Source organism: Ectopseudomonas oleovorans (genome assembly GCF_029845265.1).
Lineage (GTDB): Bacteria > Pseudomonadota > Gammaproteobacteria > Pseudomonadales > Pseudomonadaceae > Aquipseudomonas > Aquipseudomonas oleovorans.
This window is the reverse complement of record NZ_JAOCLK010000010.1, coordinates 1-55728: the sequence shown is the minus strand read 5'-3', so window position 1 is coordinate 55728 and position 55728 is coordinate 1. Positions and strand designations below refer to the sequence as shown.

The window sequence follows — 55728 nt, the reverse complement described above, 5'->3', positions numbered from 1 at the left end:
GGTCGGTGATTTCCTTGTTGCTGCGCAGCAGCGGGCTGTTGACCACCTTGATGATGCGCGCGGTGAGGGCGGCGTCGTTACCGATTACCTTGCTGATCTGCGGAATACCCACATCCGGGTCTTCGGCTGCTTCACGCACCCGCAATGCCACCTCGGGCAGGGTAGGCAGTACCAGCTCATCGTTTTCGATGGCGTGGATCAGTTCCTGTTGGACTTTTTCGGCAAGCTTGCTCATGAAGTAGCTCTCTTAGGCGATCCGATGCGGCGCCGGGGAAGTTTAGTCAGCGCTGGATTTCCTGGTTAGCATCCAGCTGATAAGGCAGGTCGAGCAGGGTCAGGGGCGGGCCTTCACTGCTGCCGAGATGAATGCGGCCGTCGTTCACGGCGTCTTCCTGCAACACGGCGAGCAACTCGATGGCGTCGTCGGCCTGGGCCGCCAGCACCACTTCGCCAACGCTGGAGCCATGCACCGGTGAGAACAATTCGACGCCGACGGCCGGTAGCTCTGCAGCGACCAGACGCAGGCGCTGCAGGCGGCGCTTGAGCTTGCCCAGGTACTGCATGCGCGCGACGATTTCCTGGCCGGTGTAGCAGCCTTTCTTGAAACTCACGCCGCCGAGGGCCTGCAGGTTGATCATCTGCGGGATGAACAGCTCACGTGTGGCGCCGAACACCTGGCCCACGCCCGCACGGACCTGGGCCAGCAACCAGTCGTTCAGTGGCGCCTGCGGCAGTTGAGCGGCCAATTGGGCTTGCAGCTTTGGCGCTTCCTCTGCAGGCGCCCAGAGTTCGGCACGTCCATCGCTCAGGCGTACGGCGAGCAGTTGGCCGGCGCTGGCCAGGGAATCACTGGCGGTGCCCAGCTGCAGATCGAGCTCGCTCAGCACGGCATCGGCGCCCGCCAGGCCAAAACGGACCCAGGCGGCGCTTTCGTCGCTGAGCTTGGATTTGGAGAACACCGCATATTTCTGCAGATCGGCCAGCTGCGGCTCGATCAGTTCGCGTGCCATGGCCAGCAGGTAGCCGTCTTCTACCGGGACGATGCGAAAGCTCGACAGCATGCGGCCCTTGGGCGTGCAGCGGGCGCCAAGGCTGGATTGGCTGGCACTGAGGTAATTGAGGTTGCAGGTCACTTGGCCCTGCAGGAACTTGGCTGCGTCCGCGCCGCGTACGGCGAGCAGGCCTTCGTGATCGAGGAGTGTGAAGTAAGCGCTATCGGCCATGATGCAAATCGAATCACTGAATAAAGGTCAGGGGCATCATCATAGTGGGCAGGGCGGGGCCTTGTCAGCGCAATTGCGCAGCGTCGCGGTGAACAGCGACGCAATTCGCCGTTATACTGCCGGCCTCGTTCGAGGAGTCCGTTGCATGGTTGAGCAAAGTGAACTGAATCGCCTGTTCTGGCATAGCCGCCGTGGCATGCTGGAGCTGGACGTGCTGCTGGTGCCCTTCGTCAGGGAGGTGTACCCGAGCCTGGATGCCGAGAACCAGGCGCGCTATCGCAAGTTGTTGGAATGCGAGGATCAGGACATGTTCGGCTGGTTCATGCAGCGCGGCGAGCCCGAGGATGCCGACCTGCGCCATATCGTGCGCATGATCCTGGATCGTGTCCAACCCAAGTGATGTCTTCGAGTGCCGTTGGCAGCCATCACGCTGGCTGCTGAGGCTCTACCTGTCGGTCCAGGCACTGGCCTTGCTGGCGCCGTGGCTGGCCGACATTCCCACCTGGTCCAGGCTGCTGTCACTCGTGGCTTGCCTGGCACATGCCGCCTGGGTGCTACCGCGACACGTCTTGCTGACTGCGCCACAGGCCATCACGGGTTTGCGCCGTGATGGATTCGGCTGGCATCTATATAGCGTTGCAGCAGGCTGGCAGGCGGTGCAACTGCGCCCGGACAGTCTGGCGTTGCCGCTGGCGGTGGTGCTGCGCTATCGCCTGCCAGGCCAGCGTTTCAGTCGTGGGCTGTGCATTGCCCACGATGCGCTGGCGCCCGAGCACCACCGGCGCCTGCGCTTGCGTCTGAAGTTCAGCCGACGGCGCTGGGCTGAGCCTGGGACGTCGGCGTCAGAATAGTGTCTCGGGCTTCGGCCAACTGCTCGGGGTAGTCGAGGGTGTAGTGTAGCCCGCGGCTTTCATGGCGCTGCATGGCCGAGCGGATCATCAGCTCGGCGACCAGTGCGAGGTTGCGCAGCTCGATCAGATCACGACTGACCTTGTAGTTCGAATAGAACTCGTCGATCTCGTCCAGCAGCAGGCGCACGCGGTGTTGCGCGCGCTGCAGGCGCTTGTTGGTGCGCACGATACCGACGTAATCCCACATGAAACGCCGCAGCTCATCCCAGTTGTGGGCGATGATCACGTCCTCGTCGGAGTCGGTCACCTGGCTGGCGTCCCAGTCCGGGAGGTTGCTGGGCATGCCGATAGTGTCCAACTGCTCGACGATATCGGCGCAGGCTGAGCGCGCATAAACGAAGCATTCGAGCAGCGAATTGCTGGCCATGCGGTTGGCGCCATGCAGGCCGGTGAAGCTGGTTTCGCCAATGGCGTAGAGGCCGGGCACGTCGGTGCGGCCATGCTGGTCGACCACCACGCCACCGCAGGTGTAATGCGCCGCCGGCACCACCGGGATGGGCTGCTTGGTGATGTCGATGCCAAAGCCCAGGCAGCGTTCGTAGACGGTGGGGAAATGACTCTTGATAAATTCGGCCGGCTTGTGACTGATGTCCAAGTACACGCAGTCGACGCCCAGGCGCTTCATTTCATGGTCGATGGCACGGGCAACGATATCGCGCGGTGCCAGTTCGGCGCGCTCATCGAAACGCTGCATGAAGCGTTCGCCATTGGGCAGCTTGAGCAGGCCGCCTTCGCCACGCACGGCTTCGGTGATCAGGAAGCTCTTGGCCTGCGGGTGATACAGGCAGGTAGGGTGGAACTGGTTGAACTCCAGGTTGCCGACGCGACAGCCGGCACGCCAGGCCATGGCGATGCCGTCGCCACAGGCACCGTCGGGGTTGCTGGTATAGAGGTAGACCTTGGCCGCGCCGCCGGTGGCGAGAATCACGAAGCGCGCGCTGAAGGTGTCGACCTCACCGCGGTCACGATCCAGTACGTAAGCGCCCAGACAGCGCTCGCCATCCAGGCCGAGCTTGCCCTCGGTGATCAGGTCGACGGCGACGCGTTGCTCCAGCAGCTCGATGTTCGGGCGTTGTCGGGCCTGCTCCAGCAGGGTGTTGAAAATTGCCGCACCAGTCGCGTCGGCGGCGTGGATGATGCGCCGATGGCTGTGGCCTCCCTCGCGGGTCAGATGGAACTCGAAGCCGCCGTCCTCGCGCGCGGTTTCATCGTCTCGGGTGAAGGGGACGCCCTGATCGATCAGCCACTGGATGGCCTCGCGGCTGTGTTCTACGGTGAAACGCACGGCGTCTTCGTTGCACAGGCCGGCCCCGGCGTTGAGGGTGTCGGCGACGTGTGATTCGACCGTGTCGGTATCGTCCAGAACGGCTGCCACGCCACCTTGCGCCCAGTAGGTCGAGCCATTGGCCAGCTTGCCTTTGCTCAATACCGCGATGCGCAGATGGGAGGGTAGGGTGAGGGCGAGCGTCAGGCCAGCGGCGCCGCTGCCGATGACCAGAACATCATGCTGGAAGTGTTGGCTCATGTCCGAGTTCCGCGTGAAAGCGAGCCCTAGTATATAGAGAGGGGCAGCGGCACAATAGGTGGCTTATGACCGACCTCGGTGCTCGGGAACTTTCTTAGTCATTAAGGTTCCATTGAGGGTCGCCCATATAAGGGAGATCGCTTGCGCGTGCCTGCATCTGAAGTCAGCGGAGGGTGTGGAAATGAGCGGCGATAAGATTATTTGCGCGGGCGGAAAGGTTCCGCTGGCGCCATTCCAGGCAGAGGGAAGAAAACTCTGCGGGAAGCTTGCTTGGAGGGGAGAACTTTTGCTTAAGACCCGAGTCTATCTTGGCAAGCTGATTCGCTTACGGGTGCAGACCTCCTCCGAGCGTTGTGAGGAGAGTGCATGCTAATCCAGGAAGATGATCAGCAACTGGTCGAGCGAGTGCAGCACGGTGACAAGCGTGCCTTCGATCTGTTGGTGCTGAAGTATCAGCACAAGATCCTTGGTCTGATCGTGCGATTCGTGCACGACACTCACGAGGCTCAGGATGTTGCTCAGGAAACGTTCGTAAAAGCTTACCGAGCGCTTGGAAACTTTCGCGGTGACAGCGCGTTCTATACATGGCTGTATCGCATCGCCATCAACACGGCGAAGAATTATCTGGTATCGCGCGGCCGTCGGCCGCCGGATAGCGATGTCAGTAGCGATGACGCGGAGTTCTATGACGGCGACCACGGCCTCAAGGACATCGAGTCACCGGAGCGGGCATTGCTGCGCGACGAGATCGAAGCCACCGTGCATCGAACCATCGCCCAGTTGCCGGATGATTTGCGCACGGCCCTGACCCTGCGTGAGTTCGAAGGCTTGAGTTACGAGGACATTGCCGGCGTCATGCAGTGTCCTGTAGGTACAGTGCGTTCGCGGATATTCCGCGCACGTGAGGCAATTGATAAGTCCCTGCAACCTCTGTTGCAGGATGCCTAAGGCAGCGGCGGCAGCCAAGAGAGGAGCGCCATGAGTCGTGAAACCCTGCAGGAATCGCTGTCCGCGGTGATGGATAACGAAGCGGACCAACTGGAATTGCGGCGCGTGCTCGCAGCCAGCGAGGATGGCGAGCTGCGTGGCACTTGGTCGCGTTACCAGATCGCCCGTGCAGCCATGCACCGAGAGCTGGTGGTGCCGCAGCTGGACATCGCATCAGCGGTTTCCGCGGCATTGGCCGACGAGGCCATTCCGGCGCGCAAGACGTCGATCTGGCGCAGCGTCGGGCGTGTAGCCGTGGCGGCATCGGTGACCGTTGCTGTGCTGGCGGGTGTGCGTTTCTACAATCAGGATGATCTGAGCGGCGCTCAGTTGGCTCAACAGGATGCTTCTCCGGTACTCTCGGTACCGCAGGTGCAGGGTCCTGCACTGCTGGCCGGTTACAACAGCAGCGAGGAAGTCGGCGAGTCTGCCGAGGCTGGCACTGCCAGCTGGCATGAGCAGCGTCTGCCGAACTATCTGCGCCAGCATGCGCAGGAAGCCGTGATGGGTGCCGGTGAAACCGCTCTGCCTTATGCTCGTGCTGCGAGCCTGGAAAACCGCTAAGCGCTAAGGAGTCACATGCGCGCGATTCCCCTCTGCCTGCTTGGAGGTCTGCTGGCATTGCCGGTTCAGGCCTCCGGGGTGCAAGACTTACTCGGGCGCCTCGCTGCGGCAGAACGCCAGCAAAGCTTCCAGGGCACGTTCATATATGAGCGCAATGGAAGTTTCTCCACTCATGCCGTATGGCACCGAGTGGAAGAGGGGGGGCAGATTCGCGAGCGTCTTCTGCAGCTCGATGGGCCTGCCCAAGAGGTGCTGAAAGTCGATGGCCAGACTCAGTGCGTCACGGGCGCGCTGGCCGACCAGGTCAGTGAAGGGCAGGCCTGGCCTGCCCGTCAACTGGATGCGGAGCAGTTGAGCAATTGGTACAACATGCGTGTTGCTGGCCAGTCGCGCATTGCCAACCGCGCAGCTGATGTACTGGTGCTTGAACCCAAGGACCAGCATCGCTACGGCTTCGAATTGCACCTGGATCGGGAGACCGGTCTGCCGTTGAAATCCCTCCTATTGAACGAGCGCGGCCAGCTTCTGGAGCGCTTTCAGTTCGCCCAGTTGGACACTTCTACCCCTGTTGAAAACGCCATGCAACCGAGTTCGAGCTGCAGGCCGGTGCGTTTTCGTGCTGCCGACAGCATGGCCGAAGGTACCTGGCGATCCGACTGGTTGCCGCCGGGCTTTACCCTTATTGCGGCGCAGATGCGTCGGGATCCTGCTTCCGATGAAACTGTCGCCTACCTGATGTATGGCGACGGTCTCGCACGTTTCTCCGTTTTCATCGAGCCCCTCAACGGCAGCGTTGTCGACGATGCGCGCAGTCAGCTGGGCCCAACCGTCGCGGTTTCGCGGCGGATGAGTACCGACTCTGGTGACGTGATGGTGACCGTGGTGGGTGAGATTCCTTTGGGGACCGCCGAACGCATCGCACTGTCAATGCGCGCCGGAGTGCCCGAACAGGCTAGCCAATGATCGAGGAGCAGGGGCGTGTAGTGGCGCTCGAGCCCGGCGCTGTCTGGGTCGAGACGCTGCGCAAGAGCACCTGCTCCAGTTGTTCGGCCAATGCCGCCTGTGGTCAGGGCCTGATGGATCGTCTTGGTGTAGGGCGGCAGCGCGGTTATGTGCGCGCGCTCAGTCAAATGCAGCTGGCGGTTGGCGATAGTGTGATCATCGGTGTGCGTGAAGATCTCTTGGTGCGCAGTTCTCTGCTGGTTTATCTGCTTCCGCTTCTGGGTCTGTTTGCCGCTGCGCTGCTGGCGAACGGTCTGGGTCTTTCCGAACCTCTGGTGATCCTGGCAGGCCTGAGTGGCCTGTTCGCCAGTTGGCTGATGGTTCGCTGGCGCGCCGCTCGCGTTGCCGAGAACCCCTTATTGCAGCCCGTTGTCCTACGTACGTTGCTGGCCACTGCGCCAGCGGTCGGTTGATTTACATGGGGAGTGGTAGTTCGATGAGAAAACTCAAGTCCATTGCGCCGTTGTTGGCGGTTGCCTTGCTCTGGGGGCAAAGTCTGTTGGCTCAGGCCAGCCTGCCTGATTTCACCGATCTGGTAGAAGAGGCCTCGCCTGCGGTGGTCAATATCAGTACCCGGCAGAAGATGCCCGAGCGCGCCGTTGCCGGCCATCCGGCGCTGCCTGATCTGGAAGGCCTGCCGCCGATGTTCCGCGAGTTCTTCGAGCGCAGCATTCCGCAGATGCCGCATAATCCGGGCGGTCGCCAGCGCGAAGCGCAGTCGCTGGGTTCCGGTTTCATCATCTCGCCGGACGGCTACATCATGACCAACAATCATGTGGTCGCCGATGCCGATGAGATCATCGTGCGCCTGTCCGACCGTAGCGAGCTGGAAGCCAAGCTCATTGGTGCAGACCCGCGCAGTGACGTCGCGCTGCTCAAGGTCGAGGGTAAGAATTTGCCCGTGGTGCGTCTGGGCAAGGCCGACGACCTCAAGGTTGGCGAGTGGGTGCTGGCCATCGGTTCGCCGTTCGGTTTCGACCATTCGGTGACGGCCGGTATCGTCAGTGCCAAGGGGCGTAACCTGCCGAGCGACAGCTACGTGCCGTTCATCCAGACCGATGTGGCGATCAACCCGGGTAATTCCGGCGGCCCGCTGTTCAACCTGCAAGGCGAGGTCGTGGGTATCAACTCGCAGATCTTCACTCGCTCCGGCGGTTTCATGGGGCTCTCCTTCGCTATTCCGATGGAAGTGGCCATGCAGGTCGCTGATCAGCTCAAAGCAGACGGCAAGGTCACGCGCGGCTGGCTCGGTGTGGTGATTCAGGAAGTGAACAAGGATCTGGCCGAGTCCTTCGGTCTCGACAAGCCGGCTGGCGCGCTGGTCGCGCAGGTGCTGGAAGGCGGCCCGGCAGACAAGGGCGGTCTGCAGGTCGGTGATGTGATCCTCAGCCTCAACGGCAAACCGATCATCATGTCGGCTGACCTGCCGCATCTGGTCGGTGGCTTGAAACCCGGTGAGAAGGCCGAGCTGAACGTGGTGCGCGACGGCTCCCGCAGGAAACTCGATGTGACGATCGGCACGCTGCCGGAAGAGGGGCAAGAGCTGGCCGCGTCGGGGCCGGCGCAGGGTGGTGAGCGCAGCAGCAATCGCCTGGGTGTGACAGTGGTCGAACTGACGGCCGAGCAGAAGAAAGGTCTCGACCTCAAGGGCGGTGTTGTGGTCAAGGAAGTGCTCGGTGGTCCTGCGGCTATGATTGGCCTGCGTCCTGGTGACGTGATCACTCATCTGAACAATCAGGCCATCGATTCCACTCGCACCTTCACTCAGGTGGCGCAGGATCTGCCGAAGAACCGTTCGGTATCCATGCGTGTGCTGCGTCAGGGGCGAGCCAGCTTCATCACCTTCAAGCTGGCTGAGTAACCCAGGTACGTTGAAGAGGGCGCTTTCGGGCGCCCTTCTTCGTATCTGCACCAGCGCTGTGCAGACGTGACGCCGTCGCGAGGGATCGGGTACAATCCGCGGCTATTTTCGGCAAGCGTCTTGCCCGTGCCTTCTTTGAGTGTTGATCTGTGAGTGACCTGAGTCATATCCGCAATTTTTCCATCATTGCCCACATTGACCACGGCAAGTCCACCCTGGCTGACCGTTTCATCCAGATGTGCGGCGGCCTCACCGCGCGTGAAATGGAGGCTCAGGTTCTGGACTCCATGGATCTGGAGCGTGAACGCGGCATTACCATCAAGGCTCACAGCGTCACGCTGCATTACAAGGCGCAGGACGGTAAAACCTATCAGCTGAACTTCATCGATACCCCCGGTCACGTCGACTTCACCTACGAAGTCTCGCGTTCGCTGGCGGCGTGCGAAGGTGCGCTGCTGGTAGTCGATGCCGGTCAGGGCGTCGAGGCGCAATCGGTTGCCAACTGCTACACCGCCATCGAACAGGGCCTTGAGGTCATGCCGGTGCTGAACAAGATGGACCTGCCGCAGGCCGACCCGGATCGCGTCAAGGACGAGATCGAGAAGATCATCGGCATCGACGCCACCGACGCGGTGGCCTGCAGTGCCAAGAGTGGCATGGGCGTGGACGAGGTGCTCGAACGCCTGGTGCAGACCATCCCGGCGCCGACCGGCGAGATCGATGCACCGCTGCAGGCGCTGATCATCGACTCCTGGTTCGACAACTACCTGGGCGTAGTCTCGCTGGTGCGTGTGCGTCATGGCCGCGTGAAGAAGGGCGACAAGATTCTGGTCAAGTCCACCGGGAAGGTGCACCTGGTCGACAGCGTCGGTGTCTTCACCCCGAAGCACACCGCCACCGCTGATCTAAAAGCCGGTGAAGTGGGCTTCATCATCGCCAGCATCAAGGACATTCACGGTGCGCCGGTCGGTGACACCCTGACCCTGTCCTCAACCCCCGATGTCGAAGTGCTGCCGGGGTTCAAGAAGATCCAGCCGCAGGTCTACGCCGGCCTGTTCCCGGTCAGCTCAGACGATTTCGAGGACTTCCGCGATGCCCTGCAGAAGCTGACCCTCAACGATTCGTCGCTGCAATACGCGCCGGAAAGCTCCGATGCGCTGGGCTTTGGCTTCCGCTGCGGTTTCCTCGGCATGCTGCACATGGAAATCATCCAGGAGCGCCTGGAGCGCGAGTACGACCTGGATCTGATCACCACTGCGCCGAGCGTGATCTACGAGATCGAGCTAAAGACCGGTGAAACCATCACCGTTGACAACCCGTCCAAGCTGCCGGACGTCTCGGCTGTCGCTGACTTCCGCGAGCCGATCGTCACCGCCACCATCCTGGTGCCCCAGGAGCACCTGGGTAATGTGATTACCCTGTGCATCGAGAAGCGTGGTGTGCAGCGTGATATGCAGTTCCTCGGTTCCCAGGTTCAGGTGCGTTACGACCTGCCGATGAACGAAGTGGTGCTGGACTTCTTCGACCGTCTGAAGTCGACCAGCCGGGGTTATGCCTCGCTGGACTATCATTTCGATCGCTACCAGTCCGCCAATCTGGTCAAGCTGGATGTACTGATCAACGGCGACAAGGTCGATGCCCTGGCATTGATCGTGCATCGCGATAACGCCGCCTACAAAGGCCGTGCATTGACCGAGAAGATGAAGGAACTGATTCCTCGGCAGATGTTCGACGTGGCGATCCAGGCAGCCATTGGCGGCCAGATCATCGCGCGGACCACTGTCAAGGCGCTCAGAAAGAACGTACTGGCCAAGTGTTACGGTGGCGACGTGAGCCGTAAGAAGAAGCTGCTGGAGAAGCAGAAGGCCGGTAAGAAACGCATGAAGCAGGTCGGCAACGTGGAAATTCCGCAAGAAGCCTTCCTTGCCGTGCTTAGGTTGGATAGCTAAGGCTCTATGTCGATCAATTTCCCGCTTCTGTTGGTTATCGCGGTTGCCGTTTGCGGCTTCCTGGCCCTGATCGATCTGATCCTGCTGGCTCCGCGCCGCCGTGCGGCGATTGCGGCGTACCAGGGGCGGGTCGACGATCCCGACGACAGGGTGCTGGAGCGCCTGAGCAAGGAACCCTTGCTGGTCGAGTACGGCAAATCCTTCTTCCCGGTGCTGGCTATCGTGCTGGTGCTGCGCTCGTTTCTGGTCGAGCCGTTCCAGATTCCGTCCGGGTCGATGAAGCCGACTCTGGAAGTGGGTGATTTCATCCTGGTCAACAAGTTCGCTTATGGCATTCGTCTGCCGGTGATCGACGAGAAGATCATCGAGGTGGACAACCCGCAGCGCGGCGATGTGATGGTGTTCCGCTATCCCAGCGACCCGACCATCAACTACATCAAGCGCGTGGTGGGACTGCCGGGTGATCGCATCGAGTACACCCAGGGCAAGCGTCTGCTGATCAATGGCGAGCCGGTGGCCGAGACGCTGATCAGTGAAGAACCGGGTAGCCTGGGTGGTGCGATGCTCTACCAGGAGCGCCTGGGCCAGGCCGAGCACACCATCCGCAAGGAAATGACCCGCATGCGCCGCGAGCCCGGTGGCCAATGGGTGGTGCCCGAAGGGCACTACTTCATGATGGGCGACAACCGCGACAACTCCAACGACAGCCGTTACTGGCGTGATCGTCATATCCCTCAGGAACTGTGGGGCATGGTTCCGGACGATCATATCGTCGGCAAGGCCTTCGCCATCTGGATGAGCTGGCCGGAACCCAAGACCGGCAATCTGCCCAATTTCTCGCGGGTCGGCCTGATTCATTGAGCACTGGCGCGCTGTTCAATACAGCGCCACAGGCTATAAATAGCGTAGCCGTCAGGCTTTCCGACAAGACCGTTCATTGGGGATACACATGACTTTCGCGCGCTCGCAGCAGGGGCTTTCCATTCTGGGTTGGCTGGTGGTTCTGGCCGTGGTGGCATTTTTTGCCAGCACCGCGTTCAAGATGTTGCCGCACTATATGGATTACATGTCGCTGGAGAAGATCATCACCTCGGTCGAAACCGACAAGGCTGCAGATGTTCGTACCGTCGGCGAGTTTTACAACCACGTCAGCAAGGGGATGCAGGTCAACAATATCCGTGATCTGAACCTGCGTGATGTGCTCAAGGTGACGCAGGAGAACAATGAATTCCGCGCTCACCTCAAATATGAAAAACGTGAGCCGCTGATCGAGAACCTCGATCTGGTGGTCAATTTCGATAAAGAATTTCGTGTACGAATGCCGTGAACCCTGACCTTTCCCGCCTCGAGCGCAAGCTCGGCTATCGCTTCAAGGACCAGGACCTGATGGTTCTGGCCCTGACCCATCGCAGTTTCGCCGGCCGCAACAATGAGCGGCTGGAATTTCTCGGTGATGCCATCCTCAATTTCGTCGCCGGTGAAGCGCTGTTCGAGCGTTTCCCGCAAGCCCGTGAGGGCCAGTTGTCGCGCCTGCGTGCGCGCCTGGTCAAGGGCGAGACGCTGGCCGTGCTGGCCCGTGGTTTTGAACTTGGCGAATACCTGCGCCTGGGCTCCGGTGAGCTGAAGAGCGGTGGTTTTCGTCGTGAGTCGATCCTCGCCGATGCGCTCGAAGCGCTGATCGGTGCCATCTACCTGGATGCCGGCATGGACGCCGCGCGTGAGCGCGTGCTGGACTGGCTGACCGGCGAGCTCGATGGCCTGACCCTGGTCGACACCAACAAGGATCCGAAAACGCGGCTGCAGGAGTTTCTGCAGTCACGTGCCTGTGAACTGCCTCGTTACGAGGTGGTGGACATTCAAGGTGAGCCGCACTGCCGTACCTTCATGGTCGAGTGCCAGGTTTCCCTGCTTAATGAAAAGACCCTGGGCCAGGGCGGCAGCCGGCGTATCGCCGAGCAGGTCGCTGCGGCTGCGGCGCTGATCGCCCTCGGGGTGGAGAATGGCAATGACTGATGCACCTGTAACGCGCTGCGGCTACGTCGCCATCGTCGGCCGGCCCAACGTGGGCAAGTCGACGTTGCTCAACCACATCCTCGGGCAGAAGCTGGCGATCACTTCGCGCAAACCGCAGACCACCCGTCACAACATGCTCGGGATCAAGACCGAAGGCAACGTGCAGGCTGTCTACGTCGATACGCCGGGTTTGCACAAGCACAACGACAAGGCGCTCAACCGCTACATGAACCGCAGCGCCTCGAGCGCACTGAAGGACGTCGATGTGGTGGTGTTCGTGGTCGACCGTACGCGCTGGACCGATGAAGACCAGCTGGTGCTGGAAAAGGTGCGGCACGTCAAATGCCCGATCCTGCTGGCGGTGAACAAAGCCGACCGGCTGGAAGACAAGAGCGAGCTGCTGCCGCACCTGAACTGGCTGGCCGAGCAGTTGCCGCAGGCCGAGATCGTGCCGATTTCCGCGCTGCAGGGGCAGAACCTCGACACCCTGGAGAAGCTGGTGGGTGAGCGCCTGCCGGAGTCCGAACACTTCTACCCGGAAGACCAGATCACCGACCGCTCCAGCCGCTTCCTCGCAGCCGAACTGATCCGCGAGAAGATCATGCGCCAGCTCGGTGCCGAGTTGCCGTACCAGATCACCGTGGAGATCGAGGAGTTCAAGCAGGAAGGCCGCATTCTGCACATCCACGGCTTGATCCTGGTAGAGCGCGACGGACAGAAGAAGATCATCATCGGTGACAAGGGCGAGCGTATCAAACGCATTGGTGCCGATGCCCGTAAGGACATGGAAACCATGTTCGACTCCAAGGTGATGCTCAACCTCTGGGTCAAGGTCAAAGGCGGTTGGTCCGACGACGAACGCGCCCTGCGTTCATTGGGGTACCTGGATTGAGTCATCTGCCGCCAGTTCAGTGCTGCGCGGCTTTTGCCTGAGGCTTGCAACGTGCAGCTTGCCGCTTATGTCTTGCATAGCCGTCCCTACAAGGAAAGCAGCGCCCTGGTGGATTTCTTCACTGCCCAGGGCCGTATTCGCGCGGTGCTGCGCGCCGCGCGCGGCAAGGTCGGCAGCATTGCCCGGCCGTTCGCCCCGCTGGAGCTGGAACTGCGCGGGCGCGGCGAGTTGAAGACCGTTGGGCGCCTGGAAAGCGTCGGTATACCCTTGCTGCTCACCGGCGAAGCGTTGTTTTCCGGGCTTTACCTCAACGAGTTGCTGATCCGCCTGCTGCCGGCCGAAGACCCGCACCCCGTGATGCTCGAGCACTATGGCCTCACCTTGCAGGCACTGGCTGCCGGCCGGGCGCTGGAACCGCTGTTGCGTGCGTTCGAATGGCGTCTGCTGGACGAGCTGGGCTATGGTTTCGCCCTGGATCGTGACCAGCACGACCAACCCATCGATCCGACTGCACTTTACCGTTGGCAGCAGGACATAGGCCTGGTGCCGGTGGTACAACTGCAACCCGGTGTATTCCAGGGCCGCGAACTGTTGGCCATGGCCGAAGCCGACTGGCAGACCCCAGGCGCGCTGGCTGCCGCCAAGCGCCTGATGCGTCAGGCGCTGGCACCTCATCTCGGCGGTAGGCCCCTGGTCAGCCGCGAACTTTTCATGACGCTCAAGGAGTCCAAGCGTGACTGAGGCCAATCGTATTCTGCTCGGCGTGAACATCGACCACGTCGCCACCCTGCGCCAGGCTCGTGGCACGCGCTACCCGGACCCGGTCAAGGCCGCGCTGGACGCCGAAGAAGCCGGCGCCGATGGTATTACCGTGCACCTGCGTGAAGACCGCCGGCACATTCAGGATCGCGACGTGCGTGTGCTGGCCGACGTGCTGCAGACGCGGATGAACTTCGAGATGGGCGTCACCGATTTCATGCTCGGTTTCGCCGAGCAGATCCGTCCGGCGCATGTCTGCCTGGTACCGGAAACCCGCCAGGAACTGACCACCGAAGGCGGTCTGGACGTGGCCGGGCAGGAGGCGCGTATCGCCGCGGCGGTGGAGCGTCTGACGCTGGCCGGTTGCGAGGTGTCGTTGTTCATCGACGCCGAAGAGCGGCAGATCGAAGCGGCCATGCGCGTCGGCGCGCCGGCCATCGAACTGCATACCGGTCGCTATGCTGATGCGCACACCGCGGAAGAAGCCGCGCATGAGCTTTCACGCATTCGCGATGGCGTTATCTGCGGCCTGAACCACGGGCTGATCGTCAACGCTGGTCACGGTTTGCACTACCACAATGCCGAGGCTGTCGCCGCGATTCCCGGCATCAACGAACTGAACATCGGCCACGCCATCGTCGCCCATGCGTTGTTCGTCGGCTTCAAGCAGGCGGTCGCCGAGATGAAAGCGCTGATAGTCGCCGCTGCCTATCGCGGCTAGCGTACTTTGTGGGAGGGGCTTCAGCCGCGACTTTCGATAGTCTATCGCCGCTGAAGCGCCTCCCACTTCGTTCGTTCAATCCTGGCTGAAAGCCTGAACCATCTGCCTGGCGAGCGCCTCGACGGTGTCGTTGTGTTGATGGCCGAGAATCAGCTTGATGTGGTACTCGCCAAGGGCGGGCAAGCCTTGTTCTGCGCCGAGCCGGCGTAGCGGCGGCTTGACCAGGCTGCGGGGGAAAGGCGCGATGGCCAGGTCGGCGGTCATTGCCGCTTCTTGGCCAGCGCACTGCTCGCAGGAGTAGGCGATGCGATAGGCAAGCCCCTGCCGATCCAGCGCATCGAGCGCGGTGCGGCGCCAGGAGCAGCCGGGGTTGGCCAGTGCCAGCGGCAAGGGCGAGCGCTGCATGGCCAGGCCACCGTCACGCACGGCCCAGACCAGCTCCTGCGAATAGATCACTTCGCCGCGCGCATCATCCAGGCCGTCGTTGCCGGCGTTGATCAGGGTCAGGTCCAGCTCGCCTGCATCCAGCTTCGCCACCAGATCCACACTGCGCCCGACATTGACCTCGACCTCCACGGCCGGATGGCTGCGGGCGAACAGAGTCAAAACACTCGGTAGTACGCGGTCGCCGATATCGTTCGGCGTACCGAAGCGCACGCGGCCGGTCAGCGTCGGGGTGAGAAAGCGTGCCACCGCTTCTTCGTTGAGCTTGAGCAGACGTCTGGCGTAGCCCAGCAGCAGCTCGCCTTCGGCTGTCAGTTGCACGCGCCTTGCCTCGCGGGAGAACAGGCGCTGGCCCAGTGTTTCCTCCAGACGCTTGATCTGCAGGCTGACGGCTGCCGTGCTGCGAAACACTTGCGCAGCCGTGCGGGTGAAGCTGCCGCTGTCGGCGATGGCGACGAAGGTGCGCAGCACATCGCTTTCCAGAAGCGGCAGGGCGGTCGTGGCTGTCATGTTCATGATCGTTAAACATTACTTAATTAGGTCTTTGGTATTTGTCGTTTTTTTGAACGATAGGCGCGTTTCATTCTGATCGTAAGCCCGGCACAGGCCGGCAGCGAAACGGAGGAAATGCCATGAACAGTTCGAGCAAGTACGACAAGTCGCGCCCGGCCATGCCCGAGTTCTACATGCCGGCCATGTGGCCGCTGGATCTGCAGAACGCCATCGTCGATTGGGTTGGCGCCTGGTTCTGGCGTCGGCGCATGCGTCGTCTGCTGGCGCAGGACATCGAGGGAAGGATCCGCCTGGGCGGTGCCCGTGGTGTGGTAGAGCAGAGCGCCGGTGAACCGCTGCTTTTGATCGCTCAGCGGCGTGCGCGTTGGCTGCGACCGTAGGGCGGGTGCAACCCGCCAATTGCAGTCTGGCGGGTTGCACCCGCCCTACGAGACTCGCTGTGCCTAGGGCTTGCGCGCGACAAGCACGGCGCGGGTCGGTGCCGGCAGGCCTTCGACGGTACGGCTGTGGTCGGCAGGGTCGAGGAATTCGGGTAGCGACTGGAAGCGCATCCACTCGGTGGCACGTTGTTCTTCCACCGAGGTGGTGCTGACGTCGACGCAGCGTACGTCCTCGAAACCGGCACGGCGCAGCCAGCGCTCCAGCGCCGGCACCGAGGGCAGGAACCAGACGTTGCGCATCTGTGCGTAGCGGTCTTCCGGTACCAGCACCTGCTCGCTGTCGCCCTCGACTACCAAGGTTTCCAGCACCAGTTCGCCGCCTTTGACCAAGGCATCCTTCAGATCGAGCAGGTGATCGATGGGCGAGCGACGGTGGTACAGCACACCCATGGAGAACACGGTGTCGAAGCCTTGCAGCTTGGCTGGCAGCTCCTCAAAGGCCAGTGGCAGGTGCCACACTGGTTGATCCGGCAGGTAGCGCTTCATCGCCAGGAACTGGCAGAGGAACAGCCAGTTGGGGTCGATGCCGACCACGCTGTTTGCGCCCGCACCGAGCATGCGCCACATGTAGTAGCCGTTGCCGCAACCGACATCGAGGATGCGTTTGCCGGCCAGGTCCAGGTGCGGGGCGACGCGCTGCCATTTCCAGTCCGAGCGCCATTCGGTGTCGATGTGTACGCCGAACAGCTCGAACGGCCCCTTGCGCCAGGGAATCAGGCCCTGCAGAGCGGTTTTCAATTGCGCGCGGGTGGCGTCATCGCAGGCGCCGCCGAAGGCGAAGCGCTGCAGCAGCTCCACCTCACTCACCGGTAATTCAGGCAGTGCCTGCACGGCGCCGTACCAGCGCGCCAGGTCGCCGTGACCGATGGCCAGCTTGGCATCGAGCTGGCCGGGCAGCTCACAAGCCCAGTCCAGCAGCGGGGTGCCGGCCAGTTGCGCCTGCAGCGCGTCGAGATCCAGGTCGCGCATCATGGCAGGGCCACCAGCGAGGCGAAGTTAAGGCACTGGAACCAGGGCACCACCTTGCTGAAACCGGCAGCCAGCAGGCGTTCGCGGTGCTGCTGGAGGCTGTCGGGTAGCATCACCTTCTCGATGGCGCTGCGTTTCTGCGCGATTTCCAGCTCGCTGTAGCCGTTGGCACGTTTGAAGGCTACATGCAGCTCTGTGAGCAGCTCATGCTCGGCGGCATCCTCGAAGCGCAGCTTTTCCGAGAGAATCAGCGCGCCACCGGGCAGCAGCGCCTGGCGAATGCGCGTGAGCAATTCCAGGCGGCGCTCCGGGGGGATGAACTGCAGGGTGAAGTTGAGCGTGACCAGCGAGGTGGGGTGCAGGTCGAGGGCCAGGATGTCGGCTTCGATCACCTGCACCGGCAGCAGCTCCTGGAACATGGCGTCCTGGGCGTGCAGGTATTCGCGGCAGCGTTCGACCATGGCTGGCGAGTTGTCCACCGCGATCACCTGGCAGCCGTCCGCTTTTACATGGCGGCGCAGTGCCTGGGTCACCGCGCCGAGCGAGGCGCCGAGGTCATACAGTGTAGTGTGCGCCTCGGCGAACTGGCCGGCGAGTACGCCGATGTTCTCGACGATGGTCGGGTAGCCGGGCACCGAGCGCTTGATCATGTCGGGGAAGACCCGCACCACGTCCTCGTTGAAGACGAAATCGGGCACCTCGGGCAGAGGTTGGGCGAACAGACGATCAGGTTCTTGGCTCACGGCAATCGCAACGGGTAGCGGGAAAGGCCGGCATTTTAGCCAAGTGCGCGCCTGCCGTCAGGGCTTTCCCGCTGCCTGGCAGGGGTATCAATCGCCTGCTAGGTCTTGGTGCGTTCGAAGGCCGAAGCGGCAATACCCCACTGGCCGAGCCAGTAGGTGAGGATGATGGCATAGGGCGCGGCGTCGAAGCTGACGACGAAGCGATCGATGCCGATCAGGCTATCGGAGAGCATGAACAGCGTCGCGCCGCCGACGGCCAGCCAGGCCGAACGTGTTTGCAGGCCAGGCTGACCGAGACGCGCCAGGGCCCGCCAGAGCATCAGACAGATTGCCATGGCATAGCAGGCCACCGGAATCAGCAGGCTGCCCAAGCCGCCGCTCGCCAGTACGGCGAACATCGTTGCGCCTGCCAGCAGTGCCAGCAGCAGGGCGGGCAAGGCAAGTCGGCGGCTGTCGGAACAGTAGGCGTACAGGTAGGCCAGATGAGCCAGCAGGAAGGCGCCGAGGCCGAATACGAAGAGGTCTTGCGGCCAGTCGAGCAGAATGTCGCCGAGCAGTGAACACAGCAGGCCAATGCCGATCCAGCGCCGGTAGGTGCCGGCGGGTGCCTGGCGTAGCCAGAGCAGCAGGGCGATCACCGGGATGCCTTTGCTCAGCAGGCTGAGTTGCACATCACCGCTGATCCGGCCGTAGATAAAGACCGCAGCACCCACTAGACCGAGCAGCAACCAGCGCATGACAAGACTCCCTGTGTTATCGGATGCGCAACTATGGCCAGTGGCTGGACGCTTGCCAATGCGAGAGGTGCCAAAGCGAGTGGCAGATCGTGCCGCTGTACGGTGGGTGAGGGCGATACCTGCACCCACTGCGTTCAGCGTCAGCCTGCAACCAGTACGCGGATGGCTTCCAGGCGCAGGGCGGCCTTGTCGAACATCGCCAGGCTCTGTTCGCGCTGCTCGCGCAGGGCGTCGATCTCGCTGTCGCGCACGCTTGGGTTGACCGCCTGCAGGGCGACCAGGCGCGCCAGTTCCTCGTCCAGTTCAGCGATCAGGCGACGCTTGGCCTCACTCACGCGCTCGACATGGCGCGGCATGACCTTGGCTTCGGCATCGTTGATCTGCTTGGCCAGCACGTCGCGCTGGGCCTGGACGAACTTGTTGGCGCTGGCGCGCGGCACGCTTTCAAGCTGATCGTTGAGCGTCTCGAAGCCGACCTTGGGCGCCAGGTCGTTGCCATTGGCGTCGAGCAGGCAGCGCAGCCCAGCCGGCGGCAGGAAGCGCCCCAGTTGCAGTTTGCGCGGGGCGACCACTTCGCTGACGTAGAGCAGCTCCAGTAGCACGGTGCCGGGCTTGAGCGCCTTGTTCTTGATCAGCGCGACGGCGGTGTTGCCCATCGAGCCGGACAGCACCAGGTCCATGCCGCCCTGCACCATGGGGTGTTCCCAGGTGAGGAACTGCATGTCCTCGCGGACCAGGGCCTGCTCGCGATCGTAGGTGATGGTCACTGCTTCGTCGTCACCCAACGGGAAGCTGGCATCCAGCATTTTTTCGCTGGGGCGCAGGATCAGCGCGTTGTCGGAGTGGTCTTCGCTGTCGATGCCGAAGGCGTTGAACAGCTCTTCCATGTAGATCGGCAGGGTGAACTGGTCGTCCTGCTCGAGGATGGCGGAGGCCAAGGCTTCGCCTTCACCGGCGCCGCCGGAGTTCAGCTCCAGCAGGCGGTCACGGCCGCTGTGCAGCTCGCCTTCGAGGCGAATGCGTTCGGCGGTGGCTTCGTCCAGCAGTTGCTGCCACTGGCCGTCGTCACCGTTTTCCAGCAACGGCAGCAGGCGCGGGCCGAACTGGTGCTGCAGGGCGTTGCCGGTGGGGCAGGTGGCGAGGAAGGCATTGAGCGCCTGGTGGTACCACTGGAACAGGCGTTCCTGCGGGCTGTTTTCCAGGTACGGCACGTGCAGCTGGATGCGGTGTTTCTGGCCGATGCGGTCGAGACGGCCGATGCGCTGTTCGAGCAGGTCCGGGTGGGCCGGCAGGTCGAACAGCACCAGGTGATGGGCGAACTGGAAGTTGCGGCCTTCGGAGCCGATCTCCGAGCAGATCAGCACCTGCGCGCCAAATTCTTCATCGGCGAAGTAGGCGGCGGCGCGGTCGCGCTCGAGGATGCTCATGCCTTCATGGAACACCGTGGCCGGGATGCCGGAACGCACGCGCAGGGCGTCTTCCAGATCCAGCGCGGTTTCGGCGTGGGCACAGATCACCAGCACCTTGAATTTCTTCAGCATCTTCAGGGTGTCGATCAGCCACTCGACGCGCGGGTCGATACGCCACCAGCGTTGCTCTTCGTCGACATCGTCCTGCGCCTGGTAGCTGACTTCCGGGTACAGCTCGGCATGCTCGCCGATCGGCAGCTCCAGGTATTCGTCCGGACTCGGCAGCGGGTAGGGGTGCAGCTCGCGCTCGGGGAAGCCCTGCACGGCGGCGCGGGTGTTGCGGAACAGCAGGCGGCCGGTGCCGTGGCGATCCAGCAGCTCGCGCACCAGACGGGCGCGCGCCTGTTCGTCGCCGCCGTCGATGGCATCGAGTAGTTCGCGACCTTCATCGCCGAGGAAGCCGCCGATGGCATCGCGCGCCTGGGCGCTGAGCCTGCCCTGGTCGAGCAGTTCCTGTACCGCTTCGGCCACCGGGCGGTACTGGCTACTTTCGGCGCGGAAGGCTTCCAGGTCATGGAAGCGGGCCGGGTCGAGCAGGCGCAGGCGGGCGAAGTGGCTGTCCTGGCCGAGCTGCTCCGGGGTGGCGGTGAGCAGCAGCACGCCGGGGATGACCTCGGCAAGCTGCTCGACCAGCGAATACTCGGCGCTGGCCTGTTCCGGGTGCCAGACCAGGTGGTGGGCCTCGTCGACTACCAGCAGATCCCAGCCGGCGGCGAACAGGGCGTCCTGAGCCTTCTCGTCTTCCTTCAGCCATTCCAGGGCGACCAGCGCCAGTTGGCAGTCCTCGAAGGGGTTGCTGGCGTCGCTTTCCATGAAACGCTCGGCGTCGAACAGGGCGACGTCGAGGTTGAAACGCCGGCGCATTTCCACCAGCCACTGGTGCTGCAGGTTTTCCGGCACCAGGATCAGCACGCGGCTGGCGCGACCGGAGAGCAGCTGACGATGGATCACCAGGCCGGCTTCGATGGTCTTGCCCAGGCCCACTTCGTCGGCCAGCAGTACGCGCGGGGCGATGCGGTCGGCCACTTCACGGGCGATGTGCAACTGGTGGGCGATCGGTTGAGCGCGGGCGCCGCCCAGGCCCCAGAGTGACGACTGCAGCAGGCGGCTGTTGTGTTCGAGGCTGTGGTAGCGCAGGGCGAACCAGGCCAGCGGGTCGATCTGGCCGGCGAACAGGCGGTCGCTGGCCAGGCGGAACTGGATGAAGTTCGACAACTGAGTTTCCGGCATGGTGACCGGCTGATGCTGGGCATCGAGGCCGTGGTAGACCAGCAGGCCGTCGACGTCCTCGACTTCCTGCACGGTGAGCTTCCAACCCTCGAAATGGGTGATCTCGTCACCCGGGGCGAAGCGTACACGGGTCAACGGAGCATTGCGCGTAGCGTACTGGCGGGTTTCGCCGGTGGCCGGGTAAAGCACGGTGAGCAGGCGGCCATCCTCGGCGAGGATGGTTCCCAGACCCAATTCCGCTTCGCTGTCACTGATCCAGCGTTGCCCCGGTTGATATTGCGCCATGCCTGTCTGTCTCCCGCGTGAAAAGCCGGCTATGGTAACGGATGCAGCGCCACGGCCAAAGCAGTCATGACACTATTGCCGTGCGGCTTAGTCAAAAGTGTAGCGAGCACCGGCTAAAGTCGCGGCTCACGGGGCCGACAGCCTGACCAAAGGAGGTGCTGAAACGTGCTACCGCCGATCCCCCACAGTCTGGTGCCGGTCACTGCTACGCAAGACGTGATCAAGCCCAGGCCCGAGATTCCTCCGGTGACCCCGGCTTCGGAGAGCGCCAAGGAAAGTGCGCTGAGCTTGGACAAGCGGCACCCGCAGGAAACCGAGGAGCTGCTGCGTGAAGAGCAGCGTCGTCGTCAGCGGCGCGGCTACACCCCCGAGCAACTGGCTGAGGCCGAGCCGGAAGAGCTGGAGCAAGCGCTAGGTGATCTGCCCAGGCAGGGGCTGTGGGTAGACGTTGAAGTCTGAGACACTGATTTCATCCTCTTCTTCATAGACCTCACGATGCTGTTCGCCGACCCCTTGCCCGCACTTGCCGATGCCGAGCTGGATTATCTGCCCGGCTGGGTCGACGCTGCCCTGGCCGATAGCTGGCTGCAAGCACTGGTCGAGCAAACGCCCTGGCAGCAACCCGAGTTGTTCATCCATGGTCGCTATCACCGCACGCCACGGCTGACCGCCTGGTATGGCGAGCCCGAGGCGCGTTACCGCTATTCCGGGAAGATCCACGAGCCCTTGCCCTGGACGCCGCTGCTGGACGAGATTCGCCAACGGGTCGAGAAAGAAGTCGAGCAATCGCTCAATGCCGTGCTGCTCAATCATTACCGCGACGGCCAGGACTCCATGGGCTGGCACAGCGATGCCGAGCCTGAGCTGGGGCGCAATCCGTTGATCGCCTCGCTCAATCTGGGCGGCAGCCGGCGCTTCGATCTGCGTCGGCTTGGCAGCATGCGCATCGAGCATTCGCTGACGCTGGAGCATGCTTCGCTACTGGTCATGCGCGGGCCAACCCAGCATCATTGGCAACATCAAGTGGCGAAGACGCGCCAACGCTGCGCGCCACGCCTGAACCTGACCTTTCGCCTGATCCGGTTTCCGCTATGAGCAATGACGACAAGCTGATCGACTTCGCCGCCGAGCGCGACAAGCGTATCCACGATCTTAACGACAAGCGCCTCAACGAGATGCGCCAGGTGTTCGAGCAGGTATTGCCGCTGGGCAAGGGCAGGAAGAAGTCCAAGAGCAAACCCAAGAAGCGCTGAAACTCCCGCCGTTTGCGTGTCAGGCACAGCTGCCAGGCTGTGCTTCGCGCCCCGTACCCCCCCCGATTTCTTGACCTGGGTCAGTATTCCCCAAGGCCTGGTCACGCCTGCTCTCCAGCCATTGATCCAGGTCAATTTTCCCGCCGCTCGTGCTGATAACGTGAAGCCATCCCAGACAGACAGGCACAACAGGAGGCAGCCCATGTTCGTCGATACAGTGGTTCTCGCCGGAGTCGGCACCGTACTTCTGATGGTCGCGTTCTTCGGGGGGGTTGGTTACTTCATCTGGAAGGATGCGCACAAGCGCAAGCAGAGCTGATCCTTCCAGTTCACTGGGCACGCAAGGCAATTCGGGCGACCTCGGTCGCCCTTTTTTATTTGCGCCTTGCCCGCCTGAGGTCGCAGCACCTTCTGGACATAAATACTTAGCTAGCTAATAATTTGGTTCCGCACGGAGGCGCAACTCAATCGCTACAGCTATGTTCAGGGCTGAGATTCTTTCAGGTCGCCATTGTGCGTGATTCCTTGCTGGCGTTTCTCGCGCCAAGCTCGCAAGCCGTTCAATTTGCCATCAAGACCCTGCTCGGCGGTGGTCTGGCGCTGTGGTGCGCGTTGCGTTTCGGCCTGGAACAGCCGCAGTGGGCGCTGATGACCGCGTTCATCGTCGCCCAGCCGCTGTCCGGCATGGTCGTGCAGAAGGGCCTGGCGCGGCTGTTCGGCACGCTGGTCGGCACCTGCATGGCCGTGGTGATGATGGGGCTGTTCGCCCAGGCGCCGCTGTTGTTCGTGCTGGCGTTCGCCCTGTGGCTGGCGCTGTGCACGGCATCCTCGACCATGTTGCGCAGCGCCTGGTCGTACTCTTTCGTGCTGGCCGGCTACACGGTGGCGATCATCGCCTTGCCGGCCATTGGCAAGCCGCATGTGGTGTTCGACGAGGCCATCGCCCGTTGCACGGAAATCTGCCTGGGCATCACCTGCGCCACCCTGAGCAGCGTCTTGCTCTGGCCGCAGCGGGTCGAACGACAACTGGCGCAGCAGGCGCGTAACGCCTGGCAGGCTGGAGTAGCGGCGTCGCGCCAGGCGCTGGCTGGTGAGGCCGACGCGCGGCAAGGCTTGCTGGAAGTGCTGGCGCGAATCGTCGCCGTGGATGCTCAGCGTGAGCATGCCTGGTTCGAGGGCGCGCAAGGGCGCCAGCGAGCCGTGGCGCTGAGGGTGCTGAGCCGTGATCTGCTCGGCATGTTGCGTCTGGCCCGCGGTGTGGCGCGACAGTGGCGGCTACTGAGCAGCAGCGAGACGCAGGCGGTCGCGCCCTGGTTGCAGGTGGTGGACGAGCGCTTGCAGCAGGAGCAGCCAGCGGGCCTGCTGGAGCTGGTCGAGCAACTGCGCCAGGCGGCGCAGGACGATGAACTGAGCAGTGGCCAGAAGCTGTGCCTGGAGCGGTTGATGGTGCTGCTGTTGCGTGTCGAGGACGCCAGTCGTGCCTTGCTCGCAGTCGAGGAGGGCAGAGCGCCGGCCGATGCGCCGCGCGCCTTGTCCTGGCACTACGACTGGCAGACTGCGCTGGTGTATGGCTCGCGCAGTGCGCTGACCTTCCTGGTTCTGGCTGCATTCTGGCTGGCCACTGGCTGGACCCACGCCACCGGTGCGCTGCTGCTGGCCTGCGTGGTGTGCAGCCTGTTCGCCCGGCTCGAAGCGGCGCCGCAGATCGGCATGATGTTCCTGCGCGGGATCTTCTACGCACTGCCAGTGGCGTTCTTCGTCGGGCAGATTCTGATGCCGCAGATCGACGGCTTCGTGATGCTCTGCCTGGTGCTGGGCGTACCGCTGTTCTTTGGCGTGTTGGGCATGGCCAAGCCGGCGACGGCCGCCACATCCACTTCGTTCTGCCTGCATTTCATCGTGCTCTGCCTGCCGGCACCGGGTGTCGGCTACAACGTCGAGTTCTTCCTCAATGAAGCGCCAGGCATGCTGATAGGCGTGGGTTGTGCGGTGATGGCCTTCAAGCTGGTGGTGCTGCGCAATCCGGTCTGGCATGGCCGGCGCCTGATGCAGGCGATCCTGGCCGACCTCGGGCGGTTGAGCCGCCGCGACCTGGGGCGTGCCGAAAACTGGTTCGGTGGGCGTATGGCTGATCGTCTGCTGCAGTTGGCGCGGCATTATCCGGCGCGGCCTGATCAGGCGCGCAGCCGCTGGGACGATGGCGTGGCCGGGCTTGATCTGGGCGACGAGTTGCTGCATCTGCGCAAGTGCCTGGCCAATGCCGATGCTGGCCTGGCGCGGTCGCAGCGGCGTTTCCTGGAGCGCCTCGACGACGCGCTGGAGCGTGCTCCCGCACCAGGGCGTGAAGACGATCTGAACGCTGCGGTGGCCGAACTGCAGGAGTCCCTGCGCGCCTGCACGCCGAGCATCGACAAGCGCCTGGCCGAGGCGGCGCTGTTGCAGCTGCAAAACGGCTGGCTCCACTGGTGCCAACTAAGAGGAGGGGCTAATGGGCTTGCATGAATGGTCGCTGGGCGGCGTATTGCTGAGCCCGATGGCGGCCTACGCGGTATTGGCGCTGTTGCTGACCGGCGTGTTGCGCCTGGGGCTGCAGCGCATCGGGCTGTCGCGCTGGATCTGGCACGAAGCCCTGTTCGACTGTGCCCTGTATGTCTGTGTCCTGGCTGCGGTGCTTGCCGTGCTGGGGCGGTAAGGAGAAAAGCATGCGTTCGACCATTCGAGTCGGCATCACCCTGGCCATGGTGGTGGCGGCGATCTTCGCCGGCTCCTGGATCTGGCAGCACTACATGTACTCGCCCTGGACGCGCGACGCTCGGGTGCGCGCCGACGTGGTAACCATCGCCCCGGACGTGTCCGGCTGGGTGGTCGAGCTCAAGGTGCGCGACAACCAGCAGGTCAAGGCGGGGGATCTGCTGATGAGCATCGACCGCGATCGCTATCAGGCGGCGGTGGAGAAGGCCAAGGCGGTGGTGGATATTCGCCGCCAGCAGCTGAGCCTGCGCGAGCACGAAGCTTCGCGCCGCTCTCGCCTGGGTGCCCAGGCGATCAGTGCCGAGCTGCTGGAGAGCGCGCAGATCAATGCCGAGATGGCGCGCAGCGAGTACCGCGAAGCGCAGGCTGATCTGCGTGTGGCCGAGCTGAATCTGGCGCGCAGCGAAGTGCATGCCCCGCGCGACGGACAGATCACCAACCTGGTGCTGGCCCAGGGCAACTACGTGAATGCCGGGCAGGCGGTGATGGCGCTGGTCGATACCCAGTCATTCTACGTACAGGCGTATTTCGAGGAGACCAAGCTGCCGCGCATCCAGGTCGGCGCGCCGGTGGAGGTCTGGTTGATGGGCGGTGATCAGCAGCTTCGCGGCGAGGTGGAGAGCATCAGCCGCGGCATCACCGATCGCAACGCCAGCCCGGACGGGCAATTGCTGGCCGACGTCGAACCGACCTTCAATTGGGTGCGCCTGGCGCAGCGCATTCCGGTGCGTATCAAGCTCGATCAGGTACCCGAGAGCATGGTGCTGAGCGCCGGCATGACCGCCAGCGTAAGGGTGGAGTAGCGCGGTTCTGACTGGTAGGAGCCGCGCCTCGCGGCGAATGGTTCAGGCAACGTCGATAATGAGTTGAACCCACTATTCGCCCCGGGGCGGGGCTCCTACAGTCCGAAGGATGGGCAACGCGAAGCTTGTCCACCGCTTGGACTGACGCAATGGTGGATGAAAGAAGCGTCATCCACCCTGCGACCAATTGAACGTGATCAGGCGCGCTCGATCTGTGCCGGCGTGCGGCGCATCAGCACCTTGCCGTGACGTACCGACACCAGTGCGTGGCCCTGGCTGCGCACCATCTCGTAATCGTCCGGCGCCGATAGGATCAGCAGGTTGGCCGGGCGACCGGCCTCCAGCCCGTAACGATCACCCAGCGCCAGGGCGCGCGCCGAGTTGTCGGTGATCAGATCCAGGCTGCGCTTGAGGTCTTCGTAGCCAAGCATGTGGCAGATGTGCAGGCCGGCTTCGAGGATGCGCAGGATGTTGCCGTTACCCAGCGGATACCAGGGGTCGACGATGGAGTCCTGGCCGAAGCAGATGTTCATCCCGGCGCGGTCGATCTCGGCCACGCGGGTCAGGCCGCGTCGTTTCGGGTAGGTGTCGAAGCGGCCCTGCAGGTGGATGCTCTCGGTGGGGCAGGAGATGAAGCTGATGCCGCTCATCTTCAACAGGCGGAACAGCTTGGAACAGTAAGCGTTGTCGTAGGAGCCCATGGCCGTGGTGTGACTGGCGGTGACCCGCGCGCCCATGCCGCGCACGCGGGCCTCCTCGGCCAGCACCTCGAGAAAACGTGACTGCGGGTCGTCGGTCTCGTCGCAGTGCACGTCCACCAGGCAGCCGGTGCGTTCGGCCAGCTCCATCAGGAACTTGATCGACGACACGCCTTGGTCACGGGTGTTCTCGAAGTGCGGGATGCCGCCGACCACATCGGCGCCCAGTTCCACGGCTTGCTCCATCAGCGCGCGCCCGTTGGCGTAGGACTCGATGCCCTCCTGCGGGAAGGCGACGATCTGCAGGTCGATCAGGTGGCGGGTTTCCTCGCGCACTTCGAGCATGGCCTTGAGCGCTGCCAGGGTCGGGTCGGTGACGTCGACGTGGGTGCGCACGTGCTGGATGCCATGGTCGACCAGCATGTCGATGGTCTTCTTGGCGCGGGTCTTGGTGTCTTCATGGGTGACCAGCGCCTTGCGTTCGGCCCAGCGCTCGATGCCCTCGAATAGCGTGCCGCTCATGTTCCAGGCCGGCTCGCCGGCGGTGAGGGTGGCGTCGAGGTGGATGTGCGGCTCGACGAAGGGCGGCACCACGAGATTGCCGGCGGCGTTCAGATCGCCCTCGGCGATGGGGGGCAAGGCGTGCTGGGCGTCGATGGCAGCGATGCGCTCGCCGTCCAGGGTGATGCGGTGCAGGCCGTCGCGGCCGCGCAGGCGGGCATTGTGAATGATCATCAGGTTTCCTCTCAGGCAGGCGACGACAGGCGCCGGATCAACAGCGCAACGCTGATGTTCAGACGGTCGTGCGGATCTTCGAATGAGCAGCCGGTCAGCGCTTCGATGCGCTGTAGACGGTAGCTCAGGGTATTGCGGTGAACGTTCAGGCGTTGCGCGGCCAGGGCCAGGTTGCCGTTCTCGGCGAACCAGGCCTCCAGCGTCGGCATCAGCACCGGTTGGTGGCGTGAGTCGTCGCCGATCAGCGGGCCGACCACGCGTTCGACGAAGCGATCGAGCAGGCTGCGGTCGCGGATCGCACCGAGCAGCTCCAGCACGCCCAATTCATTGAAACTGCACAGGCCCAGGCGCTCGGGAAAGCGCTGCGCCACGGCCAGTGCCTGGCGTGCTTCACCCAGGCCCTGGGCGAAACGCGGCGCCTCGCAGCCGGCGCTGCCTAGGCCAAGGAACAGCCGTAGCGGGCCGAGTTGCGGGCGCAGTTCATCGAGCAGCACGGTCATGGCCTGACGATTACGCGCTTCGGCGTGGGCATCGGGGCAGGGCAGCAGGGCGATCCAATGACGGCCCTGGCTGACCAGCGGCAGCGCATTACCGAGTTCGCCGAGGCTCTGCTCCAGTCGCCGTTGCAGCAGTTGTTGGCGAGTCTGTAGCTGACGTTCGGCGTCTTCGTCGGGCAGGTCACCGAACAGTTGCTCGCTGCCGTCGAGGCGCAGCAGTGCCACCTGACGCGGCACATGCAGTGCCAGGCCGAGGCTGTCACCGCGTTGCAGCAGCACCTCGAGTGACTGGTAGTCACCCTCGAGCACCTGCTCCAGCACGTGCTGGCGTGAGCGGCCGAGCTGCTGCGCCTGCACCAGCGCGGTGCCGATGGCCTGGGTGACCACCACCATCTTCAGCGCGTAGGGCTGCTCGATCAGTGGTAGGTTCAGGCGCTCGGCTTCTGCGATGACGCTGGGCGGGATGGCCTGGATGAACTCGGCGCCGGTGAGGATGACCATGCCGGCCACCACGCGCTCATGGCCTTCGCGCACCAGGCGTAGCAGGTTGGCTTCGTCACGCGGATGGTTGATGCCGGTGACGAAGATCAGCTCGCCGCCCATCACCCAGTCGGCGATGCCTTCGTTCTCGGCCACGTAGGGCCAGCGCACGGCATTGTCGCGCCCGGCCTGGCCGGCACGCAGGTGCATGCTGGCCAGGTCGGGCAGGGCGAGTACATCGGCGACGGTCAGGCTCACGCGCCGGCGACCTGTTGGCGGCCGACCAGGGCCCTGTTCAGTTCGAACAGCACAACGTAGGCCACGGCAGCCACGGCGATGCCCACCAGCGGGGCTACCCAGGGCGAGAAGTAGGCGCTGAGTGCACCGATCAGGTAGGCGCCCAGGCCGACCCAGTTGAACGTCGGCAGACGTACATCGGCCAGTTTCGGATAGCGCGCGCGGTGGCCGTAGAAGAAGTCGGCCATGATCACCCCACCAATCGGCGGGATGATCGAGCCGAGCAGGATCAGGAAGGGAATCAGCATCTCGTACATGCCGCCGATAGCCAGCAAGGTGCCGATGGCCGCGCCGGCCAGGGTCACGGTCTTGCGTTTGCCGGTGCGCAGCAGGTTGCAGCCGGCGGCGGCGAAGTTGTAGATGGTGTTGTCCTGAGTAGTCCACAGATTGAGGAACAGCATGATCACGGCAGCCATGGACAGCCCCTGCAGCACCAGCACTTCGACCACGTCCGGTTGCTGATAGACGATGGCGCCATAGGCCCCGGCGATGATCATCAGGCCATTGCCGATGAAGAAACCGAACAGGCTGGCCAGCACCGCGACGCGGCCGCTCTTGGCGAAACGTGTCCAGTTGGTGGCCTGGGTGGCGCCGCTGACGAAGGTGCCAAACACCAGGGTGATGGCCATACTCAGGCTCATGCTCTCCTTGGGTTGGACTGCCAGTAGCCCGGCCATACCGCCGATATCACGGGTGGCGATCCACAGCGAAGCCACCAGCAGCACCAGCATGGCCGGCACGGCGACGCGCGAGAGCAGATCGAGGCCCTTGTAGCCGATGAAGGCAGTGACGCAGAAACCGAAGCCGAACAGCACCATCAGCGGGATAGTCAGGCTTTCGGGCAGGCCAAGAATCTTCACCAGGACGATGGCGATGGTCGCCGTGCCCCAGGCGTACCAGCCGATCTGGGTGAAGCCGAGCAGCATGTCGGACAGCTTGCTGCCCACCTCGCCGAAGCAGAAACGGCCCATCAGCACCGAGTTCAGCCCACTGCGGCAGGCGATCAGGCCCAGCACGGCGGCATACAGGCCGAGCAGCAGGTTACCGATCACCGCAGCCCAGAGCAGAGTGGTGAAGTCGAAGGCCATGCCGATCTTGCCGCCGGCGAACATAGTGGCGGTGAAGAAGGTGAAGCCGAACAGCAGGATGGCGGTGGAAAACAGCCCTTGGCGTGCGCCGCTGGGCACCTCGCTCAGGGGGTAATCGCTATCGGGGGTGGCATGGCTCATGGACCTGGCTCCGGTAAGAGGGTGAGGCCTTGGCGATAGCAGGGGACGTGCCAGAAAGCAGTGCAGCAGTCTGCTTGGCAAGGTGATCAAAGGGGCTTGTGCGATATGCACAAAGAAACGCACTTATGGCAGCGCAAGGTCGTTCAAGATTTGTGAGTGTAGAACAAAAGTGGTGCGCAGCACTGTAGCCACGCACCAGCTTGCAGCGCCTCAGTTGACGGTGACCTGCGGCATCGGCGGCATGGTCACGGTCTGCTCGGCGCTCGGGGCGAGCACTTCGGCTTCGCCGTCGACCACTTGCTTGCCGTCCTGATTGAACACGCGGGTGGCGATGCGCACGCGGTTCTTCGGCAGTTTTTCCAGCACTTCCAGCTTCACGGTGAGTGTGTCGCCAAGCTTCACCGGGCGGGTGAACTTGAGCAGCTGGCCGAGGTAGATGGTGCCCGGGCCAGGCAGGTTGCAGGCGATGGCGGCGCTGATCAGCGCGCCGGTGAACATGCCGTGGGCGATGCGCTCCTTGAACATGGTCTCGGCAGCGAAGGCGGCGTCCAGGTGTACCGGGTTGTTGTCGCCGGATACCGCAGCGAACAGTTGTACGTCGCGTTCTTCGACCTGCTTTTCGAAGCTCGCCTGCTGGCCGACTTCGAGAGCTTCGTAGGGGATATTGGTTACCTGGGTCATGGACACTCCTTGATTGGGCTTCGACCATGGCTCAGCGCCTGCTGCAGCCAGTCGATCAGGTGGGCGGTGACCTCGTCGCGATTGCTCTCGTTGAGCAGCTCGTGACGGGCCTCGGGATAAATCTTCAGTTGCACGTCGCGCACGCCAGCTTCGCGCAGGGCGCCAGCCAGATCACCCAGGCGCTTGCCGTCGCTGACAGGGTCGCGCGAGCCGCCGATCACCAGTAGCGGCAGGTCAGCATCGATCTGCGCCAGGTTGCTGGACGGGGTGATGTGCTGCAGGCCATCGAGCAGGTCGCACCACAACTGCGTGGTGCAGACGAAACCGCACAGCGGATCGGTCACGTATTTGTCCACTTCCGCCGGGTCGCGGCTGAGCCAGTCGAAGGCCGTGCGGTTGGGCTTGAAGGCTTTGTTGAACGAGCCGAAGGAGAGAAAATCGATGACCTTGCTGCGCCCTTTGGGGCCCAGGCGCCAGCGCTCGAAGCCGGCGATCAGCCGGGCGGCCTTGTACAGCGCCACGGGCTGGTAATTGGAGCCGGATAGCACGGCGCCCTGCAGGCTGCAGCTATGGCCGAGCAGATAGGCCATGCCGATGTAGCTGCCCATGCTGTGGCCGAACAGGAAGATTGGCGTATGCGGGTGCTGCTGGCGAATGTGGTGGTTGAGGGTGGATAGGTCGCCGACCACCTTGCTCCAACCGTCTTCATCAGCATAGTGGCCAAGGGTGCCGCGTTCGGCGGTAGCGCCATGGCCGCGCTGATCCAGCGCGTAGAGCGCGAAGCCTGCCGCGACCAGGGCTTCAGCCAGGCGTGCGTAGCGCAGGCTGTGCTCGGCCATGCCATGGGCCAGCATGACCACCGCGCGCGGCGGTTGATCCGCGTGCCAGTGGTTGACGTGCAGGTGCAGACCGTCCTGGGTGGCCAGGGGAAAGGTGTTGTGGCGCATGGCTAATCCTTGTGCCGGAGATTGGCGGCATTGTGCACCCTGACGGGTGTCAGGCAAAGCATGGGCGAATTTCCCGTGAGTCGTAAAGATCGGTTACGAATCACTGCATTTATAGCGAAATTCAGCCCATCAATGACGCCTTCGAGCTATTTGCGGCGCCGCTCTGAATTGCTACTTTCCGGGCAGTCCCGCACTGCGGGCCAGATCACTTCAGGGGAAGAGGACAAGAACAATGCAACCTGATTTCTGGAACGACAAGCGCGCTCCCGGCGTGCCTAACGATATCGACCTGTCCAGCTACAAGTCGGTGATCGAAGTATTCGAGCGCTCATGCAAGCGCTTTGCCGACCGTCCGGCCTTCAGCAATCTCGGCGTGACGCTGACCTATGCCGAGCTGGATCGTCTCTCCGCGACCTTCGCCGCCTACCTGCAGAAGCACACCGACCTCAAGCCGGGCGATCGTATCGCGGTGCAGATGCCCAACGTGTTGCAGTATCCGATCGCCGTGTTCGGCGCCATGCGCGCCGGGCTGATCGTGGTCAACACCAACCCGCTGTACACCGCGCGTGAGATGCGCCACCAGTTCAAGGATGCCGGTGTGCGTGCGCTGGTGTACCTGAACATGTTCGGCAAGCTGGTGCAGGAGGTGCTGCCGGATACCGAGATCGACTACCTGATCGAAGCCAAGATGGGCGACATGCTGCCGAGTCTCAAGGGCTGGTTGGTCAACACCGTGGTGAAGAAGGTCAAGAAGATGGTGCCCGACTACCATCTGCCCCAGGCCATTGCCTTCAAGCAGGTGCTCAAGCAGGGTCACGGCCAGACGCTGACGCCGGTCAAAGCCAGCCACGACGACATCGCCGTGCTGCAATACACCGGCGGCACCACCGGTGTGGCCAAGGGCGCCATGCTCACCCACGGCAACCTGGTGGCCAACATGCTGCAGGTGGACGCCTGCCTGGCGCAGCTCGGTGATGACGGCACGCCGCTGATGAAACAGGGGCAGGAGATCATGATCGCGCCGCTGCCGCTGTACCATATCTATGCCTTCACCGCGAACTGCATGTGCATGATGCTCAACGGCAACCAGAATGTGTTGATCACCAATCCGCGCGACATCCCCGGCTTTGTCAAGGAGCTGGGCAAGTGGAAGTTTTCTGCGCTGCTGGGTCTCAACACCCTGTTCGTTGCGCTGATGGATCACCCGGAGTTCAAGAACCTCGATTTCTCCAGCCTCAAGGTCACCAACTCCGGTGGTACCGCGCTGGTCAAGGCCACCGCCGAACGCTGGAAGCAGATAACCGGCTGCACTGTGGTCGAAGGTTACGGCCTGACCGAAACCTCGCCGGTGGCCAGCACCAACCCTTATGGCGATAGGGCGCGCCTGGGTACGGTCGGTATTCCGGTGCCGGGCACGGCGTTCAAGGTGATCGACGACGACGGCAACGAGCTGCCGCTGGGCGAACGCGGTGAGCTGTGCATCAAGGGCCCGCAGGTGATGAAGGGCTACTGGCAGCGTGAGGAAGCGACCGCCGAAGTGCTCGACGCCGAGGGCTGGTTCAAGACTGGCGACATCGCGGTGATCGACCCGGACGGCTTCGTGCGTATTGTCGACCGCAAGAAGGACATGATCATCGTCTCCGGCTTCAACGTGTACCCCAACGAGATCGAGGAGGTGGTCATGGCCCACCCGAAGGTCGCCAGCTGCGCGGCCATCGGCGTGCCGGACGAAAAGTCCGGGGAGGCGGTCAAGTTGTTCGTGGTACCGCGTGACGGCGGCGTCACCGCGGAAGAGCTCAAGGCTTACTGCAAGGAAAACTTCACCGGCTACAAGGTGCCCAAGCACATCGTATTCAAGGATTCGCTGCCGATGACCCCGGTCGGCAAGATCCTGCGTCGCGAGCTGCGCGACATCGCCTGACCCAAGGCCCCTCCCCACTGTTGGGGGAGGGGCTTTCCCGCCTCATCTGCCCTCGGGCACTCCAATTGTTGTGATTTGGTAACTACCTTCGCATGCTTCATGCAGCCCAGTGCTGCATCACCGGCAGAGACGAGCTAGGCTCTGCGCGCTGCAATGTGCGAGCTAGAGGCTTTTCGCGGGGTAACTAAGGCAAGGATGGCCTGTGACTGCGTTGTCTTTTTCGGTCATTTTTGTGACTCTCAAGACCATGTTTGGTGCTGGTCGGCCTCTGGCAAAGCTGCTACTCTCGGCGCGCTTCCGGGCCCTGGGCCAGCGGGAAAGCGAGCTATACACACAACAAACAACCGCCGTCGCGCGGTGAAGATCAGCTGTTGCTTAGGAGTGGGCTTCCATGACCGAAAACTTCTGGAAGGACAAGTATCCCGTTGGGGTTGCTGCCGAAATCAATCCCGATCAGTACCCGAACATCCTCGCGGTATTGAAAGAGTCCTGCCAACGCTTCGCCGACAAGCCTGCTTTCAGCAACCTGGGCAAGACGCTCACCTACGGCGAGATCTACAAGCTCTCCGGTGACTTCGCCGCCTACCTGCAGAAACACACCGATCTCAAGCCCGGCGACCGCATCGCCGTGCAACTGCCCAACGTCCTGCAGTACCCCGTCGTGGTGTTCGGTGCCATGCGCGCCGGCCTGGTGGTGGTCAACACCAACCCGCTGTACACCGCGCGGGAAATGGAGCACCAGTTCAACGACTCCGGCGCCAAGGCGCTGATCTGCCTGGCCAACATGGCCCATCTGGCCGAACAGGTCGTGCCCAAGACCGGCGTCAAGACCGTGATCGTCACCGAAGTCGGCGACATGCTGCCGACCTTCAAGCGTCTGCTGGTCAATGCCGTGATCAAGCACGTGAAGAAGATGGTGCCGGCCTACAACCTGCCCAAGGCGGTCAAGTTCAACGATGCCCTGGCCAAGGGTCGTGGCCAGTCCTTCAGCGAAGCCAACCCGAGCAACGATGACATCGCCGTGCTGCAGTACACCGGTGGCACTACTGGTGTAGCCAAGGGCGCGATGCTGACCCATCGCAACCTGGTGGCCAACATGCTGCAGGTCAAAGAGCTGATGGGCGCCAACCTCAATGAAGGTTGCGAGGTGCTGATCGCGCCGCTGCCGCTTTATCACATCTACGCCTTCACCTTTCACTGCATGGCGATGATGCTGATCGGTGGCCACAACATCCTGCTGACCAACCCGCGCGACCTGCCGGCGGTGGTCAAGGACCTGGCCAAGTACCGCTTCACCGGTTTCGTTGGCCTCAATACCCTGTTCGTTGCCCTGTGCAACAACGAGGACTTCCGCAAGCTGGACTTCTCCAGCCTGAAGCTCACCGTCTCCGGCGGCATGGCCCTGCAACTGGCTACCGCCGAGCGCTGGAAGGAAGTCACTGGCTGCGCCATCTGCGAAGGCTTCGGGATGACCGAGACCAGCCCGGTGGTCACGGTCAACCCGTTCAGCGCCATCCAGCTCGGTACCATCGGCATTCCGGTGCCCTCGACCCTGTGCAAGATCGTCAACGACGACGGCCAGGAATTGGCCATCGGCGAAATCGGCGAGCTGTGCGTGAAAGGCCCGCAGGTGATGAAGGGCTACTGGCAGCGCCAGGAAGCCACTGATGAAATCCTCGACGCCGAAGGCTGGTTGAAGACCGGTGATATCGGCCTGATCCAGGAAGACGGCTACATGCGTATCGTCGACCGCAAGAAGGACATGATTCTGGTGTCCGGCTTCAACGTCTACCCGAACGAACTGGAAGATGTGCTGGCAACTCTACCGGGCGTACTGCAGTGCGCCGCCATCGGTATCCCTGACGAGAAATCCGGTGAAGCGATCAAGGTGTTCGTGGTGGTCAAACCAGGCGAGAGCGTGACCAAGGAGCAGGTGATGGAGCACATGCGCGCCAACCTCACCGGCTACAAGGTACCCAAGGCCGTCGAGTTCCGCGACATGCTGCCGACCACCAACGTCGGCAAGATCCTGCGTCGCGAATTGCGCGACGAAGAGCTGAAGAAGATGGGCAAGAAGTGATTCGGCCCTGCTGATGAAAACGCCACCTTCGGGTGGCGTTTTTCATTGCGTCACCTTACCTGTGGGTTGCGCCGAGTGGCCTGGTGGACTGTTCGCTTTGCTCCTGAGTCCGCCCTACGCGCTGGGCTTTAGTGGCACTGGAGTGATTTGACTACTTTTGGTCGGTCGCGGTAGGGACGGCAGTTACCTGCCGCCCCTACCGCGACCTTTTGGTCAAAAGGTACCGCTCTCTTACGCCTTAATCTCACGCCCTTTCGCAGCGGTATAGCCTGCCCGCCATAAGCCGTAATCTGCGACAATCCCGCCTTTGCCCTGATTGCCTCGATCCAGATGACTGACCTCGCCACGCTGCAGAAGAACCTCGACCACGTCATGATCGCCGAGCGTCATCGCTTGCGCCGGCAATTGCATGAGCTGCAGAAGCATCCCGACGAGGCGAAGCTGGCGCAGTGGCTGGAGCGTTTTCAGGCGTCCAGCGACAAGGTGACGGCGCGGCGTAGCAGCATCCCCGCCATGCGCTACGACGATGCGCTGCCGATTGCGGCCAAGCGCGACGAGATCAAGGCCGCGCTGGAGAAGAGCCAGGTGGTGGTGATCGCCGGCGAGACCGGCTCGGGCAAGACCACGCAGTTGCCGAAGATCTGTCTGGAGATTGGCCGGGGTGTGCATGGGCTGATCGGTCATACCCAGCCGCGCCGTCTCGCCGCGCGTAGTGTGGCGACTCGGGTAGCGGAAGAGATCGGTACGCCGCTGGGTGAGCTGGTCGGTTATCAGGTGCGCTTCGAGGATCAGAGCAAGGACGGCACGCTGATCAAGCTGATGACCGATGGCATCCTGCTCGCCGAAACCCAGCACGACCGCTTTCTGGAAAAGTACGACACCATCATCGTCGACGAAGCCCACGAACGCAGCCTCAATATCGACTTCCTGCTCGGCTACCTGAAGACCCTGCTGCCGCGTCGCCCGGATCTGAAACTGATCATCACGTCGGCGACCATCGATCTGGAGCGATTCAGCAAACACTTCAACGATGCGCCGATCATCGAGGTGTCCGGTCGCACCTACCCGGTGGAAACCTGGTATCGCCCGCTGGCGGCCGAGGTGGACGAGGAGGGCGAGCGCCTGCTCGATGACCTGTCCATCGATCAGGGCATTCTTGCCGCGCTGGACGAGATCACCGAGCACGAGCGCAGTGTGGGCCAGCGCCCTGGCGATGTGCTGGTGTTCCTGCCTGGCGAACGCGAGATTCGCGAGGCGGCGGAGGTGCTGCGCAAGGCTAACCTGCGTTTTACCGAGGTGCTGCCACTGTATGCGCGGCTGACGCCGGCCGAGCAGCAGAAGATTTTCGCACCCATGGCCGGGCGCAAGATCGTGCTGGCCACCAACGTCGCGGAAACCTCGCTGACCGTGCCGGGCATCCGCTATGTGATCGACAGCGGCACGGCGCGCATCAGCCGCTACAGCTACCGCGCCAAGGTGCAGCGCCTGCCCATTGAGCCGGTGTCGCAGGCCAGCGCCAACCAGCGCAAGGGCCGCTGCGGGCGGGTCGAGCCGGGTATCTGCATTCGCCTGTACAGCGAGGAGGATTTCCTTGGGCGCCCGGAATTTACCGACCCGGAGATACTGCGCACCAACCTCGCGGCGGTGATTTTGCAGATGCTGCACCTGCGTCTGGGCAGTATCGAGGACTTCCCCTTTATCGAGCCGCCAGACGGCAAGGCCATCAGCGACGGCTTCAACCTGTTGCAGGAGCTGTCGGCGGTCAACCGCGAAAGCCAGCTCACGCCCATCGGCCGGCAACTGGCGCGCCTGCCCATCGACCCGCGCCTGGGACGCATGGTGCTGGAAGGCGCCAAGCAGGGCAGCCTGGAGGAAATCCTTATCGTCGCCGCCGCGCTGTCGGTGCAAGACCCGCGTGAGCGACCGATGGATCGCCAGCAGGCCGCCGATCAGGCGCACGCGCAGTGGAAGGATGTGGATTCCGACTTCGCCGCGCTGATCAACCTGTGGCGCGGCTTCGAGGAAAAACGCCAGGAGCTGGGCAGCAACCCGCTGCGTACCTGGTGCAAGAAGAACTTCCTCAATTACATGCGTCTGCGCGAATGGCGCGATGCGCACCGGCAACTGGTGCTGATCGCCCGCGAGCTGAAGCTCGAAGGCGGGCGTGGATCGGGTAGGAGCCCGCTTGCGGGCGATCCGTCTGATCGCCGGCAAGCCGGCTCCTACAACGAACCCGTCGCGCCGACCAAGGACACTCGCGTCAACGCCATTGCCCGTCAGCAGGCCGAGGCCAGTGAGGCGGTGGTGCGGGCGAAGAATTACGCCGCCGTGCACAAGGCGATTCTCGCCGGCCTGCTCAGCCAGATCGGCCAGAAGACCGAGGAGGGCGACTACCTCGGCGCGCGTCAGCGACGTTTCTGGATTCATCCGTCCAGCGTGATCGGGCGTAAGAAGCCTAACTGGGTGATGGCCGCCGAACTGGTGGAAACCACCAAGCTGTTCGCCCGTATGGTAGCGAAGATCGAGCCGGACTGGATCGAGCCGCTGGCGGCGCATCTGGTGAAGAAGAACCATCTGGAACCGCACTGGGAGAAGAAGCGCGGCCAGGTGGTGGCGTACGAGCAGGTCACCCTGTACGGCATGATCATCGTCGGCCGCCGCCCGGTGCATTACGGCCCCATCGACCCGCAGGTTTCCCGTGAGATGTTCATTCGCGAGGGCCTGGTGCGTGGCGAGATCAACAGTCGCGTGCGCTGCCTGACCGCCAACCGCCAGTTGCTCGAACGCCTCGACGAGCTGGAGGCCAAGTCGCGCCGCCGCGACATCCTCGCTGACGAGGAAACCCTGTTCGGCTACTACGATGCGCGTATCCCGCAGGACATCTATCAGGCCGCGAGTTTCGAGAGTTGGTACAAGAAAGGCAGCGCCGCCGACCCGCAGCTGTTGATCATGCGTGAGGAGGACGCCCTGGCCCGTGATGCCAAGGAAGTCACCGCCGCGCAGTACCCGGACACCTTGCGTATCGGCGAACTGCAACTGCCGCTGAGCTATCACTTCGAACCCAACCACCCGCGTGATGGCGTGACCCTGCGTGTGCCGGCGCCGCTGTTGCCGCAACTGCCGCCCGAGCGTCTGGAGTGGCTGGTGCCGGGCCTACTGGAAGCCAAGTGCGTGGCGCTGGTGCGCGGCCTGCCCAAGGCGCTGCGCAAGAACTTCGTGCCGGTGCCGGACTTCGTCGGTGCGGCGCTGGACAAGTTGGTGTTTGGCCAGGGTTCGCTGCCGCAGGCGCTGGGGCATGAGTTGCTGCGCATGACCGGTGCGCGAGTGCCCGACGAGGCCTGGCAGGAATCCGCCGCCGGGTTGGAAAACCACCTGAAGATGAACATCGAGGTGGTCGATGCCCAGGGCAAGTTCCTCGGCGAGGGCCGCGACCTGGCTGAGCTGACCGCGCGCTTCGCCGAAGCCAGCCAGGCTGCGCTGGCCATTCCGCAGCAGGACAAGACGCCGAAAACGGTGGAGGCCAAGGCCTTCGCCCAGGTGGCGGAGAAGACTCAGCAGAAGATCGCCGGCCTCTCCATGACGGTTTACCCGGCGCTTGTGGAGGAGGCAGGGGTGGTCAAGGAAGGGCGCTTCCCGACCCAGGCCGAAGCCGACTTCCAGCACCGCCGTGCGCTGCAACGTCTGCTGCTGCAACAGCTGGCCGAGCAGGCCAAGTTCCTGCGTAGCAAGCTGCCGGGGCTGACCGAACTGGGTTTGCTGTATCGCGATATCGGCCGCGTCGAGGCGCTGGTCGAGGACATCCTGCTGGCCAGCCTGGACGCCTGCATCCTCGAAGGCGAAGCCACGCTGCCGCGCGACGGTGCGGCCCTGGCGCAACTGGCCGAGCGCAAGCGCGGTGACTGGACGGCCCACGCCGAACGCATCGCCCGCCTGGTGCTGGAGATCCTCAAGCTGCACCATGGCCTGCAGAAGCGCTTCAAGGGCAAGATCGATCTGGCCCAGGCGATGGCGCTCAACGATATCAAGCAGCAACTGGCGAACTTGGTGTATGCCGGCTTCGTGCGCGAAACGCCGGGCGAATGGCTCAAGGAAATTCCGCGTTATCTGAAGGCCATCGAGCAGCGCCTGGACAAGGTCGGCGCGCAGGTGCAACGCGACCGCGTGTGGACGGGCGAACTGGCCGGCTACTGGGAGCAGTACAAGGCCCGCGCTGCCAAGCATGCTCAGGAGGGCAAGCGTGATCCGGAGCTGACGCTGTACCGCTGGATGCTGGAGGAATACCGCGTGTCGCTGTTCGCCCAGCAACTGGGCACCAAGATGGCGGTGTCGGACAAGCGCCTGAGCAAGCAGTGGACGCTGGTTGAAAGTTGATGATCGGCGCTCGCCCCGGCGGTGGGGCGAGCTATCCACTGATGAATGCGGAAACTGAAAAACGATGAGTGTGAATGATGAAAACGTCGGGCTGGGGCGCCGTGGCTGCCTGGGCCTGTTTCTGGCTGGCTTGGCGTTCGTGGTGCTGATATCGCCGGCCTCATCTACATCATGACCCCCCCAGGATGGCGAGATCGAGGCGGCCGAGCGCCAGGCCATCGAAGCCTGCTGGAAAAGTGCGCAGGCCACCGAACGTAGCTTCACCGAGGAAAGTTGTCAGGAAATGGAGAAGCAGTTCCTGCGCAAGTTTGGCCATCAGCCATGAACCTGCTGCAACGCCTGAGCTTCAAGCACCTGGTGGTGGGCTTCTGCGTATTGGCGCTGGGCATCGTGGTACTGATCTGGTGGCTTAGCGGCGCGGCGTATTTGCGGCCCTATGCCGAGCAGACGGTGATCTTCGGTCAGGGCGGGCTGAAGCTGCCGCCTGAGCTCGCTGGCCCTGGTCTCATTCGCGTTGTGCATTTCTGGGACCGGATTGCCCCTGCAACGCGGAGACCGACGCGCACCTGCGCTATCTGATCGGCCTGCATCGCAATGCCGATGTGGCGTTCTACAGCGTGCAGAAGCCGGGCAGCAAGGGTGAGATCGCGCCGTTCCTGCGCGGGCGGATCAAGCCCTTGCCGGGTATCGAGGGCATGCAATCGCTGCCAGCCAGCCCGGCCCTGGCGATCTGGGATCGCGACGGCAACCTGGCCTATGCCGGCCCTTACAGCGAGGGGTTGGTATGTAATTCCAGCAACAGCTTCGTCGACCGGTGCTCGATGCGCTGACGCAGGGGCGCCAGGTTTCCCTGGCCAGTGGTTTGGCGGTGGGGTGTTATTGCGCCTGGAAGTAGGGGCGCAGGCTGATATGCCCGCAGGTGCCTCGCTTCCCCGGATGCTTGATCGTTTTGGAGAGCGCTCTGTGTAGGAGCCCCGCCTCGGGGCGAAGCTTTGCTGGCACCTGCCAGCCTGTCGCTATTGAAGCCCGATCTACCCTACGCAATCACCTTCAACTTCGGCCAGGTGGCCAGCCAGTTCTTGTCATGTAGGCGCTGTTGGTAGATCTGACTCTTCGCGTTCTGAAAGCGCCCGGCTGGGCGCACGATAAGGCCGAACAGATCCTCCAGGCCGAGCGGCGCGGCGACTTCCAGCCTGTCTTGTTCATCGAGCCTTATGGCCACCGCCGTCGCGGTTTCCGGCCAATGCCGTATCGCTTCGGTAGCCGAGGCGTAAGGCGCATCGCCATTGCGCAGATGCATGCGTGCCTGATTCTTCACCGACCACTGCAGCGATTCGTCCCTGTGGCGCAGCACCGTCTCCAGTTCAGCGTCGCGAGTGGGGGAGGTTTGGCTGCGGTCGAACCAGATCACGTCGATATCTTCTGGCAGCGGGGAGGGCGTGCGTTGGTGTAGGTGATCCCAGACCGCACTGCGTACGAAACCGGCGGCCACCCAGCAATCGGGCAGGTCGAGCTCGCGCACCTGCTGCAGGATGCGCAGGCGCTGTGGGTCCTTGGCAATGAGTGTCTGGAGTAGCGCGGCGAGATTCATGTGCGCAGCCTATCAGCACTGCCAGTTGCTTGCCTGCTCAGTTCATCCAGCGCTTCTGGCTTGCTTCCAGACCACGCAGCCTACTGAGTCGCATGGCACCGATACAGACCTTAAAGGCCAACCCAGTGGTGGTCGGGCGTCGCTTTGCACTAAAGTCCCCAAGCCGGTCGCCGGGACGGATTTTCCCGGCCAGAGATTTTGAGGGAGGCGCTTGATGCGTTTACCGCGCATTGCGATGGCCTGGACGCTGGTAGTGCTGTTGTTGATCGTGGTGGCCTTGCTCGGCATACGCATCGCCGGGCTATCGTCGTTGCCCGAGTTGGAGTCCTGGCATCGCCTGGTGCCGCAGGAGATGGAGGTCAGCGAGCTGGACGCTGCCGACTGGCAGGCCTACCTGGCTGCCGAGGCGACCCTGTTCGAACGCCTGCAGCGCGAACTGATCGAGCCGGTCACGGCCTCCGGCACGGCGCCATACAGCCGCTACGCCAGCGACAGCCCGGTCTACCCCGGCAATCTGCCGCGCGACTGGAATCGTTCCTTCATTCTGCAGCCGCCAGGTCCGGCGCGGGGCGTGGTGGTGTTGTTACATGGCCTGACCGACTCGCCGTACAGCCTGCGCCATATCGCCCAGCACCTGAGCGAACAGGGGCTGCTAGCGGTGGTGCCGCGCATGCCCGGCCATGGCACGGTACCGGCGGCGCTCACTGCTGCGCACTGGGAGCAATGGCTGGCGGCTACCCGCCTGGCCGTGCGCGAGGCGCGGCGCCAAGTACCGGACGGGCCGCTGTATCTCGTCGGCTATTCCAATGGCGGTGCATTGGCGCTGCGCTACAGCCTGGCGGCGCTGGGGGACGGGCAACTGGCCATGCCGCAACGCCTGGTGCTGATCTCGCCGATGATCGGCGTCACCAGCTACGCCCGTTACGCCGGGCTGGCGGCCCTGCCGGCGTTGCTGCCGGCCTTCGCCAAGTCGGCCTGGATGAACGTGCTGCCGGAGTTCAACCCGTTCAAGTACAACTCCTTCCCGGTGCACGCGGCGCGGCAGACCTATGAGCTGACCAGCGAGGTGCAGGCCGCATTCGATGCAGCCGAAACCGATGGCCGTCTGTCACGATTGCCACCGGTGCTGGCCTTTCAGTCGCTGGCCGACAGTACCGTGAGTACACCGGCCGTGGTGCGCCATTTGTTCGAGCGTCTGCCGGACAATGGCAGCGAACTGGTGATCTTCGACATCAACCGCTCGCAGGCGGCCAGCTCGCTGCTGCGGGCGGACATGAGCGGCTTGCTCGAAACCTTGCTGCCACCGGCCCAGCGTGACTACGACCTGACGGTGGTGGGTGTTGCGCAGAGCGGTGGTCGTCAGGTCGAGGCGCGGCGAATCGCAGCCGGCGGGCGTGAGGCGCGGGTGACGCCATTGAACGTCGAATACCCGAGCCAGCTGTTCTCGCTGTCACACGTTGCACTGCCGTTCCCCACGGACGATCCGCTGTATGGCAGCGAACCGACCTCCGAGGAGTTCTACGGCGTAGCCCTTGGCACGCTGGCACCGCGCGGTGAGCACGGCGTGCTGGTGGTGGGGCTCGATAGTTTGCAGCGTATGACGTCCAACCCCTTCTACACCTATTTGCGCGAGCGCATCGACGAAGACCTGTAGGTGGCTCGGTGCGTACGGCGTCCGACCCTAGGGGGCACCGTGCGCACCGAGTGGTTTGAGGGGTTACAACCGGAAACGCCCGACCAGGCCATCGAGTTGACTCGACAGTGCCTGCAAATCGCTGCTGGCCTGGTTGAGCTGATCGGCGATATGGCTGGTGCCGACGGTCAGCTCGTTGATGTCGACGATATTGCGGTTGATGTCCTCGACCACGCTGGACTGCTCCTCGGTGGCAGTGCCGACCTGGATGTTCTGGGCGCTGATCCGGCCGATATGGCTGTTGATCTGCTCCAGTGCTGCCGACGCCTTGCTCGCATATTCCACCACCAGCGCGCTCTGCCGTTGCCCCTCGGCCCTGGCCCGCGCATTTCGCCGCAAGGTGGGGGCGAGTCCCAGCGAGTGGTTGAAGCAGGGCGGTTGAGGGTTGAATCCTGTCGCAATTGTGGTTGTCACCGGGCTCGACCGAAGTGGCGCGATGGTGCATGGTGGCGCCCCATGTTGTCAGCTCCGAGAGTGCGTTTCATGTTCGAAATCCAGCCCATCGACCCCGCCTACTACCGCCAGCAGACCCGCCGCAGCACCGTGGTGATCGCGGTCATCTTCGTGGCGCTGGCCATGCTCTGCGCCACGCTGAGCACGCAGCTGTTCGGCACGCCCGGTGGCGACAACTTCAAATGGAACCTGCTCGGTGTGCTGGCGGGGCTCGGCCTGACCATTGCCCTGGTGCGCCAGCGACTCTGGTCGCGGCCGTTCATGGCGCCGGCCGTTTACGGCTGGCGACTCAAGCGCAGCCTGATGCGTGTCACCAACGTCATGCATCACGTCAAGGCGGGCGTGGCGCAGGGCGATGACAGCGCGATGAAGCTGCTGCGCTTCTACCACCTGGGGGTGACCCAGATGCATCAGCTCGACGGCAACTCCAACGAGCTGAGCCAGATGGTGCGCGAGATCGATAGCCATCGCGAGGCGATGGAGCAGCAGGGGCTGGATATCGAGCAGACGCGGCTCGACCTGGCTTGGCTGGAGCGAGTGAAAGCGTTCAAAGCGACCTGATCAGTTGTCCAGAGATAACTCCTGCATCTGACCTTGCCAGATGCCCTGGCGACGGCGCGCGATCACCAGGCAGTCACCCGTGCCGACCGCGCTTACCACCTGTCGCCCACCGGGCGCCCAGAACGCGCGGCGTCCTGCGCAGACCCAGCGCCGGAAGGACTGCTGTGGTTGGCCATCAACACCCCGAGGGACAGTTCACGGGCATACGCGCCGCGCCCATCGGCTTCGTCGCCGCGATGCTGTTCAACCTGGCGCTGACCTTCCTGTTCTGATGAAAAAAGGTTCTTCGCATAGTTTGGGGAAAGTGCTAGTAAGTACCGGATTGGCAAGTTTGTGCGCGTACCGTTTACTGACTTAGCACTATCCGTTACCGCGTGCGCTGAGCGTTTGGGTTGCGCCCCTTACGGGCGAAACCCATCAGATCAGACGACACGCTAACGAATAGTGTCAAGCCATGGACAGCTAACACGTAATTGCCAGTCCGGTATCAAGCGTATCCTCCCCGCGAGGATGCGAAGAACCTGAAAAAACCGGCATCGAGTGATGCAGGGGCATTATCCCCGCAAGTCCGTCTCGCTATTTCAACCGATAGCGCACCAGCTCATCCTGGCTCAGCAGACGCAAGCGTCCTGGCGCGACCTGGTAGATGTCTTCCGCCAGGCTTACGTCGACACCCATGTCACGAAAGTACCTGGCTGGGCTGAATGGCTGGCTGCCGTGGGCGGCCTGTGCCAGCGCCGAGTCACCTGCGGAGAAGGGTGGTCGGCGCAGGGCAACGTGGCCGTTGACCGTGCGTTTGCTGCCAGCCGCCAGCAAATAGATGCAACTGCCCTGGCACAGGCCGCCTGAAGGCACCAGCGCCTCGAAGCCGGTTTCCCGTAGCAGGCGGCCCATGCGTATGGCCTCCGGGGCGCTGCCGCCGATGCTGTCGAGCAGCACGACCTTGCGCTTGTGCTTGCCCGGGTTGGCGCGCAAGCCAGCCAGCAGCTTCTCGTAATCGCCCGGAACGATCTCTTCGGAAATCTTCACCGCCAGCAGGCCGGCGTTAGCTTCGACTTCCACCTGTGCGTGGGCGGTCAGCGCGGTGAGCAGGCTGGTAGCGACCAGGGCGAATCGTAAACGCTGGGCAATCATTGGGCGGGTTACGCGATAGTGGCTCGGGAGGTAGACAATACCTGCCGGCGCAGCATCTCGCATCTGTCAGATCGCCCCGTTTTTGTGCTGCACCTTCCAGGCCCAGGCGAACAGCAGCAGGCCGCCGATGGCGGTGGCTGCGCCGATGTAGCCGGTGACCGTCCAGCCCATGCCGGCGCTGATGGCCAGACCGCCGAGCCAGGGGCCGAGGGCGTTGGCGACGTTGAACGCGGCATGGTTGGATGCGGCGGCGAGTGTCTGCGCGCCCGTGGCGACGTCCATCAGGTGGGTCTGCAGGGCCGGGCCAAGGGCGATCATGGTGCCCAGGGCGAAGATCGCCGGCAGGATAGTCCACAGGCTGTGCGCGGCGAACGGAAAGGCCAGCAGCACCAGCGTGCTCCAGGCCAGAATCCAGGCCACCGCGCGCAGGCGCAGGCGGTCGAACAGCCAGCCGCCGGCACTGTTGCCGACGATGCAGCCGGCGCCGAACACGCCCATGGCCAGGGGAATCCAGCCGGGGCCGACCTGGGTGACGTGGAGCAGGGTCGGCGCCATGTAGCTGAACACGCAGAACATCCCGGCGAAACCGATGGAGCCGATGCCCAGGGCCAGCCAGATCGGCGCGCGGTTGAAGGCGCGCAGCTCGCCCAAGGGGCTGCTGCGCTGCTCGTGCGGGTCGGCCGGGAGGAAGATCGCGACCATGGCGATGGTGGTGATGGCGATGATGCCGACCAGGGCGAAGGCGTAGCGCCAGCTCATGAACTGGCCGAGCCAGGTGGCCAGCGGGTTGCCGATCAGGATGGCCACGGTCAGGCCGGCCAGCACCCGGCTCACCGCCTTGGCGCGCTTGTGCGGGGGCGCCATGGAGGCGGCCACCAGCATGGCAATGCCGAAGTAGGCGCCGTGTGGCAGGCCGGCGATAAAGCGGAAGATCAGCAGCGGCTCGTAGCTCGGCGCCAGGGCGCTGGCGAAGTTGCCGAGGGCGAAGCAGCCCATCAGCAGCAGAAGCAGGATGCGCCTTGGCAGGCGGGCGCCGAGCAGGGCCAGCACCGGTGCGCCGACCACCACGCCGAGGGCGTAGGCGCTGATCACATGGCCGACCTGCGGCTCGCTGACGCCAAGATCGGCGGCGACGTTGGGCATCAGGCCCATAATGGCGAACTCGCCGGTGCCGATGGCGAAGCCGCCGAGGGCCAGGGCGAGTTGAATGAGAAGGATCGCGCCCGGCGACAGACTCGTCGCGGCGTCGGATGCAGAGTTGTTCATGAGAGACCTGGAAGGGCGAGACGCAAGCGCGCAATTATAATCTCCCAGCGCTTTGCTTGGGTATTGGCCGCCGCTCTATTTCGGGCTTGGAGATGGATGGCCGGCGTCGTTCAGGGCCTTCACGTAGTCGACGAAGGCACGCAGCGGCGCCGGTACGTGACGCCTGCTGTGGTAGTACAGGTACGGCCCGTCGAAGTGTTGCCACCAGTCCTGCATGAAGGGTTGCAACTGGCCGCTGGCGAGGTGCGCCGCGATGTACTCCTCGAAGGTGTAGAGAATGCCGTGACCGGCGCAGGCTGCAGCGATCAGCAGATCCTGCGACGAGCTGACCAGGCGACCCTCGGGGGCGAGACGCAGGGTAGCGAGCGAGAAAATCGTCCAGCAGCTGCGGCAGGATGTGCCGCGCGATCACGCCGGGCACATGCAGGCGTAGTGAGCCGGCCGGGTTCTGTGGATCTTCCTGCAGGTCGTTGAGCGCGGTGTTGATCTCGTCCAGCGCGGGGCGCAGGCGCTCCAGCAGGCGCGCGCCGATTTCCGTCGGCGTCAGGCCGCGGGTGGTGCGGTTGAGCAGGCGCACGCCCAGTTCCTTTTCCAGGCGGCGTACGCAATCGCTCAGGGTGCCTGGCTGGTGGCATTGGTGGGCGCTGCCTGTGCGGCGCTGTGGGGATTGCTCGGTTGGTACCTGGTCGGGCAGGCCGATCAGCGTGGTGCCGAGCAAAAGGTGTCGGCGGCTACCTAAGCCAAGTGCAAGGGAAACGATGCGGGAGTCGGCGGCCGACTCCCGCAACATCATCAACCGCGCGCGGGAATGTTCAGCCCGCGCTGCACCGCCGGGCGGGTGAGGAAGGCATCGAGCACGCGGCGCACGTTGGCGAAGCGTTCGAACTGCACCAGATCACCGGCCTCGTAGAAGCCCACCAGGTTGCGAATCCAGGGGAATACGGCAATGTCGGCGATGCTGTACTCGCCGGTAATCCAGTCACGGCCTTGCAGATGCTGGTCGAGCACACCCAGCAGGCGAACGGATTCGGCGACGTAGCGGTCACGCGGGCGTTTGTCTTCGTACTCTGCACCAGCAAATTTGTGGAAGAAACCGAGCTGGCCGAACATCGGTCCCAGGCCGCCCATCTGCCACATCAGCCATTGAATCGTCTCGTAGCGGGCAGCGGCGTCCTGTGGCAGCAGCTTGCCGGTCTTTTCCGCGAGGTAGATCAGAATCGCCCCGGACTCGAACAGCGCCAGCGGATGGCCATTGGGGCCATTGGGATCGAGGATGGCGGGAATCTTGTTGTTCGGCGCCAGCGAGAGAAACTCGGGGCTGAACTGGTCGTTGCTGTCGAAGCTGACCAGGTGCGGTTCGTAGGGCAGGCCGATTTCTTCCAGCATGATCGAGGCCTTGACCCCGTTGGGCGTGGGCAGCGAGTACAGCTGCAGGCGCTCGGGATGCTGGGCTGGCCATTTGCGGGTGATGTGGAAGGTGCTGAGGTCGGTCATGTGGAGTTCCATGTCGAATGGGCCTAAGAGCCTGTTCACGATCAGATGCGCATCGGCGCTACTGCGTTAAAAATAAGCTGGATCGCCAGCCCGGTCGGAATGCTCATGTACAAAAGTACACTCTGCTTCCTCGCTTGTTTTTGCGGGGCCGCCATCGGCCTTGTATCGCTCTAGCTCGCGAGATCCTGAACAGCCTCTACGAAAGAGGCGATCAGAACACGAGTGGTTGGGGCGCAGGAAATCGATCCAGCTGCTAGTAGTCATCGATTCGAGCGATCCTGCCTGTTTCCTGCGTGCGAGCGAGGCGGTATGGTGGGTTTTTCATCCACCTGGCACGGAACCCATCGGTATGAGCCTGCACGGTACTTACGATCACCAGAACATCTTCGCCCTGATCATTCGTGGCGACTTGCCCTGCTACAAACTCTACGAGGACGACGATGTACTGGCCTTCCTCGATCTATTCCCGCAATCCAAGGGCCACAGCCTGGTGATCCCCAAGCGCGCTGCTGCGCGCAATATTCTGGACATCGACGACGCCAGCCTGGCCAAGGTCATGGCCGTGGTGAAGAAGGTCACCCAGGCTGTCGTCGACGAACTGCAACCCGCTGGTGTGCAGGTGGCACAGTTCAACGGTGCGCCTGCCGGGCAGACGGTGTTCCATATCCATGTGCACGTGATCCCGCGCTTCGAGGGCGAGGGGCTGGGTATTCACGCGGCCACCAAGGCCGACTCGGCCGAGCTGGAAGCGCTGCAGGCACGTCTGGTCAAACGCCTGCAAGGCTGAAGCGACAGTGCCCCGGTTGCGTGATACGACCGGGGCACTGCTGTAGTTCGTGTCGGTGGGCTGAAGCGAAGCACGCCCGGCAGTGCCGACGAGCAGCAGGCGTTCAACGGATGCTTAGCCGTTCTGGCTGCTCAGCCCGCCCCACTCCATGAACCGCACGGCGTGCACTTGACCCTGGCTGTCGCGGTAGACCAGAACGCTGGGCACTACACCGCTCTTGCGGCTGTTGTCGGTGCGCTGCAGAACCTGGTCGATGTCCAGCTGCATGCCGTACTGGTATTCCTGCACTTCCACTTTGGTGTTGACGGGTGCTTTCTCACTGGCGAAGGCCATGGGGGCGAAAGCGGCGAGGAGGGTGGCGTTGAGGGCTGCGAATTTCATCTGGGTAGTCTCCGATTAGTTGCGCCGACTTAGGTGGCGCTGGGTTCGAGAGAGATGAAAACATTGCGCCCTTCATTGCAGAAATCGATGCTTCTGCTAGCGAAAATCGCTGCCATCGATACCTTGCTCACAGACGCGCCAAGCCCAATACTCAGGCGGCATTCATCTGCCCATGGAGGGCTTCATGCGCTCGATCCTCGTCGCTCTACCGCTGTTGCTGCTGGCTGGTTGTTCATCGTTTCGGGGCGACCCCGAGCACATCAAACCGGTACCGGAAGATCGCCTGCTGGCCTTTCAGGAGGCGCAGGCGAACAGTGCGCAGATCGTGGTCAATCGCGACTTCGGGGTGATGGGAGGCGGCTGCTTCGTGGCCATCGAGGTGGATCGCAAGGTCGCTGCACGCATCGGCGTCGGCGAGGTCGCGACCTTCCAGGTGCCGCCCGGCACGCGCGTGGTCGGCATCACCCCGGATCGTATGGACAACACCCTGTGCGGCATGGGCCGCCTGCTGCGGGAGGTGGCTGTGCCGGTGAAAAGTGGGGAGATCCAGTACCTGCGTATCGTCAGCCAGAACAAGGGGGGCTTCGATATCCGCCCGGACAAGCCTTGATCACGTTGCCGCTGTATGAGCGTTCATGTTGAGCGTGACGCTAGCAGGCCGTTGAAAAGCTAACTACGTTGCCATTGCTGCGTTAAAAACAGCCTCGCGTGCGAGCCCAGTCAAAATGCTCATTTACAACACGTAAAGTCGGACGCGACCCCGGTCGTTTTTCGGCTGTTTTTGCGGGGCCGCCATCGGTATTGCACTGGCTGCCTCGCCTACGTTTTTCAACGGCCTGCTAGGGTCTGTTGCCGTTTCGTCGCGGCCGTGCGCGAAACGGCAACAGACCCTAGGCGGTTAGTATTCCCTGCATCACAACAGGGAGCATGAACATGAATGGACTGCTGATAGCCATCGTCGGGGCGGGTACCGCGGGGCTCGCCACGCCGCGCCCCAGTGCGCCTAGGAGGCCCGGATGAAACTGCCCGCCAGTCTGTTGGCCGTGGCCCTTGCCGCCTGCGCGCACGCGCAGGCCGGTGCGGCGCCGCAGCAGGTCAACCTGTATATCTGGAGCGAATACCTGGCCCCGGACACCCTGGCTTCGTTCGAAGAGAAGACCGGTATCCACGTGGTGGTCGATCACTTCGATTTGCTGGAAACCGTGGAAACCAAACTGCTCACCGGCGGCAGTGGTTACGACCTGGTGCTGACTGCCGGCCAGCACCTGAGTCGGGCCATCGCCAGCGGTGCGTTGCGTGAACTGGACAAGACGCAGCTGCCGCACTTCGCCGGGCTCGATGACGAGTTCACCCAGCACATGGCCAAGTTCGACCCGAGCAATCGCTACGCCGGACTCTACGTCTAGGGCACCACCGGTTTCGGCTACCAGGAGCAGGCTATTACCCAGCGCATGGCCGATGCCCCGACCGATAGCTGGGCGATGCTGATGGACCCGCAGGTGGTGGCGCGTTTCGCCGACTGCGGGGTGAGTTTGCTCAATGATCCCAACGAGGTGTTCGCCGCAGCGTTCCGCTACCTGGAGCTGGATATCAACCGGCAGAATCTCGATGACTTGAAACAGGCCGGGGCCCATCTGGCCAAGGTGCGACCGTTCATTCGCTACTTCGACAATGACCGCAACCTCAGCGACCTGGCCAACGGCAACACCTGCCTGGCCATTGCCTGGAATGGCAACGTCGCCATCGTCGCGGCACAGGCCGAGCAGGCCAACAAGGACTTCCAGCTGAGCTACCGCATCCCGCGTGAAGGGGCTTTGCTGTGGTTCGATGCCATGGTCATCCCGCGTGACGCGCCGCACCCGGAGGCCGGGCTGGCGTTGATGGACCACCTGATGACGCCCGAGGTGATCGGCGCCATCAGCAACAGCATCTACTACGCCAATGCGGTATCGGCGGCAGATGCCTTCGTCGATCCGGCGCTTCTCGCCGACCCCGGCACCTATCCGCCGGCCGAGCTGCGCGCCACGCTGTACGCCAAGAATGGCAACAGTCGCGAGTTCAACCGGGCGCTGACCCGTGGCAGGCTCCAGATGTACTGATGATGGGATTCGAGGCGCCAGTCTGGATTGACGTAGCAGCGCACGTCGATTCCGCCGCTGACCAGCCAGCGTTGAACGCGCAGACGCGTAGCACCAGCATCTCTGCACGGCGGCCGACCTTCTGCACCAGGCACATTTGCAGAACGTAGAGAATCCCGCCCGTAGCCTGGCCATCGACGATCTTTATCATCGGCATGGCCCAGCTCTCGGTCACCGAGAAGCGCAGTGGGCGCTGCTCCTCGGCCGAGGCTGCGAGGCACAGCAGAAGCAGAGCGGAAAGCGAAAGGCGCATGCGCTTACCGGTTCAAGACGTTAAGCGATGCCGCCCCGAGCTTGGCCGTAGCGGACTGGGCGACGGCCGCTCAGGCCGGTGCCGGCTCGAAACTGTCGGCGCGCGCCATGCGCCACATGCGCTCGTAGAACTCCCCTGCGATCTGGCCGCTGAGCAACTCGCCCGGCGCGAGAAACACGTGCTGTTGAGCGAACAGCTTGATCTCGGTAGCCGACATGCGCTGCACCAGGTGCTTGGCATCAATCTGCGCCGGGTGGTCGAGGCCGGCGGCGGCGAGCATTTCGGCCAGCGCCTTGAGCGTGTTGCGGTGGAAGTTGTAGACGCGCTGGGCCTTGTCTTCGACCACCAGAGCGCGCTGGCGCAGCGGGTCCTGGGTCGCCACGCCAGTGGGGCACTTGTTGGTGTGGCAGCTTTGGCTCTGAATGCAGCCGATGGCGAACATGAAGCCGCGCGCCGAGTTGGCCCAGTCGGCGCCGATAGCCAGCACGCGGGCGATGTCGAAGGCACTGACGATCTTGCCGCTGGCGCCAAGCTTGATCTTGTCGCGCAGGTTGCTGCCGACCAGGGTGTTGTGCACGAACAGCAGCCCTTCGCGCAGCGGCACACCGAGGTGATCGGTGAACTCCAGCGGCGCCGCGCCGGTGCCGCCTTCCTTGCCGTCGACGACGATGAAGTCGGGCAGGATGCCAGTCTCCAGCATGGCCTTGACGATACCCATGAACTCCCAGGGGTGACCCAGGCAGAACTTGAACCCCACCGGCTTGCCGCCCGACAGCTCACGCAATTGCGCGATGAACTGCAGCAGCTCGACCGGCGTGGAAAAGGCGCTGTGGCGCGACGGCGAAACGCAATCCTCGCCCATGGAAATGCCGCGGGTGTTGGCGATCTCTTCGGTGATCTTGTGCTTGGGCAGGATGCCGCCATGGCCCGGCTTGGCGCCCTGGCTGAGCTTGATCTCGATCATCTTCACCTGCGGGCTGGCGGCCTGAGTGGCGAATCGCTCGGGGTTGAAACGGCCGTCCGAGGCGCGGCAGCCGAAGTAGCCGCTGCCCAGTTCCCAGACCAGATCGCCGCCGTGCTCGCGGTGGTAGGGGCTGATGCTGCCCTCGCCGGTGTCATGGTAGAACTCGCCGAGTTTCGCTCCTTCGTTGAGGGCGCGAATGGCATTGGCGCTGAGCGAGCCGAAACTCATCGCCGAGATGTTGAACAGGGAGGCCGAGTACGGCTGGCTGCATTGCGGCCCGCCGATCTCCACGCGAAAGCTGCGTGGATCGCTCAGCGGCGCCGGGCGCATCGAGTGGCTGATGAACTCGAAACCGTTCTGGTACACATCACTCAAGGTGCCGAAGGGTTTGTCAGCGCCTTCGTTCTTGGCGCGGGAATACACCAGCGAGCGCTGGGCGCGGGAGAAGGGCAGTTGCTCAGCGTCACCTTCGAGCAGGTATTGGCGAATCTCCGGGCGAATGCCTTCGACCAGATAACGAATGTTGCCGAGGATCGGGTAGTTGCGCCGCACTGCATGGCGCGTCTGTAGCAGATCGCCGATGCCGATCAGGCTGAGCACGCCGCTAAGCAGGGTGAACGGCCACAGCCATTCATGGCCAAGGAAAGGCACGCTGGCCAGGGTGAACAGCACGCAGAAGGCGAAGAATGCGTAGCGGCTGAGCAGGGAGAGGTTCATGCAAGCTCCAGGTGCGCGGATCGAGATAAGACTTTAGACCAAACGGCTATATTAGGTCATGTTCTGTCCACCTAGACACTCTCAAGGGCTGAGGACGAACCCCCTCGCCCTGTGGCACACTCAGTGGCCCGGAGCCAACCGTCGCAAGAGCTTGGCCCAAGTCTCCCGATTTTCGGCCTGCGCCATTGTCGCCGGCCTACTGCCTGAGGCCGCCAGCGGCCGAGAAGAGGAATGAGCGTGCATAACGTCGTCATCAGTGGTACCGGCCTCTATACCCCGGCCAACAGCATTTCCAACGACGAGCTGGTGGCATCCTTCAATGCTTATGTGCAGCAGTTCAACGCCGATAATGCCGAGGCCATCGCCCGCGGTGAGGTGGAGGCGCTGAGCGAGTCCAGCAGCGGCTTCATCGAAAAAGCCTCGGGCATCAAGAGCCGTTTCGTCATCGACAAGGAAGGCATTCTCGATCCGCTGCGCATGGTGCCGCGTATCCCTGAGCGTTCCAACGAAGAGTGGGGCATCCTCTGCGAAATGGCCGTGATCGCCGCCAAGGAAGCGCTGCAGCGCGCCGGCAAGACCGTCGCCGATATCGATGGGGTGATCGTCGCCTGCTCGAACTTGCAGCGCGCTTACCCGGCGGTAGCCATCGAAGTGCAGGCTGCGCTGGGCATCCAGGGCTGGGGCTACGATATGAACGTAGCCTGCTCTTCGGCCACCTTCGGCATCCAGGCCGCAACCACCGCGATCCAGACCGGTCAGGCCCGCGCCATCCTCATGGTCAACCCGGAAATCTGCACCGGTCACCTCAACTTCCGTGACCGCGACAGCCACTTCATCTTCGGTGATGCCGCCACTGCGGTGATCATCGAGCGTGCCGACCTGGCCACCTCCCTGCACCAGTTCGACGTGGTCAGCACCAAGCTGCTTACCCAGTTCTCCAACAACATCCGCAACAACTTCGGCTTCCTCAACCGCGCGGCGGAAGAGGGTATCGGTGCCAGGGACAAGCTGTTCGTGCAGGAAGGCCGCAAGGTGTTCAAGGACGTCTGCCCGATGGTCGCCGAGCTGATCGCCGCACACCTGGCGGAAAACCAGCTCAACGTCAGCGACGTCAAGCGCTTCTGGCTGCACCAGGCCAACCTCAACATGAACCTGCTGATCGCGCGCAAACTGCTCGGCCGCGACGCCGAGCCACATGAGGCGCCGGTGATTCTCGACACCTACGCCAACACCAGCTCGGCCGGCTCGGTGATCGCCCTGCACAAGCATCAGGACGACCTGCCGGCGGGCAGCCTGGGTGTTCTAAGCTCCTTTGGCGCCGGTTATTCGATCGGCAGTGTAATTTTGCGCAAGCGTTGAACTCTCTGTAGGAATGCCTGGCGCGTACGCAGAGTCTGATCGTGCGCGCAAGGCCCTACCCATGGGAGTTCTATGTCCGATACCGAACTGTTGGATCGTCTGCTCGCCGGTGAGCAGACGGCCTATCGCGAGCTGGTAGCTCGCTATCAGGGGGCGATGCGCGCGGTGGCTTACGCCATCGTCGGCAGCCGCCACGCCGATGAGGTGGTGCAGGATGCCTGGCTCGCCGTGGTGCGCAGCCTGGCAGGCTTTCAAGGGCGCTCCAGTCTTAAGACCTGGCTGCTGACCATCACCGCCAATACTGCCAAGACCCGTCTCAAGCACAACCGTCGCGAGGTGCTGCTCGACGACCTGGCCGCGCCCCATGGCACGGTGGGTGACGAGCGTTTCGCCGATGGCGGCCACTGGCTGCTGGCGCCCCATGCCTGACATCAGGACAGCCCCGAAGCGCTGCTCACCGAAGACGAACTGCGCGAGTGCCTGGAACACACATTGGCCAGCCTGTCCGAGTTGCAGGCCAGCGTGCTGGTGCTGCTGCACCGGGCACGCCCTATAACGCCTTCTGGTTTAGTTGTAGTTTAAAGTTTTGAGTGGTCGCGCAGCGGTTTTGTACAAGGCCTGGCCGAGGCCAACTTGGTGTTGCTGATTAGCGCTTCTCCACTACCTCTTTGCTCGAACCATGTTGTTTTAATTGATCCTGCTGGCCTAGTTCAGCACACCAGCAATCACATCATCCACACTACTGGCTCGACCGAAGCGCAAGCTGGCCTCATCGGTTGCAAGCAGTTTGAAATGAGCGGTGCCGCAGTCGATCTTCGCTTGCTCAATAGGGCGAAGGTCATCATTGAACAGGCTGCTTTTGGTTTCCACTACAAAGTAGAGGCGTTCGGCGCCGTCTTGCTCAACCAGTATTGCCCAGTCGGGGTTGTAATTGCCGAGTGGGGTAGGGATGCGGAA

At 63.1% G+C, this 55728-nt stretch carries 53 protein-coding genes and 4 pseudogenes (1 of these 57 only partly in view); 33 read left to right on the top strand and 24 right to left on the bottom strand.

Annotated elements, in window-relative coordinates; translation table 11 throughout:
* Positions 1-235, bottom strand: partial view of an HDOD domain-containing protein gene (locus tag N5J71_RS07425; protein WP_017677773.1) — the beginning only. 602 nt of this gene lie to the left of the window's left edge; only the first 235 of its 837 coding nucleotides appear in the window; it begins with the start codon at positions 233-235; the stop codon falls past the left edge of the window.
* 46 nt (positions 236-281) lie between these two features.
* The gene (gene ygfZ / locus N5J71_RS07420; protein WP_279916601.1) at positions 282-1223 is read right to left on the bottom strand and encodes a CAF17-like 4Fe-4S cluster assembly/insertion protein YgfZ; all 942 of its coding nucleotides are present in this window, start codon (positions 1221-1223) and stop codon (positions 282-284) included.
* 145 nt (positions 1224-1368) lie between these two features.
* On the opposite strand from ygfZ, the gene N5J71_RS07415 reads away from it, so the two are divergent.
* On the top strand, positions 1369-1623 hold the full coding sequence (locus N5J71_RS07415) for an FAD assembly factor SdhE (RefSeq protein WP_004423874.1): 255 nt from the start codon (positions 1369-1371) through the stop codon (positions 1621-1623).
* Positions 1607-2074: a protein YgfX gene (locus N5J71_RS07410; protein WP_004423875.1), complete on the top strand. Its 468-nt coding sequence runs from the start codon at positions 1607-1609 to the stop codon at positions 2072-2074. Before N5J71_RS07415 ends, N5J71_RS07410 begins: the two co-directional genes overlap by 17 nt.
* On the opposite strand, the gene nadB is transcribed toward N5J71_RS07410, so the two are convergent.
* Positions 2028-3659: an L-aspartate oxidase gene (gene nadB / locus N5J71_RS07405; protein ID WP_004423876.1), complete on the bottom strand. Its 1632-nt coding sequence runs from the start codon at positions 3657-3659 to the stop codon at positions 2028-2030. The genes N5J71_RS07410 and nadB overlap by 47 nt on opposite strands.
* Before the next feature lie 366 nt (positions 3660-4025).
* Here nadB and rpoE point away from each other — a divergent pair, with 366 nt between their 5' ends.
* The 12 genes from rpoE to pdxJ all read left to right on the top strand — a co-directional run bounded on the left by rpoE (position 4026) and on the right by pdxJ (position 14407).
* A complete protein-coding gene (gene rpoE / locus N5J71_RS07400; protein WP_074855614.1) occupies positions 4026-4607 on the top strand; it encodes an RNA polymerase sigma factor RpoE/AlgU in 582 nt (193 codons plus the stop codon).
* 30 nt (positions 4608-4637) lie between these two features.
* Complete coding sequence (locus N5J71_RS07395) at positions 4638-5210, top strand: sigma-E factor negative regulatory protein (RefSeq protein WP_004423878.1); 573 nt, start codon at positions 4638-4640, stop codon at positions 5208-5210.
* Between the two features lie 15 nt (positions 5211-5225).
* Positions 5226-6173, top strand: a complete 948-nt coding sequence (locus tag N5J71_RS07390) for a MucB/RseB C-terminal domain-containing protein (protein WP_004423879.1) — start codon at positions 5226-5228, stop codon at positions 6171-6173.
* Complete coding sequence (locus tag N5J71_RS07385; RefSeq protein WP_004423880.1) at positions 6170-6625, top strand: SoxR reducing system RseC family protein; 456 nt, start codon at positions 6170-6172, stop codon at positions 6623-6625. The genes N5J71_RS07390 and N5J71_RS07385 overlap by 4 nt, the downstream gene beginning before the upstream one ends.
* A 23-nt stretch (positions 6626-6648) precedes the next feature.
* Entirely contained in the window at positions 6649-8073 is a 1425-nt protein-coding gene (locus N5J71_RS07380; RefSeq protein WP_074855617.1) for a DegQ family serine endoprotease, read from the top strand.
* A 149-nt stretch (positions 8074-8222) separates the two neighbouring features.
* Positions 8223-10022 (top strand): translation elongation factor 4, encoded by a 1800-nt coding sequence (gene lepA / locus N5J71_RS07375; protein WP_004423882.1) that lies wholly within the window; start codon positions 8223-8225, stop codon positions 10020-10022.
* A gap of 6 nt (positions 10023-10028) precedes the next feature.
* On the top strand, positions 10029-10883 hold the full coding sequence (gene lepB / locus N5J71_RS07370; RefSeq protein WP_084341045.1) for a signal peptidase I: 855 nt from the start codon (positions 10029-10031) through the stop codon (positions 10881-10883).
* An 88-nt stretch (positions 10884-10971) separates the two neighbouring features.
* Complete coding sequence (locus tag N5J71_RS07365; RefSeq protein ID WP_074855621.1) at positions 10972-11349, top strand: DUF4845 domain-containing protein; 378 nt, start codon at positions 10972-10974, stop codon at positions 11347-11349.
* Positions 11346-12035, top strand: a complete 690-nt coding sequence (gene rnc, locus N5J71_RS07360; RefSeq protein WP_074855623.1) for a ribonuclease III — start codon at positions 11346-11348, stop codon at positions 12033-12035. Before N5J71_RS07365 ends, rnc begins: the two co-directional genes overlap by 4 nt.
* Complete coding sequence (era, locus tag N5J71_RS07355) at positions 12028-12927, top strand: GTPase Era (RefSeq protein WP_039964463.1); 900 nt, start codon at positions 12028-12030, stop codon at positions 12925-12927. The genes rnc and era overlap by 8 nt, the downstream gene beginning before the upstream one ends.
* Before the next feature lie 51 nt (positions 12928-12978).
* Complete coding sequence (recO, locus tag N5J71_RS07350; RefSeq protein WP_279916600.1) at positions 12979-13668, top strand: DNA repair protein RecO; 690 nt, start codon at positions 12979-12981, stop codon at positions 13666-13668.
* Positions 13661-14407, top strand: coding sequence for a pyridoxine 5'-phosphate synthase (gene pdxJ, locus N5J71_RS07345; protein WP_041977810.1), 747 nt, complete (start codon positions 13661-13663; stop codon positions 14405-14407). Before recO ends, pdxJ begins: the two co-directional genes overlap by 8 nt.
* Positions 14408-14482: 75 nt before the next feature.
* Here pdxJ and N5J71_RS07340 read toward each other — a convergent pair whose 3' ends face one another.
* Positions 14483-15367 carry a LysR substrate-binding domain-containing protein gene (locus tag N5J71_RS07340; RefSeq protein ID WP_279534650.1) on the bottom strand — a complete coding sequence of 295 codons (885 nt, stop codon included), beginning with the start codon at positions 15365-15367 and terminating at the stop codon, positions 14483-14485.
* Positions 15368-15483: 116 nt separating this feature from the next.
* Here N5J71_RS07340 and N5J71_RS07335 point away from each other — a divergent pair, with 116 nt between their 5' ends.
* The gene (locus N5J71_RS07335; protein WP_004423896.1) at positions 15484-15744 is read left to right on the top strand and encodes a hypothetical protein; all 261 of its coding nucleotides are present in this window, start codon (positions 15484-15486) and stop codon (positions 15742-15744) included.
* 63 nt (positions 15745-15807) lie between these two features.
* On the opposite strand, the gene cmoB is transcribed toward N5J71_RS07335, so the two are convergent.
* The 4 genes from cmoB to rapA all read right to left on the bottom strand — a co-directional run bounded on the left by cmoB (position 15808) and on the right by rapA (position 21237).
* A complete protein-coding gene (gene cmoB, locus N5J71_RS07330) occupies positions 15808-16776 on the bottom strand; it encodes a tRNA 5-methoxyuridine(34)/uridine 5-oxyacetic acid(34) synthase CmoB (protein ID WP_004423897.1) in 969 nt (322 codons plus the stop codon).
* Positions 16773-17516, bottom strand: a complete 744-nt coding sequence (cmoA, locus tag N5J71_RS07325) for a carboxy-S-adenosyl-L-methionine synthase CmoA (protein WP_004423898.1) — start codon at positions 17514-17516, stop codon at positions 16773-16775. Before cmoA ends, cmoB begins: the two co-directional genes overlap by 4 nt.
* A 98-nt stretch (positions 17517-17614) precedes the next feature.
* Positions 17615-18253: a lysoplasmalogenase gene (locus N5J71_RS07320; protein ID WP_004423899.1), complete on the bottom strand. Its 639-nt coding sequence runs from the start codon at positions 18251-18253 to the stop codon at positions 17615-17617.
* Positions 18254-18393: 140 nt separating this feature from the next.
* The gene (rapA, locus tag N5J71_RS07315; RefSeq protein ID WP_279916599.1) at positions 18394-21237 is read right to left on the bottom strand and encodes an RNA polymerase-associated protein RapA; all 2844 of its coding nucleotides are present in this window, start codon (positions 21235-21237) and stop codon (positions 18394-18396) included.
* 165 nt (positions 21238-21402) lie between these two features.
* Between rapA and N5J71_RS07310 the strand changes: the two genes are divergently transcribed.
* The 7 genes from N5J71_RS07310 (at position 21403) to N5J71_RS07280 (ending at position 26044) form a co-directional block, all read left to right on the top strand.
* Positions 21403-21696 carry a hypothetical protein gene (locus N5J71_RS07310; RefSeq protein ID WP_004423901.1) on the top strand — a complete coding sequence of 98 codons (294 nt, stop codon included), beginning with the start codon at positions 21403-21405 and terminating at the stop codon, positions 21694-21696.
* A 36-nt stretch (positions 21697-21732) separates the two neighbouring features.
* The gene (locus tag N5J71_RS07305; protein WP_004423902.1) at positions 21733-22332 is read left to right on the top strand and encodes an alpha-ketoglutarate-dependent dioxygenase AlkB family protein; all 600 of its coding nucleotides are present in this window, start codon (positions 21733-21735) and stop codon (positions 22330-22332) included.
* Positions 22329-22490 carry a hypothetical protein gene (locus tag N5J71_RS07300; RefSeq protein WP_004423904.1) on the top strand — a complete coding sequence of 54 codons (162 nt, stop codon included), beginning with the start codon at positions 22329-22331 and terminating at the stop codon, positions 22488-22490. The genes N5J71_RS07305 and N5J71_RS07300 overlap by 4 nt, the downstream gene beginning before the upstream one ends.
* A 202-nt stretch (positions 22491-22692) precedes the next feature.
* Entirely contained in the window at positions 22693-22809 is a 117-nt protein-coding gene (gene ccoM, locus N5J71_RS07295; protein WP_017361612.1) for a cytochrome c oxidase subunit CcoM, read from the top strand.
* 194 nt (positions 22810-23003) lie between these two features.
* Positions 23004-24992 carry an FUSC family protein gene (locus N5J71_RS07290; RefSeq protein ID WP_279916598.1) on the top strand — a complete coding sequence of 663 codons (1989 nt, stop codon included), beginning with the start codon at positions 23004-23006 and terminating at the stop codon, positions 24990-24992.
* On the top strand, positions 24979-25182 hold the full coding sequence (locus N5J71_RS07285; RefSeq protein WP_004423907.1) for a DUF1656 domain-containing protein: 204 nt from the start codon (positions 24979-24981) through the stop codon (positions 25180-25182). The genes N5J71_RS07290 and N5J71_RS07285 overlap by 14 nt, the downstream gene beginning before the upstream one ends.
* Before the next feature lie 10 nt (positions 25183-25192).
* The gene (locus tag N5J71_RS07280) at positions 25193-26044 is read left to right on the top strand and encodes an efflux RND transporter periplasmic adaptor subunit (protein ID WP_278619901.1); all 852 of its coding nucleotides are present in this window, start codon (positions 25193-25195) and stop codon (positions 26042-26044) included.
* A gap of 197 nt (positions 26045-26241) precedes the next feature.
* Here N5J71_RS07280 and codA read toward each other — a convergent pair whose 3' ends face one another.
* The 5 genes from codA to N5J71_RS07255 all read right to left on the bottom strand — a co-directional run bounded on the left by codA (position 26242) and on the right by N5J71_RS07255 (position 31608).
* Positions 26242-27477 (bottom strand): cytosine deaminase, encoded by a 1236-nt coding sequence (gene codA, locus N5J71_RS07275; protein WP_004423910.1) that lies wholly within the window; start codon positions 27475-27477, stop codon positions 26242-26244.
* Between the two features lie 11 nt (positions 27478-27488).
* Complete coding sequence (locus N5J71_RS07270) at positions 27489-28712, bottom strand: PucR family transcriptional regulator (protein ID WP_004423911.1); 1224 nt, start codon at positions 28710-28712, stop codon at positions 27489-27491.
* Complete coding sequence (gene codB / locus N5J71_RS07265; protein WP_004423912.1) at positions 28709-29980, bottom strand: cytosine permease; 1272 nt, start codon at positions 29978-29980, stop codon at positions 28709-28711. The genes N5J71_RS07270 and codB overlap by 4 nt, the downstream gene beginning before the upstream one ends.
* 210 nt (positions 29981-30190) lie before the next feature.
* The gene (locus N5J71_RS07260) at positions 30191-30661 is read right to left on the bottom strand and encodes a MaoC family dehydratase (RefSeq protein WP_004423913.1); all 471 of its coding nucleotides are present in this window, start codon (positions 30659-30661) and stop codon (positions 30191-30193) included.
* Positions 30658-31608, bottom strand: a complete 951-nt coding sequence (locus N5J71_RS07255) for an alpha/beta hydrolase (protein WP_004423915.1) — start codon at positions 31606-31608, stop codon at positions 30658-30660. The genes N5J71_RS07260 and N5J71_RS07255 overlap by 4 nt, the downstream gene beginning before the upstream one ends.
* 232 nt (positions 31609-31840) lie before the next feature.
* On the opposite strand from N5J71_RS07255, the gene fadD2 reads away from it, so the two are divergent.
* From fadD2 to hrpA, 3 genes are all read left to right on the top strand, one after another.
* Positions 31841-33529, top strand: a complete 1689-nt coding sequence (gene fadD2 / locus N5J71_RS07250; protein ID WP_279916597.1) for a long-chain-fatty-acid--CoA ligase FadD2 — start codon at positions 31841-31843, stop codon at positions 33527-33529.
* A 391-nt stretch (positions 33530-33920) separates the two neighbouring features.
* Positions 33921-35609, top strand: coding sequence for a long-chain-fatty-acid--CoA ligase FadD1 (gene fadD1 / locus N5J71_RS07245; RefSeq protein ID WP_279916596.1), 1689 nt, complete (start codon positions 33921-33923; stop codon positions 35607-35609).
* A gap of 330 nt (positions 35610-35939) precedes the next feature.
* Complete coding sequence (gene hrpA, locus N5J71_RS07240; protein ID WP_279916595.1) at positions 35940-39980, top strand: ATP-dependent RNA helicase HrpA; 4041 nt, start codon at positions 35940-35942, stop codon at positions 39978-39980.
* A gap of 169 nt (positions 39981-40149) precedes the next feature.
* Here the strand turns inward: hrpA and N5J71_RS07235 are convergent, their stop codons facing one another.
* Complete coding sequence (locus N5J71_RS07235; protein ID WP_158212577.1) at positions 40150-40296, bottom strand: hypothetical protein; 147 nt, start codon at positions 40294-40296, stop codon at positions 40150-40152.
* 5 nt (positions 40297-40301) lie between these two features.
* On the opposite strand from N5J71_RS07235, the pseudogene N5J71_RS07230 reads away from it, so the two are divergent.
* A pseudogene (locus N5J71_RS07230) lies at positions 40302-40875 on the top strand (DUF6436 domain-containing protein).
* Between the two features lie 141 nt (positions 40876-41016).
* On the opposite strand, the gene N5J71_RS07225 reads toward N5J71_RS07230, so the two are convergent.
* Complete coding sequence (locus tag N5J71_RS07225) at positions 41017-41571, bottom strand: nucleotidyltransferase family protein (protein WP_004423926.1); 555 nt, start codon at positions 41569-41571, stop codon at positions 41017-41019.
* A 214-nt stretch (positions 41572-41785) separates the two neighbouring features.
* On the opposite strand from N5J71_RS07225, the gene N5J71_RS07220 reads away from it, so the two are divergent.
* Positions 41786-43225, top strand: coding sequence for an alpha/beta hydrolase (locus tag N5J71_RS07220; protein ID WP_279916594.1), 1440 nt, complete (start codon positions 41786-41788; stop codon positions 43223-43225).
* Positions 43226-43288: 63 nt separating this feature from the next.
* Here the strand turns inward: N5J71_RS07220 and N5J71_RS07215 are convergent, their stop codons facing one another.
* Positions 43289-43552, bottom strand: coding sequence for a methyl-accepting chemotaxis protein (locus tag N5J71_RS07215; protein ID WP_252857276.1), 264 nt, complete (start codon positions 43550-43552; stop codon positions 43289-43291).
* A gap of 195 nt (positions 43553-43747) precedes the next feature.
* Between N5J71_RS07215 and N5J71_RS07210 the strand changes: the two genes are divergently transcribed.
* Positions 43748-44278 (top strand): DUF3087 domain-containing protein, encoded by a 531-nt coding sequence (locus N5J71_RS07210; RefSeq protein ID WP_279916593.1) that lies wholly within the window; start codon positions 43748-43750, stop codon positions 44276-44278.
* Between the two features lie 576 nt (positions 44279-44854).
* On the opposite strand, the gene N5J71_RS07205 is transcribed toward N5J71_RS07210, so the two are convergent.
* The 4 genes and pseudogenes from N5J71_RS07205 to N5J71_RS07190 form a co-directional block, all read right to left on the bottom strand.
* Positions 44855-45412, bottom strand: a complete 558-nt coding sequence (locus N5J71_RS07205; protein WP_278619883.1) for a COG3904 family protein — start codon at positions 45410-45412, stop codon at positions 44855-44857.
* Between the two features lie 66 nt (positions 45413-45478).
* Positions 45479-46678, bottom strand: a complete 1200-nt coding sequence (locus N5J71_RS07200) for an MFS transporter (RefSeq protein WP_004423938.1) — start codon at positions 46676-46678, stop codon at positions 45479-45481.
* 75 nt (positions 46679-46753) lie between these two features.
* A pseudogene (locus N5J71_RS07195) lies at positions 46754-47396 on the bottom strand (LysR family transcriptional regulator).
* A 74-nt stretch (positions 47397-47470) separates the two neighbouring features.
* The gene (locus tag N5J71_RS07190; protein WP_279916592.1) at positions 47471-48172 is read right to left on the bottom strand and encodes a glutathione S-transferase N-terminal domain-containing protein; all 702 of its coding nucleotides are present in this window, start codon (positions 48170-48172) and stop codon (positions 47471-47473) included.
* A gap of 349 nt (positions 48173-48521) precedes the next feature.
* Between N5J71_RS07190 and N5J71_RS07185 the strand changes: the two genes are divergently transcribed.
* Positions 48522-48959 carry an HIT family protein gene (locus tag N5J71_RS07185; RefSeq protein WP_279916591.1) on the top strand — a complete coding sequence of 146 codons (438 nt, stop codon included), beginning with the start codon at positions 48522-48524 and terminating at the stop codon, positions 48957-48959.
* Positions 48960-49073: 114 nt separating this feature from the next.
* On the opposite strand, the gene N5J71_RS07180 is transcribed toward N5J71_RS07185, so the two are convergent.
* Positions 49074-49340 (bottom strand): DUF2790 domain-containing protein, encoded by a 267-nt coding sequence (locus N5J71_RS07180; RefSeq protein ID WP_004423944.1) that lies wholly within the window; start codon positions 49338-49340, stop codon positions 49074-49076.
* Between the two features lie 184 nt (positions 49341-49524).
* On the opposite strand from N5J71_RS07180, the gene N5J71_RS07175 reads away from it, so the two are divergent.
* Entirely contained in the window at positions 49525-49950 is a 426-nt protein-coding gene (locus N5J71_RS07175; protein WP_108232890.1) for a 3-isopropylmalate dehydratase, read from the top strand.
* Positions 49951-50356: 406 nt separating this feature from the next.
* A pseudogene (locus tag N5J71_RS07170) lies at positions 50357-51439 on the top strand (extracellular solute-binding protein).
* Here N5J71_RS07170 and N5J71_RS07165 read toward each other — a convergent pair.
* Both N5J71_RS07165 and N5J71_RS07160 read right to left on the bottom strand, forming a co-directional pair.
* Positions 51399-51731 carry a hypothetical protein gene (locus N5J71_RS07165; RefSeq protein ID WP_177326245.1) on the bottom strand — a complete coding sequence of 111 codons (333 nt, stop codon included), beginning with the start codon at positions 51729-51731 and terminating at the stop codon, positions 51399-51401. The pseudogene N5J71_RS07170 and the gene N5J71_RS07165 sit on opposite strands and share 41 nt — an antisense overlap.
* Positions 51732-51801: 70 nt before the next feature.
* A complete protein-coding gene (locus N5J71_RS07160) occupies positions 51802-53412 on the bottom strand; it encodes an FMN-binding glutamate synthase family protein (protein ID WP_004423950.1) in 1611 nt (536 codons plus the stop codon).
* A 237-nt stretch (positions 53413-53649) separates the two neighbouring features.
* On the opposite strand from N5J71_RS07160, the gene N5J71_RS07155 reads away from it, so the two are divergent.
* Positions 53650-54771 carry a beta-ketoacyl-ACP synthase III gene (locus N5J71_RS07155; protein WP_004423952.1) on the top strand — a complete coding sequence of 374 codons (1122 nt, stop codon included), beginning with the start codon at positions 53650-53652 and terminating at the stop codon, positions 54769-54771.
* A 72-nt stretch (positions 54772-54843) separates the two neighbouring features.
* A pseudogene (locus N5J71_RS07150) lies at positions 54844-55314 on the top strand (RNA polymerase sigma factor); the annotation flags it as partial.
* A gap of 162 nt (positions 55315-55476) precedes the next feature.
* Here the strand turns inward: N5J71_RS07150 and N5J71_RS07145 are convergent.
* A partial coding sequence (locus N5J71_RS07145) for a restriction endonuclease (protein WP_279916590.1) occupies positions 55477-55728 on the bottom strand: 252 nt, incomplete at its 5' end.

Excerpts from the sequence above, each read along its gene's own strand:
- N5J71_RS07395 (WP_004423878.1), top strand. The coding sequence starts at position 4,638 with ATGAGTCGTGAAACCCTGCAGGAATCGCTGTCCGCGGTGATGGATAAC.
- N5J71_RS07385 (WP_004423880.1), top strand. The coding sequence starts at position 6,170 with ATGATCGAGGAGCAGGGGCGTGTAGTGGCGCTCGAGCCCGGCGCTGTC.
- N5J71_RS07390 (WP_004423879.1), top strand. The coding sequence starts at position 5,226 with ATGCGCGCGATTCCCCTCTGCCTGCTTGGAGGTCTGCTGGCATTGCCG.
- N5J71_RS07190 (WP_279916592.1), bottom strand. The coding sequence starts at position 48,172 with ATGACCGACCTCAGCACCTTCCACATCACCCGCAAATGGCCAGCCCAG.
- N5J71_RS07200 (WP_004423938.1), bottom strand. The coding sequence starts at position 46,678 with ATGAACAACTCTGCATCCGACGCCGCGACGAGTCTGTCGCCGGGCGCG.
- N5J71_RS07160 (WP_004423950.1), bottom strand. The coding sequence starts at position 53,412 with ATGAACCTCTCCCTGCTCAGCCGCTACGCATTCTTCGCCTTCTGCGTG.
- N5J71_RS07280 (WP_278619901.1), top strand. The coding sequence starts at position 25,193 with ATGCGTTCGACCATTCGAGTCGGCATCACCCTGGCCATGGTGGTGGCG.
- ccoM (WP_017361612.1), top strand. The coding sequence starts at position 22,693 with ATGTTCGTCGATACAGTGGTTCTCGCCGGAGTCGGCACCGTACTTCTG.
- N5J71_RS07320 (WP_004423899.1), bottom strand. The coding sequence starts at position 18,253 with ATGCGCTGGTTGCTGCTCGGTCTAGTGGGTGCTGCGGTCTTTATCTAC.
- N5J71_RS07235 (WP_158212577.1), bottom strand. The coding sequence starts at position 40,296 with ATGGCCAAACTTGCGCAGGAACTGCTTCTCCATTTCCTGACAACTTTC.
- rapA (WP_279916599.1), bottom strand. The coding sequence starts at position 21,237 with ATGGCGCAATATCAACCGGGGCAACGCTGGATCAGTGACAGCGAAGCG.
- N5J71_RS07305 (WP_004423902.1), top strand. The coding sequence starts at position 21,733 with ATGCTGTTCGCCGACCCCTTGCCCGCACTTGCCGATGCCGAGCTGGAT.
- N5J71_RS07415 (WP_004423874.1), top strand. The coding sequence starts at position 1,369 with ATGGTTGAGCAAAGTGAACTGAATCGCCTGTTCTGGCATAGCCGCCGT.
- era (WP_039964463.1), top strand. The coding sequence starts at position 12,028 with ATGACTGATGCACCTGTAACGCGCTGCGGCTACGTCGCCATCGTCGGC.
- rpoE (WP_074855614.1), top strand. The coding sequence starts at position 4,026 with ATGCTAATCCAGGAAGATGATCAGCAACTGGTCGAGCGAGTGCAGCAC.
- N5J71_RS07210 (WP_279916593.1), top strand. The coding sequence starts at position 43,748 with ATGTTCGAAATCCAGCCCATCGACCCCGCCTACTACCGCCAGCAGACC.
- hrpA (WP_279916595.1), top strand. The coding sequence starts at position 35,940 with ATGACTGACCTCGCCACGCTGCAGAAGAACCTCGACCACGTCATGATC.
- N5J71_RS07260 (WP_004423913.1), bottom strand. The coding sequence starts at position 30,661 with ATGACCCAGGTAACCAATATCCCCTACGAAGCTCTCGAAGTCGGCCAG.
- codB (WP_004423912.1), bottom strand. The coding sequence starts at position 29,980 with ATGAGCCATGCCACCCCCGATAGCGATTACCCCCTGAGCGAGGTGCCC.
- N5J71_RS07205 (WP_278619883.1), bottom strand. The coding sequence starts at position 45,412 with ATGATTGCCCAGCGTTTACGATTCGCCCTGGTCGCTACCAGCCTGCTC.
- N5J71_RS07180 (WP_004423944.1), bottom strand. The coding sequence starts at position 49,340 with ATGAAATTCGCAGCCCTCAACGCCACCCTCCTCGCCGCTTTCGCCCCC.
- N5J71_RS07335 (WP_004423896.1), top strand. The coding sequence starts at position 15,484 with ATGAACAGTTCGAGCAAGTACGACAAGTCGCGCCCGGCCATGCCCGAG.
- nadB (WP_004423876.1), bottom strand. The coding sequence starts at position 3,659 with ATGAGCCAACACTTCCAGCATGATGTTCTGGTCATCGGCAGCGGCGCC.
- fadD1 (WP_279916596.1), top strand. The coding sequence starts at position 33,921 with ATGACCGAAAACTTCTGGAAGGACAAGTATCCCGTTGGGGTTGCTGCC.
- N5J71_RS07225 (WP_004423926.1), bottom strand. The coding sequence starts at position 41,571 with ATGAATCTCGCCGCGCTACTCCAGACACTCATTGCCAAGGACCCACAG.
- fadD2 (WP_279916597.1), top strand. The coding sequence starts at position 31,841 with ATGCAACCTGATTTCTGGAACGACAAGCGCGCTCCCGGCGTGCCTAAC.
- N5J71_RS07340 (WP_279534650.1), bottom strand. The coding sequence starts at position 15,367 with ATGAACATGACAGCCACGACCGCCCTGCCGCTTCTGGAAAGCGATGTG.
- N5J71_RS07380 (WP_074855617.1), top strand. The coding sequence starts at position 6,649 with ATGAGAAAACTCAAGTCCATTGCGCCGTTGTTGGCGGTTGCCTTGCTC.
- N5J71_RS07220 (WP_279916594.1), top strand. The coding sequence starts at position 41,786 with ATGCGTTTACCGCGCATTGCGATGGCCTGGACGCTGGTAGTGCTGTTG.
- N5J71_RS07255 (WP_004423915.1), bottom strand. The coding sequence starts at position 31,608 with ATGCGCCACAACACCTTTCCCCTGGCCACCCAGGACGGTCTGCACCTG.
- cmoB (WP_004423897.1), bottom strand. The coding sequence starts at position 16,776 with ATGATGCGCGACCTGGATCTCGACGCGCTGCAGGCGCAACTGGCCGGC.
- N5J71_RS07365 (WP_074855621.1), top strand. The coding sequence starts at position 10,972 with ATGACTTTCGCGCGCTCGCAGCAGGGGCTTTCCATTCTGGGTTGGCTG.
- N5J71_RS07165 (WP_177326245.1), bottom strand. The coding sequence starts at position 51,731 with ATGCGCCTTTCGCTTTCCGCTCTGCTTCTGCTGTGCCTCGCAGCCTCG.
- ygfZ (WP_279916601.1), bottom strand. The coding sequence starts at position 1,223 with ATGGCCGATAGCGCTTACTTCACACTCCTCGATCACGAAGGCCTGCTC.
- codA (WP_004423910.1), bottom strand. The coding sequence starts at position 27,477 with ATGATCATTCACAATGCCCGCCTGCGCGGCCGCGACGGCCTGCACCGC.
- N5J71_RS07175 (WP_108232890.1), top strand. The coding sequence starts at position 49,525 with ATGCGCTCGATCCTCGTCGCTCTACCGCTGTTGCTGCTGGCTGGTTGT.
- lepB (WP_084341045.1), top strand. The coding sequence starts at position 10,029 with ATGTCGATCAATTTCCCGCTTCTGTTGGTTATCGCGGTTGCCGTTTGC.
- N5J71_RS07300 (WP_004423904.1), top strand. The coding sequence starts at position 22,329 with ATGAGCAATGACGACAAGCTGATCGACTTCGCCGCCGAGCGCGACAAG.
- N5J71_RS07285 (WP_004423907.1), top strand. The coding sequence starts at position 24,979 with ATGGGCTTGCATGAATGGTCGCTGGGCGGCGTATTGCTGAGCCCGATG.
- N5J71_RS07185 (WP_279916591.1), top strand. The coding sequence starts at position 48,522 with ATGAGCCTGCACGGTACTTACGATCACCAGAACATCTTCGCCCTGATC.